We start from the raw sequence: 54143 nt of genomic DNA, 5'->3' as shown, positions 1-54143 counted from the left end.
CCGATTGACCCCGCTGGACGCGGCCGAAGATGTCGCCGCCTTCCTGCAGGGCCTTATCACCAATGACGTGCAGGGGCCGTTGCCCTGCTACGCCGCGCTGCTTTCGGCGCAGGGCAAGCACCTGTTCGATTTTCTGGTGTGGGGCGATCCGGCCGGTCTGCTGCTCGATTGCGAAGCGGCCTATGCCGATGAACTGGTCAAGCGCCTTTCAATGTATCGGCTGCGGCGCAAGATCGGCATCGATCTCGATGAGTCGCGCCGCGTTCACTGGAGCCTTGATCCGCACCCCGGCGCTGTCCCCGACCCGCGCCTGACGGAACTCGGCCACCGCTGGCTTGCCCCGCCCGAAGGCGAAAGCGCCGACTCGGCTTGGCTGGCGCACCGCCTGTCGCTGGGCGTGCCGGAAGGCCGCGCCGAATTGGGCGATATCCTGTGGCTGGAAACCAACGCGGTGGAACTGGGCGGCGTCAGCTTCACCAAGGGTTGCTATGTCGGGCAGGAGAATACGGCGCGGATGAACTGGCGGCAGAAGGTCAATCGCCGTCTCGTGGTGCTGCCGTTGGACGCGTCGGACGAAGCGCGCCGGGTGGCGGCCTATCCCGATCTCGGCCTTGCCATCGATCACCTGCGGGTGGAAAAACTCGATCCCGCCGCTCTGCCCGCATGGCAGGCTGAAGGGCTTGTTCCGCCCGAATCCTAAGCGGTCTGGTGCTCGGCAAGGCTGGCTTCGAGCATCGCTGCTGCCCGCCCCCGCGCCGCATCACGCGGCAGGCCTAGCGACTTTGCCAGCGCCCCGCCGATCAGCGCATCGCCCAGCGCCATCAGCACCAGCGTGAGCGTATCGTGATGGATTTTCTGGTCGCCCGTATGATCGGCCTCGTCCGGCGCGAGTTCGTCAACCAGATCGTGGATCGTGCCGATGATCGGATCGAGCGCATCTTCATTGCCCGTCAGCAGCATCCAGCTGGTCAGCGCGCCCGCCCCTTCGCGGTCAAAGGCATCGAAGGCGAGATCGACCACTTCGCGCGCCGATCCAAGGCCTGCGCGGCTGGCGTGGACGGCATCGATGATCGTTTCGCACACCGAACGCGCGAGATGTTCTGCCAGCGCCTTTTGCAGGCCCGAGGCCGAGCCGAAGTGATGCAGCAGATTGGCATGGGTGCGCCCGATGCGCGCCGATACCGCCTTCAGTGTCACGGCCTGCGGCCCTGTTTCGATCAGCAAAGCGCGCGCTGCTGCCAGCGCGGAGCTGCGCGATTCTTCGGGGGTCAGGCGTTTGCGAACTGTCATGCTGGCAGGCGGGTTAACGGCTTTTGCGCCTGCGAACAAGGCACGGCCCCCGGATAGCCTCAAACCGATCAGGCTGCGCGTCGAACCGGAGGCAGATCGCCTTGGGCATCAAGATCGCGGGCATATTCGACTGTATCGACCAAACCGCCGCGGGCGCGGCTGTGGCGCTGGGTCAACCGTCCGGTCGGCACAAAGCCGAGCTTTCGCAGCACCCGGCCCGATGCCGGGTTATCGGTAAAATGTCCCGCCGTCAGCCGCCGGTGCCCCAGCGTTTGCGCAATCCGCAGCACAGCTTCGGAGGCTTCGGTGGCAAAGCCGTGGCCGCGAAATTCGCGGGCTATCCAGTAACCGATTTCGGGCGCGCCATCATGTTCCCCCAGCCCTGCGCTGCCGATCACCCCGGTGCCGGGAAGCGTCACGAGGAAATGCGGCAGGCGCCAGTCCTGCGGCAATGCGGCGAAATCACGCGCATCGCTGGCCTCGTAAGGCCAGGGTGCGCGGGCAAGGTTACGCGCCAGTTCGGCATCACTGCCGATGGCCGCGTAGATCGCTTCCCAATCTTCCTGGAAAGCGGGCCTGAGAAACAGTCTTTCGCTGCGGTGGAACACGCGATCTCTCCCAACATCGCCCCGTGCAGCCCCTATGGCCTGCGCATGACAATTTCGTGCACGCGCAACATTGAAATCGCGCGATTGTTTCGAGGGAGAAAGAAAAAGGGAGACGGACCCCCTCGGTTGAGGACGGTCCTGTCTCCCTCTCATGGCAGGTCTTGCACCTACCGGGACCATCCTTGCCGGACGATCCCTTTCGCGAATCGTCCGCTTATTCGGCGGCTTCAGCCATTACGTCGACGCTGACGTATTTGCGGCCGAGTTTGCCGCCGTGGAATCGCACCACGCCTTCGGCGAGCGAGTACAGGGTGTGATCCTTGCCGATGCCGACATTCACGCCCGGGTACACGCGGGTGCCGCGCTGACGGATGATAATGTTGCCGCCGATCACTTCCTGACCGCCGAACTTCTTCACGCCAAGGCGACGACCGGCCGAATCACGACCGTTACGCGACGAACCGCCTGCTTTTTTATGTGCCATGGTTCAGTCGCTCCTTATTCTGCCGAGGCAGCGGCTTCAGCCGGTGCGTCAGTTTTGGTCTTCTTGGCAGCAGCCTTCTTGGCCGGTGCCTTCTTTTCCGCTTCGCCCACAGCCGTGATGCGCAGCAGGGTCAGCTGCTGGCGATGGCCGTTCTTGCGGCGATAGTTGTGGCGGCGACGCTTCTTGAAAACGATCACCTTTTCGCTCTTGGCCTGCGCGATGATTTCCGCCGAAACGGTCACCTTCGACACATCGGCGATATCATCGCCATCGCCAGCGAGCAGGATGTCGCCCAGCGTGATGGTGTCACCGGCTTCGCCAGCGAGCTTTTCAACGGCAATCTTGTCTCCAGCGGCAACCCGGTATTGTTTGCCGCCAGTGCGCACTACAGCGAACATGGCTTTATAACTCTCTTGTCTGTGCGGTGTCCGAATGGGCGGGCGGATGCCAGGCCAACCGAACGGCATTGCGGAACTTGCGCGAATGCAGCCCCGGAAAGATGGGTGCCGTTAGGGGAAAGGCCATGGCAAGTCAACGCCCCACCATCCCAAAACATCGCCAAATCGCAATCGAACGGATTCGAATGGCCGTCTTTGCCGCTTGCAGGCGACATGCTATCACGGCACGGGATCATGATGAATGCCAAACTGAAATACTTTGCGACTTTGCCGCTGATTGCGGTGCTGCCTGCCTGCGCATCCAGCAATGATCGCTATCCTTCGCTGGCGATCCGCCCGTTCGAAAGGGCTGTCACCACGGCAACGCCGGTTCCGCCGCCCGCGCCGGCAGTGCCGATTCGCCCTGCGACCGATCCGGCACGGATTTCTGCCCTGCGTGACCGGGCCAATGCCGCGCACGCGGCCTTTCTGGCATCGGAAAGCGCAGCCCAGCCTCTTGCCCGTGCCGCAGCCGGGCGGTCGGCCGAAACCAATGCCCGCGCGGCCGCACTGGTGGCTATGGCCGATCTTTCGTCGCAGCGCGGGGCAACATCGGCGGTGCTGGCCGATCTTGATCTGCTGGCCGCCGCCGCATCGACCGCGCTTGCACCAGACCCGTCGCTCAGCGCCGCGCAGGCCGAAGTGGCCGCGCTGGTCGCCCGCGAGGATGCGGCGATTGCGCGTCTGTGGGAGGTGATGGGATCATGAACCTCGCCTGCGCCACCTGCCCGGTGAAGGAATCGGCCGCTTGCGCGGTGCTGACGCCCGAAGAACGCGAAGCCATGGCCACCGCCGGGCGCACCCGCGTGTTGAAACGCGGCGAGATGCTGTTCGCTGCGGGAGACGAGGACGCCGCCTGCGCCACTTTGCTGAGCGGCGCGCTGAAGGTTTCGGCGGTCGATATCGACGGCAACGAACAGATCCTCGCGCTCGTCCACCCTGCGGGCTTTATCGGCGAATTGTTCGCGCCCTTTGCGCACCATGACGTGGTGGCGCTGACCGAAAGCCGGCTGTGCACTTTTGCCAAGGCCGATATCGAGCGCGCGATCGAGGATTATCCGGCGATGGCCCGCGCCTTGCTGCGCCGCAGCCAGGCCGATCTGCTGGCGACGCGCAACCTGCTCGAACTCACCGGCCACGCCAGTGCCGAGGCCCGGCTGGCAGCCCTGCTGCATGATTTCGCGGCGGCGGCGAGCGATAGCTCATGCCATCTCGCACAGCATTTCGAACTGCCGCTGACCCGCGGGGAAATCGGCAACATGCTGGGCCTGACCATCGAAACCGTCAGCCGCAAGCTGGGCGAGCTGGAAGATATGGGCGCGATCAAGCGCGAGGGGAAACGCGGCATTGCCTTGCGCAATCCGGAGCTGCTGCACGAGATTTCGGGGCGGTAGCCTTCCGGGGAGAAAGAAGCTGCCGCCCCGAAAAGGGCTCAACCGGGTAGGGTATCAGGCAACAACCGCAGCGATGACTGCCACGGCCAGCCCCCACACCACCAGCAGAACCGGCAGCACAAGCACCTGCGCCGAAGCCTCGCCCGCGCTCAGCCGACCGGTGTTGGTCATGATCCCGCGCCGTTCGAACTCGCCCAGCGTTGCCGGTTCGGACGCATTGCCTTTCAGCCGCGTCCATATCGCGGGAACGCCGAAGAACGCCGCAACCAGCAGCACGATGATCGCCAGCGGGATCGCCAGCACAGGATTGGCAAAGGCGCTGCCGACAATCACCAGAAAGCCGAGATAGCAAGCGATCGTCGCTCCGTAGAGCGCGGTGGGCAGGCCGAAATTGCGGTCAGTCTCGATCTGGTGGCGGACAGGTGCGGGCAGATCGACAATGCGGGCATCGCCGCTGGCGATCAGGTCGTGGACGATATGGCTCATGGGTAATCCTCCTTGGCGTTGCAGGAGAATTAGCGGGCGGCGCAGTTGCCTGCTTTGACGCGGATCAAATCAGCCCTGATCTGATCAGCCCGGATCTGATCAGCCCGGATCTGATCAGCTTTGCCAGCGCGCCAGATCGCGGGTGTCATCGGCGCGCGGTTCGATCCAGTGCCAGCCATCGGCGCGCTTCTCGCGCTTCCAGAACCAGGCGGCGCTTTTCAGGTGATCCATGCAAAAATCGACCGCGTCGATCGCGTCGCGGCGGTGCAGCGCGGCGGCTGAAACGCAGACAATCGGCTCACCCGGACGCAGCACGCCGATGCGGTGCACCATCAAAAGGCCCATCAGCGTGAAACGGTCGAAGGCCCGGTCTGCCAGTTCGTGCATCCCCGGCAAGGTCAGCGGTTCGTAATGACTGAGTTCCAGCGCTTCTACGCCCCCATGTTCCTTGGCGTCGTGACGCACCTCGCCTACGAAGGTGCACACGCCCCCCAACCCCGGATTGGCCTGCGTGAAGGGGCCGATCAGCGTGCCGGGAATGAACATTTGCGTCAGCAGGCGAATATCGCGCATCAGCCCCCCGATACCGGCGGCAGCAGCGCGATTTCGTCGCTTGCATTCGCCCGTAATTCCGCCTTGTCGGCCAGCAAAGCGCCGTTCAGCGCGACACGGTTGCGCGGATCGTCCAACGCCTCGGCCATTGCAGGCGGCAGCGCGGCTTTCAGCCCTTCCCAATCGAGCGGCGCGGCGAGCGTCAACGTGGATGCGCCGCCAAGATCAGCCAGCTTGCCGAGCAGCACAATCGTGATCATCTGCACATTCCTTCGTCATTGCGAGCGAAGCGAAGCAATCCATAAACCGACCGATTCCCATAGGTGCGACGGCGATCCATGGATTGCCGCGTCGCCTTCGGCTCCTCGCAATGACGAGGTTTCACCCTAACCCCCCGTCATCGACATGTGCCGCGTCAGCGCTGGATCGGCCCCGCGTGCGTCCATGCGGAAGTGGTGCTTTTCCGGCTTGATCCGCAGCGCCTCGTCCAGCGCGGCGGCCAGGTTTGCCTCGGGATTGTCCGAACGCAAGGCTGCCCGCAGATCCACCTGCTCGCCCCCGCCAAGGCAGGGATACAGCTGCCCCGTCGCTGTCACTCTCATCCGGTTGCAGCTGGCGCAGAAATTGTTGGTGTGCGGGGTGATCAGGCCCAGCCTTCCGCCGGTTTCCGCCACCTCGACATAGCGCGCCGGGCCACCGGTCGAAAAGGCCAGCGGTTTGAGCGTCCAGCGGCGCTCCAGCTCATGCTGTACGTTATCGAGCGGCAGGTATTGATCCAGCCGTTCTTCCTCGACATCGCCCAGCGGCATGACCTCGATCAGCGTAACATCGTGGCCCTGCGCGTGGCCCCATGCGATCAGATCGGGCAATTCGTGTTCGTTCACACCCTTCAGCGCCACGGCATTGAGTTTCACCTTGAGCTCCGCCGCCTTGGCCGCGGCGATCCCTTCCAGAACCTGCGGCAACATGTCGCGCCGGGTCAGCGCGGCGAACTTTGCCCGGTCGAGCGTGTCGAGCGACACATTCACCCGCCGCACGCCTGCCTTGGCCAGCGCCTCGGCATGTTCGGCCAGTTGCGTGCCATTGGTGGTCAGCGTCAGTTCGGCCAGATCATGCCCCAGCCTGCGGCCCAGCGCGGTGAACAGATCGATGATGTCGCGCCGTACCAGCGGTTCCCCGCCGGTGATGCGGATTTTCGTCACGCCGCGCGCGATGAAGCCGGTAGCGAGATCATAAAGCTCCTCCAGCGTCAGCACATCTTTCTTGGGCAGGAAGGTCATGCGTTCAGGCATGCAATAGGAACAGCGCAGATCACAGCGATCCGTCACTGACAGTCGCAGATAGGTGATCCGGCGCTGGAAGCTGTCCACCAGCGGCGGCGGGGCCTCTGCCGGATCGCGCAGGACGATCAGATCAGGCTTGCGAGGCTCGAACGGGGGCGTGGTCGGTGGCACGGGTATCGTCATGGCACGCAAGATACTGCCCTGTCACCCCCGGCGCATCTGACAAAAAGCGTAACGTGGCTGTCAGTGCCTCACCAGCGGTGCCGCCAACGATATTGACCCGCTTCGGCGTGGCTTCGCGCGCCAGATCGCGCGCCATTGCCAGCCGCCAGTCGCGGTGATCGTGGGGCGCGGGCGGCAGGATGATCGTGAGCGCGGTGCAATCGGCCTGATCGAGAATGGCGCGGGCGGCGGGAAGCTGAAACGCCATGAACGCAGCCGCCGCATCCAGTGCGGCATCGGGCAGAAAATTGACCTCCAACCGCCGCATCATGCTGTCACGCTCCGTGCGAAGCCGGACGTTCGCGGTGCATCGTGATGCCGATCTGCTCGTCTGCTTCGGCAATCGCGAGTTTGACGATCTTTACCGTCACCGCTTCCACCCGCGCATCCTGCACGAACAGCGTCTGGCAGATGTGATCGGCCACCGCCTCGATCAGCTTGAAATGCACGCCTTGCGGCAGGCCGCCGCTGGCTGCGAATTTCAGGTCCATGTAGTTCTTGGACGCATCAAGCGGCGTATCGGGTTCATAACGATCCGCGATTTTATACCGCGCCGCGATCGAGATGCGCAGCGGCTGCGGCTGGCCGGTTTCCTCGGAATAGATGCCGGTGAGGACATCGACGACGAAATCATTGACTTCGAGGGTGAGGGTATCGGTCATTTCGTTTGCATTCTGCCCCATTCGAAGCATTCGGCGACGCATCGCGAGTGAAATTCATCGGAATCACCGACAGCTATGCCGAGGCGCCTAGCACCATCTGCAAAACCTGAAAGGGCATCTTCGCCCAGTTTGCCTGATTGAAGATTTTCCTGATTGACGCAAATGGCCGTCAGAAGAGGCAAATCAGTCATCCGGCACTCGTCGAGCAGCGTGTCCAGATGCCCTCTCGGCCCGTTCATCTGGTGCCGAGCTTTGCTCCACTCCACATCACTTGCTTTTGCGAGTTCGCCATAAGACGTAAAGCGCCCTTCGATCGCGCACGATTTGAGGTGCTCAAGAGACTTCGTGAAATTCAGTCTTTGCTTTTCTTGCCGACGTTTGGTGCGCTCAACGACGAGGAGCGCGTAGTCGGGATGATCAGTCTTCCCGGCCTCTTCATATTTCCGGGCCCAACTTTCAATCTGTGCGTCTGTCTTAACTTCCAGCTTCATGAATTGCTCCAGCGCGCGAAGATTGCGGTCGGCAGCAACCTGCCACCCTCGCCCTCTTCCCTTACTGCAAGATCCCCGTGTTCGATCTGCCCCGGCAGCGCGCCAAGCGCTTCTTGCAGCAGGCCGGCAATTGCAAGGCTGCTCATCCGGACGGCATAGACGGTCAGGAAGATAAAGCGGCTGTCGCTATCGAGCAGCTTGGCGCAATCGGCGATCAGGCCCGGCAGATGTTCTTCCAGCCGCCACACCTCCCCATCCGGCCCGCGTCCGAACTTGGGCGGATCAAGGATGATCCCGTCATAGCGTCGGTGCCGCCGCACTTCGCGCGCGGTAAACTTGCCAGCATCGTCCACCAGCCAGCGGATCGGGCGGTCTTCCATCGCGGACAGCGCGGCGTTCTCACGCGCCTGCGCCACGGATTTCTTCGAGGCATCGACATGGGTAACCTTGCCATGGCGCGACAGGGCGAGGCTACCAAGGCCGGTGTAGCCGAACAGGTTAAGAGTCTCCGCCTCGGTCATCCCCTCCATCTGCCCGCGCATCCAGTCCCACACCGGGGCCATGTCGGGGAAGAATTGCAGGTGGCGGAATGGCGTGGGCTTGGCGGTGAAGCGGACATCGTCCCACGCCAGCGGCCAGCCTTCATCGGGCAGGTTTTCAGTGAAATGCCCCGAAAACTGCCAGCGCCCGCCGCCATCCTCGTCCGATCCGGGGATGAATTCACCCGCTGCGGGCCATTCCTCCATGCGTGGTTGCCACATGGCCTGCGGTTCGGGCCGGATGAAGGTGTGGGGGCCAAATGCCTCCCACTTTCGCCCTGCCCCGCTATCGAGCAGGCGGTAGGAGTCCCAACCGGTGCATTCCATCACCAGCGGTTGCTGGACGAGGGTAGCCACTACGCTTTCGATCCGGCCGCGTGCTCCAGCACATGATCGCGGGTGGTGGCATAATCGCCCGCCAGTTCGATGAAGCTCTCCTCTCGTCCGAACAGGTCGCCTACGCGTGCAGGCAGCGCGGGACGCATGCCGATGGCGCGCTCTACCGCGTCGGGGAACTTGGCAGGGTGTGCCGTGGCGAGCGTGACGATGGGCACACCCGCGGGCAGGCTGGCGGCAACGGCTTGCGCGCCGTGCAGGCCGACGCCGGTGTGCGGGTCGATCACCTGTCCCGCATTGCGGTAAGCCCATTGCAGGGCGCGGGCGGTTTCGGTCTGATCGGCGCGGGCGCTGGTGAACAGAGCGGATGCGCCTTGCGCCTGCGCGTTGGTGAGCGCCATGGTTTTGGTCGCTTCGAAAGCGCGCATCTGCTGCGCCATCGCAACGCCGTCGCGCCCGCCCGCATCGAACAGCAGGCGCTCGAAATTTGAGGACACCTGAATGTCCATCGACGGCGTGATCGTGGCCGTAACCCCGCCCGCTGAATAATCGCCCCTGGACAAGGCGCGGTGGAGAATATCGTTGATGTTGGTGGCAACGATCAGGCGTTCGATAGGCAGGCCCATCTTCGCCGCAACATAGCCTGCGAACACGTCACCGAAATTGCCGGTCGGCACGCTATAGGCCACCGTCCGGTCAGGCGCGCCGAGTTGCAGGGCGGATGCGAAGTAATAGACCACCTGCGCCATCAGCCGCGCCCAGTTGATCGAATTGACCGCGCCGAGGTTGAGCGTGCCGGTCACATCGCCATCGTTGAACATGCGCTTCACATGGGCCTGCGCATCATCGAAGCTGCCTTCGATGGCGAGGTTGTGGACATTGGGAGCACGCACCGTGGTCATCTGGCGGCGTTGCACATCGCTGACCCGCCCCTTGGGGTGGAGCATGAAGATTTCCACACGCTCAAGCCCGGCGACCGCCTGAATTGCCGCAGAGCCCGTATCGCCGCTGGTGGCGCCGACGATGGTCAGGCGTTCACCCCGGCGTTCGAGGAAAGTCTCGAACAGGCGGCCAAGCAGTTGCAGCGCCACGTCCTTGAACGCCAGCGTGGGGCCGTGGAACAGTTCGAGCAGCCAGTGCTGCTGATCGAGCTGCACCAGCGGGGCAACGGCGGCGTGGCCGAAATCGCCATAGACCGTATGGCACAGGCCGAGCAGTTCATCCTCGGTCAGGCTGCCTGCGACAAAGGGCGCCATGATCCGCACAGCAAGATCGGGATAGGCCAGCCCGCGCATGTCGCGGATCTGGCTTTCCGTGAAGCGCGGCCATTCGGAAGGCAGGTAGAGGCCACCATCACTGGCCAGCCCTGCGAGCGTGACCCCTTCGAAATCGAGCGCCGGTGCGCTGCCGCGTGTCGAGACGTATTGCATGGGAGCGGCGGTTAGCGGGCGCGGCGGCGGATTGCCAGCACGTAGATTATGAGCGCGGTCAGCGCGAAGAAGAACCACTGCCCGGCATAGGCGAGGTGATTGTTGGGCAGGTCGGCGGGATCGGGGGCGGCATTTGCCTCAAGACCGCCCACAGGCGGATCGGCGACCAGACGGACATCACCTTCCCTGTTAGGCACAATCCACCCGCTGACGCTGCCGCCATTCCATTGCGGAGGCACCGCATCGCGTGACCAACCGGCCTGCACAAAGGCCACCTCGTCAGTCTCGGTGCTTGCAGTGGTCGTCCCGCAGCCGATGATGTGGACAAAGCCGCTGCGCCCATTCTGGCTGCGACCTGAAATCGACCGCCAATCACCCACAGTGAACAGGCAGTTGACCGCGCTGCGACGATAGAGCGCTGAATCGATCTCGGTCTTCGAACCGGTCAGAGGAAATGCCACGGGGTCTGCATTGCTGATCGCCGCGCCATACTGCGCGATCAGCGCCTCTTTCTCGGCCATGCGCCCAAGCTGCCACACGCCCAGCGCGATCATGGTGGCCACTGCCGCCAGCACGATAATGGTCGCAAATATTGGCACACGGCGAGTCATGGCTGGCTCTCTTCGTATTGATGATAGACCCACATGGTCTTGTAGAACCGCAGGGCAAAGATCACCCCGACCACCGTCACCGGCGCCCAGAACGCAAACGACAGCCACAGCGGCGGCCGCAGCCATTCATCCACGCCCAGCGCCGCTATGATCAGCGCCAGCGCCAGCAGCATCGTCACCACGCCGACAAACCGCCCGCCGCGCTCCAGCGAGCGGATATCCAGCCCGCAGGCCACGCATTCATTCGCCAGCGCAGCAGGCGCGGCAAACAGCGTCTTGCCGCGGCAGCAGGGACACAAACCGGAAAGGGCAGCCGGGACCAATCCCGGCTGCCCCTTGTTTTCCGTCGGACTATCGTCCGGCAACATCAGTGGTATTCAGCGCCCCAGCCGCCCCACACGTAGATGGCGACAAACAGGAACAGCCACACCACGTCGACGAAGTGCCAGTACCACGCAGCCGCTTCGAAACCGAAGTGCTGGCGCGGGGTGAAGTGGCCAAGGTAAGCGCGATACAGGCAGACCGCCAGGAAGATGGTGCCTACAAGCACGTGGAACCCGTGGAAGCCGGTCGCCATGTAGAAGGCGCTCGAATAGGTGTTTCCGCCAAAGCCAAAGGGCGCAACCGCGTATTCATAGGCCTGAATGCAGCTGAACAGCGCACCCAGTGCGATCGTAGCCCACAGGCCCTGCTTGAGCCCTTCGCGATCACCGTGGATCAGCGAATGGTGTGCCCAGGTGACCGTGGTGCCCGAACACAGCAGGATCAGCGTGTTGAGCAAAGGCAACGCGAAAGGATCGAGCACGTCCATGCCTTCGGGAATGAAGGCTGCGGTAGATCCGACAACGCCGAGCAGGTTGCTGGTGGTTCCGGTATCCGCATCATATTGCAGCGCGGCCGGGAACAGCGCGAAGTCGAAGAAGCTCCAGAACCAGCCGACGAAGAACATCACTTCGGACGCGATGAACAGGATCATCCCGTACCGCATGTGCAACTGCACCACGGGGGTGTGATCGCCGCGCTCGGCCTCGACGACGATGTTCTTGAACCACATGAAGAAGGTCGCGATCAGGCCTGCAAGGCCCGCCCACATCACGAAACTGGCGGCAGTGCCGAACAGATCGGGGTGGAAGCTGAGCACCATCCCGCTGGTGAAGGTGAGTGCCGAGATAGAACCGACCAGCGGCCAGATATCGGGCTCAAGAATGTGGTAATCGTGGTTTACTTTGCCAGCCATTGGTCGTTCCCGTCCCTGGGTTGTGCGTCAAAGGTTCAATTGGTGCGCGGGGCCGCCGGGGTTACCGGGTCCGCCGTGCGGTGGAAAGTGTAACTGAGCGTGATTTGCTCGACGCCCTGCATATTGGGATCATCCAGCATCGCCGGATCGACGAAGTACAGCACCGGCATGGTCACTTCCTGCCCCGGCTGCAAGGTCTGCTCGGTAAAGCAGAAGCACTGGATCTTGTTGAAATATTTGCCTGCCTGTTCGGGCGTGACGTTGAATGTCGCCATGCCGGTGATCGGCTTCGAACCGACATTTTTCGCGACATAAGTGGCAATGTCGCGTTCACCGATGGTCACGGTGTCGGTCGATTGCGAAGGCTGGAACACCCACGGCACATCGCTGGCGGTCGAGGCATCGAAGCGGATCGAGATGCGCTGACCGGTGGCACTGGCGGCAGCCGTGGCGGCTTTCGCTTCGCTGGCAATCATGGTGGTGCCGCCAAAGCCGGTGACCTGACAGAACAGCCGATAAAGCGGGACAGAGGCATAGCCTAGTCCCAGCATTGCCAGCGCCCCTGCAAGCGCGATCAGCCCGGTGCGCAGATTGCGCCGGGCGGTATCGTCAGTCACGGGCGGCAGCGTTGCCATCAGCCGGGATCTCCGATGCGCACGATGGTGATGGCGTAGAACAGCACCACGAAGAAGATCAGCGTGCCGGCTACCACCCAGTTGCGGGCCTTGCGGCGGCGCTTGAATTCAAGCTCTTCCTCAGGGGTCATGCGATCAACCCCTGATAGGCTGCCACGCGGTCGGCCACCAGCGCGGCAAACAGCACGAACAGATAGACAATCGAATATTTGAACAAGCGCTTTTCCGGCGTCATGGCGTCAGTCTCGGCGCGCATCCGGGTGAATACCGGCATGGCCAGCACCACGAACAGGGCCGACAGCACCACCGCAACCGATCCGTAAATCCAGCTCGTGCCGCCAATCGCCCAAGGCGCGATCGCCACGGGTGCGAGCAGCAGGGTGTAGAACATGATCTGGCGGCGGGTCGGCTTTTCGCCCGCGACCACCGGCAGCATCGGGATGCCGACCTTGGCATAATCGGACTGCACGAACAGCGCCAGCGCCCAGAAATGCGGCGGGGTCCAGAAGAAGATGATCGCGAACAGCAGGATCGGCATCGCGGTAATCTCGCCCGTCACGGCAACCCAGCCGATCAGCGGCGGAAAGGCGCCAGCACCGCCGCCGATGACGATGTTCTGCGGGGTGCGCGGCTTCAGCCACATGGTGTAAATCACCGCGTAATAGATGATCGCGCCCAGCAGCAGCGATGCCGCCAGCCAGCCGATCGCCACGCCCATCAGAACAACCGATACACCCGAAAGGAAGATACCGAAATCGCGCGCATCTTCGCGCCGCATCCGCCCGCCGGGCAGCGGTCGGTTCATGGTGCGCTTCATGCCCGCATCAAGATCGGCTTCCCACCAGTGGTTGAGCGCGGCAGACCCGCCTGCGCCCATCGAGATCGCAAGGATCGCGGTAAAGCCCAGCACCGGGTGGATGCTGCCCGGCGCGGCCAACACGCCGCAGATCGCGGTGAAGATCACCAGCGTCATCACCCGCGGTTTGGTCAGCGTGAAAAAATCGCGCCATTCCGTCGGGAGCGTCGTGGTGCCTGTACCGGCATTCGTCTGAGGTGCGCTCGTGGCCATTGTCTTTGTTTTCCATGGGCAAGGAGCGCGACCATCAGCCGCGCTCCCCCCGTTATGTCATGCTCCGGAAGGGGAGCCGATCACGCTGTAACCGGACGGTGATCGTGGTAATCATGCGCGTCGGTAATCACCGGCAGCGTTTCGAACTGGTGGTAGGGCGGCGGGCTCGGCAGGGTCCATTCGAGCGTCGTCGCGCCTTCGCCCCACGGATTGGCAGCCGCCTTCTTACCGGCCAGCAGCGCATAAGCGATGTTGACGAAGAAGAAGATCATCGAACCGGCCATGATGTAATAGCCGTAGGTGCTGACCTGGTGCCACAGGGTGAAGGCCTCCGGATAGTCGGGGTAACGACGCGGCATCCCCTGCATCCCGAGGAAGTGCTGCGGGAAGAAGATCACGTTCACACCGACGAAGAACGTCCAGAAGTGGAGGTGGCTCAGCAGTTCGGAGTGCATCCGTCCGCTCATCTTCGGGAACCAGTAGTAGAAGCCCGCGAACAGCGAGAACACTGCGCCCATCGACAGAACGTAGTGGAAGTGAGCCACCACGTAGTAGGTGTCGTGCAGGTTGTCGTCGATGCCTCCATTGGCCAGCACCACGCCGGTCACGCCGCCAACGGTGAACAGGAAGATGAAGCCCATCGACCAGACCATCGGCGATTTGAAGCTGATGCTGCCGCCCCACATGGTGGCGATCCAGCTGAAAATCTTCACGCCGGTCGGCACTGCAATCACCATCGTTGCCGCGGTGAAATACATCTTCGTGTTCACGTCGAGGCCCACGGTGTACATGTGGTGCGCCCAGACGATGAAGCCGACCACACCGATCGCCACCATTGCATAGGCCATGCCGAGGTAACCGAACACCGGCTTCTTCGAGAAGGTGGCAACGATCTGCGAGATCATGCCGAAGCCCGGCAGGATCATGATGTAGACTTCGGGGTGGCCGAAGAACCAGAACAGGTGCTGGTACAGAACCGGATCACCGCCTCCGGCCGGATCGAAGAAGGTCGTGCCGAAGTTGCGATCGGTCAGCAGCATGGTGATGGCAGCAGCCAGCACTGGCAGTGCCAGCAGCAGCAGGAAGGCGGTAACCAGCACCGACCACACGAACAGCGGCATCTTGTGCAGGGTCATGCCCGGCGCACGCATGTTGAAGATGGTGGTGATGAAATTGGTCGCACCCAGGATGGAACCTGCACCTGCAAGGTGGAGCGAGAAGATCGCGAAATCGACCGCCGGGCCAACCGAACCGCTGGTCGACAGCGGCGCGTAAACCGTCCAGCCGGTGCCCGCACCGGGGCCGGAGCCGCCGGGAACGAACAGCGAGAACAGCAGGCTGAAGAAACCGGCCACCGTCAGCCAGAACGACACGTTGTTCATGCGCGGGAAGGCCATGTCTGGCGCACCGATCATCAGTGGCACGAACCAGTTGCCGAAGCCGCCGATCATCGCTGGCATCACCATGAAGAACACCATGATGAGGCCGTGGGCGGTGATGAACACGTTCCACATGTGCAGTGCGGTGTTCAGATCATTGCCGCCGCCCATGAACTGGGCCCACCATTGCAGGTACTGGATGCCAGGCTCGGCCAGCTCAAGCCGCATGATACCGGAAATCGCACCACCGATGATCCCCGCGATGATCGCGAAGATCAGGTACATCGTGCCGATGTCCTTGTGGTTCGTGGACATGAACCAACGGGCGAAGAAGCCCGGCTTGTGATCCGCGTGATCATGCGCATGATCATCGCTGTGGATGTCGAAGCCTTCTGCGGTGGTAGCCATTTTCAGATACTCTCTGATGTTATTCGTTCAAATGTCTTTAGCGGGCGGCCAGCGCGGCGACCTGTTCGGCCGGCGCTGCTTCTGCCGGAGCAGCTTCTTCAGCCCCCGGCATTTCGCCGCCTTGCGACCGCACCCATTCGGCAAACTGTGCCGGCGGCAAGGCCTCGACTGCGATCGGCATATAGGCGTGGCGCGATCCGCACAGTTCGGAACACTGGCCGTAATACACGCCCGGTTCCTTGATCGTCAGCAGCTTTTCATTGAGGCGGCCCGGCACTGCATCCATTTTGAACCACAGCGACGGCACGGCAAAAGCGTGGATCACGTCGGTTGCGGTGGTCTGGATGCGCAGCGGCACGCCTGCAGGCACGACCATGCGGTTATCCACCGCCAGCTGGCCCGGCTCACCCCGTGCCAATGCCTCCTCTTCAGGCAGCATGTTCGAGATCACTTCGATGTCGCCGTGATCGGGGTAGGTGTAGCCCCAGTACCACTGGTAACCGGTCGCCTTGATGGTGACGGCATCGGCGGGCGGGGTTTCATATTGGCGCGCCAGCAGCGTGATCGAAGGCACGGCGATGATCACCAGAATGATTACCGGCACAATCGTCCAGATCACTTCGATCGCGGTATTGTGCGTGGTCTTCGACGCAACCGGGCTCGCCTTGCGGTTAAAGCGCACCACCACGTAGAGAAGCAGGAAAAGCACGAACAGGCTGATGACAGTGATCACCGGCATCAGAATTACATCGTGCATCCACAAGGCATAGTCGCCATTGTCGGAATATTGATCCTGGAAGGTCAGCGACTTCATCATCGCGCCCGGTTCACCGGTGCGCGGATCGGTCGGCATGCCCTTGCCTTCGGTCGGAGCCATCGGGGTGTAGGAACCGCCAGTTGCGGTTGCAGCGTCCGTCACCGATTCAACCAGCCCCGCATCGGGCCCAGTTGCCTGCGTCGCAGTGGAGTTGACAGGCGCTGCTGCATCCTGCGCAGCGACAGTCATCGGCGCAAACGCCGCGAGCCCGGCGACAATTGCGCCAAGGATAGCCTTTTTCATACGGGTGTGCCTCTGACCCATTACAATGTGCCCAATGGTTCTAATCTGATCCCATACTGCCTGCCGCTTGCCCCTTTCGGGTTCGCTGTAGGCAGCGTCTAGCCAGCCCTGGGGCCTGCTTCAATGTGCCCTTAGCCGCGCTTGCCGAGTGCCTCAAGCGCTTCTAGGGAGAAAATTATGCAAGCCTGCATGTTTGCGGCGCAAGTGGGTGCTTCCCCTGATGTTTTTGCATGGAGTTTCTGGGTGACCGAAGATGAAGTTCTGGCCGAATTCCGTGGATCGGGAGCCTTGCTCGAAGGGCACTTCAAACTGTCTTCAGGCCGCCATAGCGGACATTACCTGCAATGCGCGCGGGTGCTGATGAACCCCGCCCGCGCGGCGCGATTGGCAGAGGCGGTGGTTGCGGGGATTCCCGCTGAAATTCGCGATTCCATCGATGTTGTCGTGTCACCGGCGATGGGCGGGATCATCATCGGGCACGAGGTTGGCCGTGCGCTTGGCACGGACGCGGTTTTCCTTGAACGACCCGACGGCGTCTTCCACCTGCGCCGCGGCTTTGCGCTGGCTCCCGGTGCCCGCGTCTTGATGGTCGAGGATGTCGTCACCACCGGCCTTTCCAGCCGCGAAGCCATCGCCGCCGTCGCCCGCGAGGGCGCAGAAGTGATCGCCGAATGCGCGATCATCGACCGTTCTTGCGGTTCGGTCGATCTGGGCGTGCCGTTCTACCCCCTGCTCGCCATTGATTTTCCGACTTATGACGAATCCGACATCCCCGAAGCTTTGGCCCGCGTAGAAGTGACAAAGCCCGGAAGCAGGAAAGAATGATCGCAACCCTCCACTCCCGCCCCTTGCGTCTCGGCGTGAACATCGATCACGTGGCGACGATCCGCAACGCGCGCGGCGGGGATCATCCCGATCCGGTGCGCGCGGCGGAGATCGTCGCAGCGGTCGGCGGGGACGGAATCACCGCCCACTTGCGCGAAGACCGCCGCCATATCCGCGACGAGGATCTCGCGCGGATCCAGCAAGCGACCAACCTGCCGCTGAATCTGGAAATGGCAGCAACCTCCGAGATGCTGGCCATCGCGCTGCGTCACAAGCCGCACGCTGCCTGCATCGTCCCTGAAAAGCGCGAGGAACGCACCACCGAGGGCGGGCTGGACGCCGCCGGAATGCACAACACCCTCGCCCCGATTGCCGAGGAATTGCGCAGCGCGGGCATCCGGGTATCGCTGTTTATCGAAGCTGACGAACGGCAATTGGATGCAGCCCTGCGCCTCGGCGCGCCTGTGGTGGAGTTTCACACCGGTGAATATGCCCACGCCTTTGCCGATGGCGACCGTGACAAGGTGGAGCGCGAACTGCGCCGCATAACCGATATGGCCGCACTCGCCGCCAAGAACGGGATCGAGCCGCACGCGGGCCATGGCCTGACGTTCGAAAACGTCCAGCCCATCGCCGCCATTCCCCAGATCGCCGAGCTTAACATCGGCCACTATCTGATTGGCGAGGCAGTGTTCGTCGGCCTTGAGAACGCGATCCGCCGGATGCGCGAATTGATGGACGAGGTGCGTTAATCTTGGCTGAGCCCGACCTTCCCACGCTGACCGGCGAACAGAAGCGCTGGGCCTTTGCCGCAGCGGCGCTGTTTCTGCTGGCAATCGGGTTTCTGGGATTCGCACTTAACGCGAAGGTGATGGTGGTGTTTGCGGTCGGCTGGGTGGCGTTGCAGATCTTCGGCTTTTCGGGGGCCTTGAGGATGGCAAAGGGGGACTTTGCCAGCCCGCTATTCAAGTCGCAGGTGATGCTTCATGTCGTCGCGGTCGGTTTGCTGGTTGCAGTCATCATCAGGGCGTTCAAATGATCATCGGCATGGGTAGCGACCTCTGCAATATCGAGCGGATCGCGAGTTCGCTCGAACGCTTTGGCGAGCGGTTCGAAAACCGCGTGTTTACCGAAACCGAAATCGCCAAGGCCCGCCGCCGCCCTTTCACCATCGCCGGTACCTATGCCAAACGCTTTGCCGCCAAGGAGGCCTTTTCCAAGGCGGTCGGCACCGGTTTCAGGCGCGGGGTGTTCATGAAAGACATCGGCGTGGTCAACGCGCCGTCTGGCGCGCCGACGCTGGCGCTCTCCGGCGGAGCGGCATTGCGGCTTGAAGAAATGATCCCGGCAGGCCATGAGGCGCGCATTCATCTTACCCTCACCGACGATCATCCATGGGCGCAGGCCTTCGTGATCATCGAAGCCATCCCTCTCTGAAGCGGCAACCTTTCATGGCAACCATCGAAACCTCGCAACCCGCTGACAAGGTTGACTGGATCGCGGAAATCCGCGGCCTGGCGATCATGCTGCTGGCCGTGCTGGCGTTCCACAGCCTTGTGGCCAAGCCGTTTTATATCCCCTCCACATCAATGATGCCGAGCCTTTGGGTGGGTGATCGGCTGGTGGTGAGCAAGTATCCCTATGGCTGGTCATGGGCATCTGCCAGTTTCCACCTGCTGCCGCGCGGCGATTGGCGCATCTGGGCCGATACGCCCGAATATGGCGATGTCGTGATCCCGGTGCACCCGCTGCGCAACGAGGATTACATCAAGCGCGTGGTGGCCTTGCCGGGCGATACAATCGAAGTGCGCGGCGGGCAGATCATCCTCAACGGCCAGCCCATCAAGCGCGAAGTCGTGCCGCCAGTGCGCCTGCCGTTCGAACCGGACCTGTTGTGCCGCGGCGCCCCGTGCCTTTCCGCGTTCGAGCAATACCGCGAGACCGGCTCTGACGGGCGCGATTTCTTTGCCCCGCCGACCTGGCGCGAAACCCTGCCCAATGGCGCGACCTATCTGACCATTGATTACACCGATCAGCGGCTGGACAACTACGGCCCCTACACCGTGCCGGCCGACAGCGTCTTCGTGATGGGCGATAACCGCGACGAAAGCGCCGACAGCCGGGCTGCGGCTGAAGAAAGCGGGCTGGGCGGCGCGGTGCCGTTGGCGAATATTGGCGGGCGGGCAGAATTCATCACCTTCAGCCTTGATGGTACGACAACCTGGAACCCGGCAAGCTGGTTCTCCAGCCTGCGCGGCGACCGGGCATGGACCACCCTGCGCCCACCACTGGCCGAAGGCGCAGTTTCCCAGCCAGCAGCCCCATAACGCGAGGCGCAGTCAATAATGGCCCGTAAGTTCCTATATTTCGTTGCCTTCTGCATCGTTCTGGTGATCGGAGCGCGGATCGCTTACGAATTGTTTCAGGAAGAGTTGGCGCAAATCGCGCTGGTGCCCTCGGCCGAATTTGCGCCGGTCGCCCCGCTCGAAGCCAATGCCTATCACGACCCGGCGTTATGGTTTTCGCGCCCCGGGATCGGGGTGAGCGATCCGGCGCGCTGGCAGCCGCCAATGGCAGAAGGTGCTGCGCCGCTGGCCGATGCTGAAAAGCCGCAGGCTTTCGCTGTGTTCTTCGTGCACCCCACCAGTTACCTCAGCCGTGCCAGCTGGAACGCACCGCTGGAAAATGGCGGCGATGCCGAGTCTGAACGGATCGCGCGCATTTACCTGCGCGGCATGGCCAGCCCGTTCAATTCCGCATCGGAAATCTGGGCCCCGCGGTATCGGCAGGCGACCATGGGTTCGTTCCTGACCGACGCTGCCGAAGCGCGTCAGGCGATTGATGCCGCCTATGCCGATGTGCTGGAGGCGTACCGCTATTTCCTCACCTCGGTCGGGCCGGACACGCCGATCGTGCTGGCCGGACACAGTCAGGGCTCGCTGCATCTGAAACGCTTGCTGGCCGAAGAAGTGAGCGGATCGCCAGCCGCAGACCGATTGGTGGCCGCCTACGTCATCGGTTGGCCGATCAGCATCCAGCATGATCTGCCGCAAATGGGCTTTCCCGCCTGCGCCTCTCCGCAGCAAGGCGGTTGCATCATCAGCTGGTCAAGCTTTGCCGAACCGGCCGATCCTTCGAGCATCCTTGGATATTATGCGAATTCCGTCGCACTCGACGGCGAGAAATCCGGCGACAGCCCGATCCTGTGCACCAACCCGCTGACCGGACAGTTTGGCGGCGCTGCGCCTGCCAGCGCCAATCTCGGCACGCTGGTGCCCGAAGACAGCATGCAGCAGGGCGAACTCGTCCCGAACCTTGTGCCGGCGCGGTGCGGCGATAACGGATTGCTGCTGATCGGGCCGCCGCCGGAAATGGGCAGCTATGTCCTGCCGGGCAATAATTATCACGTCTATGATCTGCCGCTGTTCTGGGCGAACACCAAGGCGGACGTGAATCGCCGGGTCAGCGCGTGGCAGAACCGGTAGGTTCCGGCACCGGCCAGATCTTCGAAGCCGCGCGCGATTTTGGCGAGGCGGTGGAAGAATGCGCTGATGAAGGCGGCGGGGCGCTGCTTGGCCTCGATCTCGGCACCAAAACGATCGGCACGGCCACCTGCGATGCGGGCTGGCGCTTTGCCACCAATGGCACCACCATCCAGCGCGGCAAATGGGGGCGCGACCGCGAGACTTTGGCCGCATTGATCAAGGCGCGGAAGCTACGCGGCATCGTGATCGGACTGCCGCGCAACATGGACGGCAGCGAAGGCCCGCGCGCGCAGGCCAGCCGTGCCTATGCCCGCAACTGCGCCGAGGCCTTCGGCCTGCCGATCCTGCTGTGGGACGAACGCTGGTCTACCCAGGCCGCCGAAGCCGCCATGATCGGACAAGATATGAGCCGCGCGCGGCGCGCCGCCGCGATTGACAGCCATGCCGCTGCAGTGATCCTGCAAGGCGCAATCGACCGGCTGGCGGGCGGAGTGCTTTAAGCCAGCGCGGCCCGCTTTACCCGCGCGGCCCCTGCCACCATCCGGCTGCCCGACAGCTCTCCCGCGCGCCACAACGCATCCGCCTCGGCGGTATCGCCAAGCATCTCCGCCCGCGCCTCGAAACTCGCCAGTCGCATCCTGTCGCTCGGGTGCGCTGCGCCTACCCATTCGGCATAATCCAGCGCGCCTTCCGCGCCGCTCGCCACAGCGACCCTCAGAAATGCCTCGCTCGCCAACGGGTTCAGCAACCGCGCCACAGTGCCGCGCTCCAGATCGAAACCGTATTGGTCGAACCACCCCTGCGCCGGATCGACCCGCATCACATTGATCGAGACGGAGAGACTTTCGGGCGGCAACTGGCTGTGAACATCCACGTGCCGCCGGTACAGCATCAGCTTGCCTGGCGAGAGCGTGGAGCGCCCGGCAAACCGCAGTCCCGCATCCTCGCCCGCAAAGCCGGCGACCGCTTCGTAGTCATATTCGTAGTAGTCGCTGACATAGCCCGGCCCGCAATAACCCACGGTCAGAAAATCGAAGTTGTGATCATGGGCTGCGCCATAGACAAAGCTTGCCGCGCCGCTGGTCTGGAACACGTGATCGCGCGGGGACGGCCAGATCGCGGCGCGCAGAAAGGCGGCGTTCGGCCGATTGTCACGCGGACGGCTGAGCACGATGGCTTGCGGGCCATAGGCGCTGGCAATGGCTTCACCGCCCCGCCCCGCCAGCCGGTCGACCAGCAGATCGCCCAGAAAGCTGCGGTTGTTCGCCAGTCGCCGCAACCAGCCCGCTGCCGCTGCGGTGCTAGCGGGATCATCCGCATCAAAGCCGAGATCGCCCAGCGCTTCGATACACTCGGGCAAAGAGCACGCTTCGCCGGAGGGATTATCGATCACCAAAGGCATCAGGCTGGCTCCTCCATCATGGCCGCAAGGTCGGGGTGGGCTGCAAGCAATTGGCGCTGTAAGGCGCAAGCAGCAGCTTGCAGCGCATCGCCCGGATCACGCGCGAGCGCCGCCAGCACTGCCAGCCCTTCCCCCGTATCGAGCGCCAGGCATTGGCGCATCGCCTCCCACCGCACATCGCGGTCTGCCGCAGCATCCTTCGCCAGCCGTGCAATCGGATGCAGCGCCGCGTGATGTTCAAGCGCGCCCAATACGCCCAGTGCCATCATGTGCTGGCTGCTGGCCTTGCTGGCACTGATCACCTTCAACAGCGCGCCGTCGGCCGTTGCGATTTCCTGCGAGGGCTGCGGATGATCGGGCTCCCGCGTCAGCTGCAACACCAACAGCGGACGCGCCACTGCGATGATCTGGCGGGCGGCATCAGGCCCCTTGCGGTTGAAGCGCGTGCCTGCTGAGCAAAGCTGCACCTCACTCACAAGCCCCCCGGCCTCGCGGCGGTGCACCGCGGCCTCGCATTCACCGGCGAGGATGATTTCATGCGCCTCGCAATCTTCGAACAGCACCGATACCGGCATTGCTCTGGCCCGGGGCGCAATGGCCAGCAGCGTCACCCCTGCGCGCCCGTGCGTTGCCATCCGCAGCCGCGCCATGCCCGGCGCTGAAGAATGTCCCAGTGGCAGTTGCGCCAGTGGCTCGGCCCGCAGCGCGGCGAGAAATGGCGTGATCAGCGCGTCGGCAAAGGCCCGGGCAGCCGCATGATCGCGCATCAGGCGCACCAGAAACGGCAGATCTTCAAACGCTGCACCCTGATGGAACTTCTCCAGTCCCTCCATCGCCGCAATCGCGCGGCGCGTGCTGCACCACTGCGCCAAGGCAGCATCGGTGCGCGGCTGCAAAGCGCCATCGCTCCGCAGCCGCGCGATATCGGGATGGACCTGCATCATGCGCGCCCCTCCCCCTAAGCTCAGAACACCGGCGGCGGGGGCGGCGGCGGGATGATTTCATAGATGAACACCATGATTTCGACGATCCGGTCATCGCTTTGCCCGCCCGCCTGCATGACCGAGCCAAACAGCGCCTGCGCGGTTTCAAGCCCCGGAATCTGATCAAGACTGATCTTGGGAAACTTCATCGCTTCACTCCCCTTGCATGCCTGCGCCCTGCCCCTTGCAAGGCGCTGGCGCGAAGGTGGCCGAGCCACGCGTTCCCGCGAAATTAAATGATTGTAACCGAGCCGCGCTCGCTCCTATGCAGCGCGCCATGAACACGCCCCCAGCCCGGTTCGACGCGCGTGAAGCGTCCAAATGGTTTTTTCGGCATGGCCATACCGGTTGGCTGGGCCTGCGCTTTACCGACCAGGGCGATAATTGGGTGGAACTGGAACTGCCCTGGCGCGAGGATCTGCTGGGCGATGCCAGCCGCCCGGTGCTCGCCTCCGGTCCGATCATCAGCCTGATGGACATGGCGAGCGGGATGGCGATCTGGCAGGCAAGCGGCAGCTTCAATCCCGTAGCGACACTCGATCTCAGGGTCGATTACCAGCGCCCGGCACGGGAACGGGCGAGCGTGCGCGGCCGGGTGGAATGTTATCGCCGCACCCGATCGGCTGCGTTTGTGCGCGGGATAGCCTATGATGATGATCCCGATGATCCGGTGGCGCATATTGCCGGGGTTTTCATGACCATCGGCGCGGATCCGCGAGAGGCGAACCCGGCGTTGCGGGGCGGCGGACATGACTGACGCAGCGGCCGCCTTCGGCGATCTGCCCGCCTATGCGCGCTCGCTCGGCATCGAAATTGTCGGCGAGGACGGGGGGATGCCGGTGCTGTCGGTCGGCTTCGGCCCGATGGTCGAAGGCCGCCCGCAGCATTTCCACGGCGGCGCTACGGCGGGTCTGCTGGAAAACGCAGGTTATGCCGCGCTGCGCACTGCGCTGCTGGCGGCGGGCCGGGATCCGCAGCTGAAGCCGATCAATATCACCGTGCAATATCTGGCCGCAGGCAAATCGAAGCCGAGTTTTGCCATCGGCCGGATCACCCGGCTGGGGCGGCGCAATGCCAATGTCACGGTGGAGGCATGGCAGGATGATCGCACCCGTCCGATTGCGACTGCGGTGATGAATATCCTGATGGTTTAGGGCGGCGGCGGCTCGGCAGTCGGCTCGGGCGCTGGTTGCACCACCACTCCGCCGTCTCCTACGCGCAATTCGACTGGCACGCCCGGCTGCGACAGCACTACGCCGGTATCGTCGATGCGCAACATCGTGCCATCCTGCCCCAACGGAATCTCGCCGCCTTCGGTATCGAGCTGCTGGACGGGGCCTTCAGGATCGGGCGATTCGATCGCTTTGGGCTGCGGCGCGGCTTCGATCTTCAAGGCGCCGCGCATGAAATCACGCCAGATACGCGCAGGCGTGCTGCCTCCGGTGACGTTCTTCATCGGCGCATTATCGTCATTGCCGGTCCACACGCCCACAACCAGATCGCCAGCATAGCCTACGAACAGCGCGTCGCGATAATCCTGCGTTGTGCCGGTCTTGCCGAAATTGGCGATCGGCAGCACCGCATTGCGCCCCGTCCCACGATTGATCGAGGCGCGCAGCATTGTTTCGATGTCAGCGTGGTCACCGCGCGACAGGCTGTCCTTGCGGGTCGTCAACCATTCCCACCACCCCTGCTCGGCGCGGGGAAACGCATGAGGCCGCACCGGATATTCATTGGCCGCAATCCCGGCATAGGCCGCAGTCAGTTCCATCAACGTCATCGCCGATGTGCCGAGCGCGAGGCTGGGGTCGCCATCCGCCATCGGCGCTGTGATACCAAGCGAACGTGCGGTGCGGATCACCTTGTCGCTGCCCACCGCCTGCAACAGCCGGACAGCGGCGACATTGCTGGACTGGGCAAAGGCGTTTTCCAGCGTGATCTGGTCGGAATAGGCCCCGCGCGCGTTCTTCGGACGATAGCTTCCCTGGGTTATTTCGGTGTTGGGAATGGTGTCGTCCGGCTCCCATCCGGCTTCCAGAGCAGCGATGTAGACGAAGGTCTTGAAGGTCGATCCCGGTTGACGCTTGGCCTGTGTCACGCGGTTGAACGGCGACTTGCCGTAATCGCGCCCGCCTACCATCGCCACCACCTCCCCATTGCGGCGCATCGCCACCAGCGCGACCTGCGCCCCGCCAAGCGGCGCGCGGCTGACCACGCGGTTGGCGAGCGATTGAAGGCGCGCATCAAGCGTGGTGGTGAGGACTTGGCGCGAATAGCTCGCCTCCATTCCCTCACGCGCAAGCGGCAGCGCCCAGTCGGCGAAATAGGTGCCGGTCGGCAAATTGTCGTCGCGGGTGCGCACGTCAATGCGCGGATCGGGCAGCGCATCCGCTTCAGCTTGCGTGAGATAGCCATCGCGCACCATCGATTGTACAACCAGATCCATCCGCGCCCTGGCCCTGTCGTAATGCTTCGTCGGGGCATAGCGTGAAGGCGCTTGCAACAGCCCCGCCAGCATCGCCGCCTGTTCGGGCCGCAACTTTTCAGGCTGACGGTAGAAATAATGGAGCGAGGCGGCGCGCAGCCCGTACTGGTTGTCGCCGAAATAAGCGTTCGACAAATAGCGTTCGAGGATCTCGTCCTTGGTCAGCCAGCTTTCCAGCCAGAACGCAATCAGCGCTTCCCGCGCCTTGCGACTGAGGCTTTGTTCAGGCGTCAGGAACGTGAATTTCGCCAGTTGCTGCGTTATGGTCGATCCCCCGCCATAACCCGTCCAGACCGCCCGCGCGATGCCGCGCGGATCGATGCCCCAATGCGAATAGAACCGCCGGTCTTCGATGGCGATGAACGCCTGCACCACATGCGGAGGCAGATCGGCTACCTTCACCGGCGCTTCGACCACAGCCCCGCTGCGGGCAATCGGCGTGCCATCGCTGGCGAGCAAGGTGACCTGCGGCGGGGCAATGGGTTCAAGGCTTTTGGAAAGCGGCGCAGTGAAGGTCAGCCAGCCGATCAGCACCACGAACAGCGCAAGGCCGCCGAGGATGCCGCGCCCCGTCCACCACAGCTTGCTGCGGCTACGCCAGTAATCGCGCTGCCACCAGCGCAGGCGGCGGCGTTCCTCGACCTCTAGGGCTTGGTCAATTCCCGCAAGCTTGGCGTCCCAGGCATCGAAATCGGGTGTGGCCGAAACACGCGGACGCCGAGGCAGATCATCCTCGTCGTCGAGTTCGGCGGGACGCATCGATTCGTAGAGCGGATAATATCCGGTCGGCACATCGCCGTCGGCGCTTGCAGCGCCGCCCTTCGGGCCTTTCCAGAATCGGTCGAACAGCGCCATATCGCCGCTGTGTTATCAGCCTATGACACTGGGGAGCAAGCGCCTTGGTTAACGCTTCTTCGCCGCGCCTTCGGGCAGATCTTCGCCGAACACGCGCTGGTAATATTCTGCCACCAGTGTCCGTTCCGCCTCATCACACTTGTTGAGGAAGCTGAGGCGGAAGGCGAAACCGGTCGAACCGAAAATTGCCGCGTTCTGCGCCCAGGTGATGACGGTGCGCGGGCTCATCACAGTCGAGATGTCGCCATTGATGAAGCCCTGACGGGTCAGCTCGGCAACCTTGACCATGTCCGCGATCAGCTTTTCATCGGTATCAGGGGTCTTGGACTTGACGATCTGCTGTTCAACCTCGGCCGCGAGGTAATTGAGCGCGACGACGATGTTCCAGCGGTCCATCTGCGCCTGATTGATCGCCTGCGTGCCGTGATACAGCCCGCTGGTGTCGCCAAGGCCCACCGTGTTGGTGGTGGCAAACAGCCGGAAATACGGATTGGGTGTGATCACGCGGTTCTGATCGAGCAGCGTCAACCGGCCATCAAATTCCAGAATACGCTGGATCACAAACATCACATCCGGGCGGCCTGCGTCGTATTCGTCGAAGGTCAGCGCCACCGGATGCTGCAGCGCCCAAGGCAGGATGCCTTCCTTGAACTCGGTAACCTGCAACCCGTCCTTCAGCACGATCGCATCGCGCCCGATCAGATCGATACGGCTGATATGCGCATCGAGGTTGACGCGGATGCTGGGCCAGCCGAGCCGCGCTGCGACCTGTTCGATATGGGTCGATTTGCCGGTGCCGTGATAGCCCTGCACCATCACCCGCCGGTTATGCGCAAAGCCCGCCAAAATCGCCAGCGTCGTATCCGGATCGAACACATAGGCGCCGTCGATCTCGGGAACGTGTTCGCTCGGCTGCGAAAAGGCTGGCACCTGCCAATCGACATCAATGCCGAACATCTCGCGGACGTCGACCGTGGTATCGGGCTGGTTGGGCATGGCGCTATCGCCGGTGACATTGTTCTTGGAGGGCTGAATCATTGCCGGTTTCGGTTAAAGCGCAAGTCGCCCGGCTGCAAGCAGTGGTTTGGCGCAAATGCCTGCCAATTTGGCGAGTTCGTTTCCCTCTGACGCGAAGCGCGCCTATATCACCGTTCATGCCAGACCCCGTCGAATCGCTGCGCCTCAAGCTGGTTTCTCAGGTGCGCGGGGTGTTTCACGATGCGGACAAGGGACACACCCCCACCCCTCCGTCTGACAATGCGCTGTTCGAACGCGATACGCCGATCCGGCAGGTGCATGCCGATATCGTCGGAATGATGACCGGCGGTGTGCGCGCGCTGCTGCTGCAGATGCTCCACCCGCACGCATTGCAAGGCGTGCTCGACCATTCCAATTTCCGCGAGGACATGCACGGCCGGCTGCAACGCACGGCGCGGTTCATTGCCGTGACCACCTTTGGACACCGCGATGAAGCGATGAAGGCGATTGACCGGGTCAACCGCATCCACGCCAAGGTCGGCGGCACATTGCCCGATGGCTCCCGCTACGAAGCAACCAATCCGCGCACGCTGGCATGGGTGCACGTGACCGAGGCGCAAAGCTTTCTGGCCGGGTACCTGCGTCATGTCCGGCCTAATATGCCGGGGCAAGAGCAGGACGAGTACTACCGCCAGTTCGCTGTCATCGCCCGAGCCCTCGGGGCCGATCCGGTGCCCGAAACCCGCGCCGAGGCAGAGCGCATTTTCCGCGAGTTGCGCCATGATCTTGCCACCTCGCCGCAAGCGCGTGAGGTCGCACAGCTTGTGCTTGGCCAGCGCCCCAAAGGCACGCCGGTTGCCGTGCAGACCATGATCACCGCCGACGCGGTCGCCATGCTGCCTGATTGGGCAAGACAGAAGCTGCGGCTGCAACGCCCGTTATTGACTGCCTTGCCCGCACGCGCCGCTACCTGGGGCATGGGCAGGACATTGCGCTGGGCATTCCGGCAGGGTTGAACAGGCGTCGCATGGCGCCGCGGGAGGAGGAAAGACCATGAGCTATATCGACGGTTTCGTGATTGCGGTGCCCAAAGCCAACCGCCAGAAATTCATCGACCATGCAGGCCATGCCGATCCGCTGTTCATCGAAATGGGCGCTATCCGTGTGATCGAATGCTGGGCTGATGATGTGCCCTCCGGCGAACACACCGATTTCCGCAAGGCCGTGCAGGCGACCGAGGAGGAAGATGTGGTGTTCAGCTGGATCGAATGGCCGGACAAGGCGACGCGCGATGCCGGGATGGCGCGGATGATGTCGCCCGATTTCAATGATCCGCGGATGGATCAGAAAGCCAACCCGATGCCGTTCGATGGCAAGCGCATGATCTTTGGCGGGTTCGTGCCCGTGGTCACGCTGGAGAACTAAAATGGCCGAATTCACCTTCTACACCGTCGCCATGAGCCGCGGGCAGATTTCGCGCTGGGCACTGCACGAAGCGGGCGCGGATTACGAACATGTGGTGTTCGACTGGGCGAGCCGGCCCGATATCCTCAAAACGCTCAACCCGATGAACAAGGTGCCGACGCTGGTGCACCATCATCAGGGCCACGACCATGTCATCACCGAATGCGCAGGCATCAATCACTATCTTGCCGAAACCCACCCGCAGGCAGGGCTTTTGCCTGATGCCCACGAACGCGCCGCCTATTTCCGCTGGCTTTTCTTCGCTGCCGGGCCGCTGGAACAGGCGGTTGTGGCCAAGGCGATGGGCTGGGAAGTTCCCGAAGGCAAAACCGGAATGGCGGGCTTCGGCAGTCTCGAACTTGCTCTCGATACGCTCGACAAGTGGCTGTCCGCTCATGATTTCATCGCCGGAAGCCGGTTCACGATGGCCGATACTTACGTGGGCAGCCAATTCGTATGGGGCCTGCGGTTCGGGTCGATCCCGGAACGCCCGTCGTTCCGTGCCTATGTTGATCGCATCACCGACCGCCCCGCCTATGCCGAGGCGAATGCGATTGACGCCGCGTTGATAAAAGAGGCCGGGAGCAAAGGGGCTGGCGGTTAAGCCAGCGCCGCGCTGCCTTTGAGCAATTGATAGGCCTCGACCACTTCGGTCAGTCGCGCCTCGTGCTGGCGGTCACCGCCATTGCGATCAGGGTGATAACGGCGGACGAGTTCGGAATAGCGCCGACGCAACCGGGTACGATCAGTGTCGCTGCCTAGCCCCATCGTCTCCAGCGCCTGGGCTTCCTCTCGCGAGAAACGGCCCGTCGCGGCCATCCGCGCCTCGCGTTCTGCCCGACTGCGAATGCCGCGGGCACGCGCAGCAATTGCATCCAGCGGATCGGCATAATCGGCCCAGCGCGGCACGCCATCGACACCCGCATCAGGGCGGAAGGCACGGGTTTCCGCCCGCCAGCCCGCAATCGGTGACTGCGCGGCAATAATTTCCTCGGCGCTCATGCCTTCGAACCAGTCATACCCGGCGTTGAATTCGCGCACGTGCTGCAAACAGAACCAGCGCCAATCGCCCGGCCCGTCAAATCCATTGGGGCGGCGACCGGGCGCACGGAATTCGCCCGCCTCGCGGCAAGCGGGGGCTTCGCATTGCCGCCCTGCGCTCTCGACGCGGCCATGAAATCGTGGTGAAGGCATAGCGACGCAAAATGGAGATTGGGTGCCAAAGTTCCAAGTCGGAAAATGCCACCCGGCAGTTGCAAAGAAGGAAAGTTCCGATGTCCGTTGCCGATGAAATGCACGCCCTGCTGACCGAGGCTTTCGCCCCCACCCGCCTCGCGATCATAAACGACAGCGCCAAGCATAGCGGCCACATGGGCGACGACGGATCGGGCGAATCGCATTTCACCATCGAGATCGAAGCCGCCGCATTCGCGGAAATGAACCGCCTTTCCCGCCAGCGCGCAGTGATCGCGGCGCTGGGCGACATTGTCGGCGGGCGGGTGCACGCGGTGGCAATCAAGGCGGGCGTGCCGCAGGCGTGAGCCTGAACCCCGCCCTGCGCCTGCGTTGTGCAGCCCGCCTGATCGTGCTTGATCAAGAAGGGCGCGCCTTGATGTTCCGCTATGACGTGCCGGGGCGACCGCCTTTCTGGGTCACCGCAGGCGGCGAATGCGAGCCGGGTGAAAGTTTTGAAGACGCCGCCCGGCGCGAATTGCTGGAGGAAACCGGGATCGTTGCCGAACCGGGGCCCCAAATCGCGCGGATGACTCCCGAATTCATCACTGTCGAAGGCGAGCCGGTGCAGGCGGACGAACGTTTTTTTCTTGTGCGCGTCGCCGAAGCAGCGATCGACACCTCCCGGCACACCGTGCTTGAACAACGCCTCATGACGCAGCATCGCTGGTTCACCCGCGCAGAGCTTGCCGATTGGCCCGAGGCCGTGTTTCCTGCCAATCTTTCCGCCATGATCGAGCAGGAAACCGGCACATGATCACCCAGACTATCACCCCTGTCAGCCACGATCTGGGCGAATTCACCGTGCGCCGCGTTCTTCCGTCCAAGGCGCGCACCATGGTGGGGCCGTTCATCTTCGTCGATGAGTTCGGCCCGGCTGATCTGACCGGCGACGGCATGAATGTGCGCCCACACCCTCATATCAATCTGGCTACGGTGACATGGCTGTTCGACGGCGTGATCGATCACCGCGACAGCCTCGGCACTTTTGCCACGATCCGTCCGGGTCAAGTCAACTTGATGACCGCCGGGCGCGGAATCGTCCATTCCGAACGCAGCCCGAAAGCAGAATTGGCGACCAATCCCGGATTGTTCGGGATGCAGACGTGGCTCGCCCTGCCCGACGGGCGCGAGGAAATCGATCCGGCGTTCGAAGCGGTAACAGATCTTCCGATGGTATCCGACACAGGCGCAAAAGCGTGGGTGATCATGGGAGAGTTGTGGGGCGCAAAGGCCCCCACCACCACCCACGCCGCCACGATTTACGCCGAAATCCTGATGGAGGCTGGCGGATCAATCCCGCTTGATGCCCAGGCAGACGAACGCGCCGTCATGCTGGTCAACGGCGATGCCAGCGTGGATGGCGTGGCGCTGGAACAATACCAGCTGGCGGTGCTCGCGCCGGGCAAGGCGATGCGGTTGTCCAGCCAGACCGGCGGGCGGGTGATGCTGCTGGGCGGAGAGGCTTTTGCCACCAAGCGGCACGTTTTCTGGAACTTTGTCAGCTCCGACCGTGAACGGATCAATCAGGCTAAAGATGATTGGCGGGCTGGCCGCTTTGCAATCGTTCCGGGCGACGAAGAAGAATTTATCCCCTTGCCCGACAAGCCCAAGACGGTCAGCTATCCCTGAAGCTAAATTCGGGAGAGAGCATTGGAAATTTCAGGCAAGGTGGCATGGATCACCGGGGCATCATCGGGCATTGGCGCGGCGCTGGCGTGCGAACTGTCGGCGCGGGGCGCGCATGTTGTGCTGTCGGGACGGAATGAGGAACGGTTGGCCGAAATCGCGGCAGATTGCGGCGAAACGCTCATCCTTGCCTTTGATGTGCGAGATGAAGCCGCACTGGCCGACGCGACCGCCAAAGCCATAGCTTGGAAAGGCGGGGTCGATATCGCTTTTGCCAATGCGGGAATCTCCCAACGCAGCCGGGCGCTGAAGACTTCAATGCAGGTTTATCGCGATATTATCGAAATTGATCTCACTGCCCAGATCGCCTTCAGCCAAGGCCTGATCGGGCATATGGCGACGCGCGGTTCAGGCGCGCTCGGGTTCATTTCCTCGATTGCGGGCAAAGTCGGCGTACCGATGCGCACGGCCTATTCCGCCGCCAAGTTCGGGCTTGCCGGATATGCCGATGCGCTGCGGGCCGAACTTTCGCAGACGGGGGTTAGCGTCCACACAATTTACCCAGGATCGGTCGCCACCAATGTCTCGCGCAATGCGCTGGTGGGTGATGGCCGTCAGCGCGGGGTGAGCGACAAGGCGATTGACGAAGGTATCCCCGCCGATGTCGCAGCCCGCGCCATGATCGATGGCATCGCAGCCGGAACCCGCGAAATCATCATTGCCGAGGGTGCCGAACTGGCCATGGGCGAGGCCCGGCGCACACCAGAAGCACTGTTCGACCAGATCGCAGGCATGGTCGCCAAGGGTTACATGGAGCGCATGGAAGGCGAAGCGCAATGAGCCGGTTCGATCTCAAGCGCGTGACGCTGCCCAATGGCATCCATCTTAACATCGTCGATGAAGGCCCGGTGGATGCGCCGGTGCTGATTTTCCTGCACGGCTTTCCTGAAAGCCATCGCACGTGGCGGCACCAGATCGCGCATTTCAGTGATCGCTATCGCTGCATCGCACCCGACCAGCGCGGCTATCGCGGATCGTCAAAACCGCAGAACGTTGAAGCCTACACCCCCGACAAGCTAATAGGCGATGTATTCCTTTTGGCGGACGCGCTGGGGATCGCGCATTTCACCATCGTCGGCCACGACTGGGGCGGCGCGCTGGCATGGGGCGTGGCGATTGGCGGCCAGCACGCCCGCGTGACCCGCGCCATCATCGCCAACGCGCCGCATCCGGTGATCTTCCAGAAGCTGCTTTACACCCACCCCGTCCAGCGCGAGGCGAGCCAGTATATCCGCGGCTTCCGCGATCCCGCGAACGACGCGCTGGTCAAAGAACATGGCCTCACCGGCCTGCTGCTGAAGGAGGTCAAATGGGATCGCCCCAGCGCGATGGAGCCGGAAGAACGCGACGCGCTGCTGCTCGATTGGCAGAACCGCGATGCGGCCTTCGGGATGCTCAACTATTATCGTGCCAGCCCGATTGATGTGCCGACAATGGATGCCCCCTTCGCAATCCCTGAAGGCTGGACGCCGCCTGCCCTGCCAAAGCTGACGATCCCGACACTGGTGATCTGGGGGATGGACGATCTCGCTCTGCCGCCCGAAAACCTCGAAGGGCTGGAGGATATCATCGATCCGCTCACCATCGTCCACGTGCCGGACTGCGGACATTTCGTGCCGTGGGAAGCGCCGGACGCGGTGAACGCGGCGATGGAGGCGTTTCTGGCGGACTAGTCTGCGAGCCACTCCACCCATGCCCCGTGCGGGTGGGCGTGGGATAGCAGATGTTCCTCGCCCCGGTGTGTCCCGCCGTCCCACAGCCGCACCCGCAACTCGTGACGGAAGGTCGCCGGATCGGTTTCCAGCGCAATCCATCCAAGAGGGGCATCGAGTGTTGCCTTGATAGCGGCAGCCTCGAATGCGGCGGTGATCCGCGCTTGTGTGGCGGCGGGCAGATACTGCCACATGATCGAGTGGAACATCACTTTCGCAGTGCCGGGTTGCTGAGGGCGCGTGAGCATAGCGGCAGCGAAATCTCCCGCATCGGCGGCGATCAAGTCCGGCGGCTGATCGCTTGCCAACGCGATGGCGGCGTCGATCCGGGCCATGCGCTCTCCCGCATCAGGCCAGACATAGGCCTTGAGCCGCAGCGCCGCTTCAGGGTCTGCCAGATTGATCGGGGCAATGTCGCAGCCCTTCACCGCCGCAATTGCAAAGCCCTGCGGCGGAGCGGGAGGCGGCGCGCCGCGCCATTCCGGGACAATTTGCATGGGCGACGTGGGTGGGCCAACGTCGACCGTGCCCAGCCGGAAGAAATAGCGATCGATCATCGTATTGACCCCAGCGCTCGCCCCCAATTCGAACAGATCGAAGCAAGGCATCCGCACCCGCTGCGCCAGCCACAATAGGCCGGCCATGATGCTGGCGGAACGTCCAGCTTCGTTGGTCTGCGGAGGGCCATCGAGCCACGGAAGCAACCGGGCATCAAATCGGTGCGTCAGATCGAGCACCAGCGCATCGACCGCCGCCTGATCGGTGATTGCGCCGGCATAGACCTGCGCCAGCCTTTTATCCGCACCCGACAGCAGCAGGTGGTGAAACCCGCCCGCGATCCGCAGTGGCATTGCGTCTTTCAAGGTCAGCCCCGGCCAGTTCGCGATCCGGCGCCCTGTGCCGGTGTCGCTGTTGCGCACCCCTGCCAGCGCCCGGATGACCCGCGCCGTGGCTGGCGCGCCGTTCTCCTCGGCATGGCGGGCCTGCCAATCGAGCGCGGCGGTAAAGTCCGCCAGTCCCATGATTCCCGCTTCGCCGGTCGCCATCACCATTGCCCTTTTGCGTGTCCGTCCTTAAGTGCGCGCACGATCATGACCACCATTGGCACCCACGACAATCCCGGACAGCTGACCTTTGCTGTCCCCAAGGGCCGCATCCTTGATGAAGCGCTGCCGGTTATGGCGCGCGCCGGGGTGGAGCCTGACGCCGAATTTCACGATCCCAAAAGCCGCGCTTTGGCGTTTGCCACGACCCGCGCCGACATGCGTCTGATCCGCGTCCGCGCCTTTGATGTCGCTACCTTTGTGGCCCACGGCGCGGCGCAAGTCGGCATCGTCGGATCGGACGTGATCGAGGAATTTGACTACGCCGATCTCTACGCGCCGGTCGATCTGGGCATCGGCCTGTGCCGACTGTCGGTCGCCCGGCTTGCGAGTGACGGGGACGAGGCCGGAAGCGCCAGCCACCTTCGCGTCGCCACCAAATACCCCAGCCTCACCCGCCGCCATTTCGAAGCCGCCGGCGTGCAGGCCGAATGCGTCAAGCTGAACGGCGCGATGGAACTTGCGCCCTCGCTCGGCCTGGCGCGGCAGATCGTCGATCTGGTGTCGACCGGCAAAACGCTGAAGGAAAACGGGCTGGTCGAAACCAGCGTGATCCTTGAGATTTCCGCGCGCCTGATCGTCAACCGCACCGCCTTGAAAACCGATCCGCGTGTCGCCGCGCTTGTCGATGCGTTCCGCCGTGATGCCGAAACCCGCAGCAAGGCGCAGGCCGCATGATCCCCATTCTGTCCACTCTCCAGCCCGATTTTGCCGCGAAGTTCGATCGTATTGTCGATGCCCGGCGCGAATCCGACAGCGATGTTGCCGGGCAGGTGTCCGACATTCTGCAGACGGTGAAGCTGCGCGGTGATGCGGCGCTTGTCGACTATACGCAGCGTTTCGATGGCTATGCGCTGACAGACGAAGCCGACTGGTCAATTTCGCGTGAGGCTTGCGAACAGGCCTATCATGAACTTGCGACCGATCTGCGCGATGCGCTGGAGCTCGCCGCAGCCCGCATCCGCAGCTATCACGAAGCGCAGTTGCCGCAGGATCGCGACTATGTCGACGCGGCGGGCGTGCGGCTTGGCGCAATCTGGCGGTCGGTCGATGCAGCGGGCCTGTATGTGCCGGGCGGGCGCGCTGCCTACCCTTCATCGCTGCTGATGAACGCCATTCCGGCGCGGGTTGCCGGGGTTGAACGACTGGTGGTGGTTACTCCGACGCCCAAGGGGCAATCGAACCCGATGGTGCTCGCCGCTGCGCATATCGCGGGCGTGGACGAAATCTGGCGTGTCGGCGGGGCGCAGGCGGTAGGCGCGCTCGCCTATGGCACGCAGCGCATCCGCCCGGTCGACGTCGTCACCGGCCCCGGCAATGCCTGGGTCGCGGAAGCCAAGCGCCAGCTTTACGGCGTGGTCGGGATCGACATGGTGGCCGGGCCTTCGGAGATCCTTGTGATCGCCGATGGCAAGAACGATCCTGACTGGATCGCCGCCGATCTGCTGTCGCAGGCCGAGCATGACCCCACTTCGCAATCGATCCTGGTTACCGATGATGCCGGATTTGCCCGGCAGGTGGAAGATTGCGTCGACCTGCAGATCGGCCAGCTTTCCACCGCCAAGACCGCACGGACAAGCTGGGAAGCCCACGGCGTGATCATCGTCGTCAACGATCTGATGGCCGAAGCGCCCGCGCTCGCCAACCGGCTGGCAGCAGAGCATGTCGAGATCGCGGTTGATGATCCCGAACCTTACCTGAAGGCGATCCGCCATGCAGGCAGTATCTTCCTTGGGCGGATGACGCCCGAGGCTGTGGGCGATTACGTCGCCGGGCCGAACCACGTGCTGCCTACCGGGCGCCGGGCGCGCTTCTCCAGCGGGCTTTCCGTGCTCGATTTCATGAAGCGCACCAGCTTTTTGGGGCTGGACGAGGCGTCGTTCGCCGCAATCGGCCCCGCTGCCGCCACGCTTGCCCATGCCGAAGGGCTGCCCGCCCACGCCAAGTCCGTGGAACTGAGGATCAAATGAACCAACCCGCCCGCTCCAAAGCCCGTTCGGCTGCCCGCCTTGCCGCTGTGCAGGCGCTTTACCAGCAGCATATGGAAGGCACCGCCTTGGCGCGCTTGCTCGACGAATTTCACCAGCACCGGCTGGGCCGCGCGATCGACGATGATGCCTTTGGCGATACCGAATATGCCGACGCTGACGTGCCGTTCTTTGACGATGTGGTGCGCGGCGTTGATGCGCGGCGCGATGAAATCGACACGGTGATAGCGGGCAAGCTTGCCGATGGGTGGAGCCTGACCCGGCTGGACAAGGCTATGCTGCAAGTGCTGCGCGCCGGTACCTATGAATTGATCGCCCGCGTCGATGTGCCCGCTCCGGTGGCGATCAATGAATATGTCGAAGTGGCCAAGGCCTTCTTCGATGACGGGCAGGCCAAGTTCGTCAACGGCATTCTGGATGCCGTGGCCAAGGAACTGCGCGCAAGCTAAGACCGGCGTTCATGCCCATGAACGAAGCCCGCTTTATCGATGCCCTGCGCCGCCTGCCGCTGCACCCCGGTGCGCGCGGGCTGGAAGATGATTGCGCGGTTATTACCTTCGGCAGCGAAACGCTGGTGATCAATCATGACATGATGGCCGAAGGCACCCACTTCCGGGCCGATGCCGACATGGCCGATGTCGCGTGGAAGCTGGTGGCGGCCAACCTCTCTGATCTCGCGGCCAAGGGCGCAGAACCGCTTGGCGTTCTGCTTGGCCATACGTTGGGGCGCGAAGATGCGCGCTTCCTTGATGGACTGAATGCCGCGCTGGAAGCATTCGGCACGCCGTTGCTGGGCGGCGATACGGTGGCGGTATCGGGCGGGCGCACCTTCGCCATGACTGCAATTGGCCGCGCGACCCACACCCCCGTCCCCGCGCGAAGCGGAGCGAAAGCGGGCGATGCCATATTCGTCACGGGGCAGGTAGGCCGCGCCATGCTCGGCTTCGAAGGCGACCCTGCCCACCTTACCGCCTTCAACCGTCCCGTTCCCCGCCTTGCCGAAGGCCGCGCGCTTGCCCCGCTGGTCAGCGCGATGATGGATGTATCGGACGGGTTGCTGATCGATTGCAGGCGGATGGCACAGGCGAGCGGCGTGACCTTCACACTCGCAACGGATGCCATTCCGGTCGCAGACCCCGCACGGTACGATGACTGCATCCGCTGGGGCGATGATTACGAATTGCTGTTCACCGCTGCGACCGATGTCATTCTGCCGATCGATGCAGCGCGGATCGGGCAGGTATCGTCCGCGGGCCCTGCTCCGCTGGTATTGGGGGACGTCCCGCTGCCAGGCTCGGATAATCTCGGCTACGAGCACGGTTGATCGGCGCGCACGTCCTTAGCAAAACTGCTGAAAGCCCCCATTCTCCGGCTGAAAACCGCCAATTGCGGTAGGGTGGAGGCTTGCCAGTCTTCACCGAGCGCTTAAGACTGCATCCCCTGCGCCCGAGGGATCAAAGGAGGCGCAGGTTTCCCGCGCGGAAACCATAAAAACGAGAGGGGATTACTCGTGAATTTATTGCTCATTTCGATTGGGCTGGGTGTGCTTGCCATTGTTTATGGCTTCGTCACCAGCAGGCAGGTGCTCGGCGCGGATGCCGGCAATGCCAAGATGCAGGAAATAGCCGCCGCCATTCAGGAAGGCGCGCAAGCCTACCTCAAGCGGCAATATACCGCGATCGCCATCGTTGGCGTGATCGTGGCTGTGATTGTGGCGGTAACGCTGGGCGCGATCCCGGCAGTCGGCTTCATAATCGGCGCTGTGCTTTCGGGCGTTGCAGGGTTCATCGGCATGAATGTGTCCGTGCGTTCCAACGTCCGCACGGCAGCGGCTGCAATGAAGGGCCTGCAGGAAGGCTTGACGCTGGCCTTCCGCGCCGGCGCGATCACCGGCATGCTGGTGGCAGGCCTTGCGCTGCTCGCGATTGCCTGTTTCTTCTGGTACCTCACTGGCCCGGCCGGGCTGGCAGCAGATAGCCGTCCCGTGGTGATCGGCCTGACCGCTCTCGCACTCGGCGCATCGCTGGTATCGATCTTCGCGCGGCTTGGCGGCGGGATCTTCACCAAGGCGGCAGACGTCGGCGCGGATCTGGTCGGCAAGGTCGAAGCCGGAATCCCCGAAGATGACCCACGCAACCCCGCTGTGATCGCCGATAACGTCGGAGACAATGTGGGTGACTGCGCTGGTATGGCTGCCGACCTGTTCGAAACCTATGTCGTCACCGTGGGTGCCACCATGGTGCTGACCGCGCTGCTGCTGAGCGGGGCGGAAAACCTGTTTGCGCTGATGGTGTTGCCTTTGCTGATCGGCGGGGTGTGTATCGTCACCTCGATCATCGGCACCTACTTCGTCCGCCTGGGCGGGGGGACCAATATCATGGGCGCAATGTACAAGGGTTTCCTTGTCACCGCCGTGCTGTCAGTGCCTGCGATCTGGTGGGCGATCAGCGCCACGCTGGGCGACATGGAAGGCGCGATTGCAGGGCAGGCCTATAATGGCCGCACTCTGTTCTATTGCGGGTTCCTCGGCCTCGTCATCACCGGTCTGATCATCTGGATCACCGAGTATTACACCGGCACCAATTACCGCCCGGTCCGCTCGATCGCCAAGGCTTCGGAAACGGGCCACGGCACCAACGTGATCCAGGGCCTTGCAATCAGCATGGAATCGACCGCGCTGCCGACCTTCGTGATCTGCGCCGGGATCATCATCGCCTACCAGCTCGCCGGGCTCATGGGCATCGCCTATGCGGCCACATCGATGCTGGCGCTGGCAGGCATGGTCGTGGCGCTCGATGCCTATGGTCCGGTTACCGACAATGCCGGCGGCATCGCCGAAATGGCGGGGCTGGATGAAAGCGTGCGCGAAAAGACCGATGCTCTGGACGCAGTGGGCAACACCACCAAGGCCGTGACCAAGGGCTATGCCATCGGTTCGGCCGGTCTTGCCGCACTTGTGCTGTTCGCCACATACACCGCCGATCTGCGAGAGCTGTTCGAAGGTGTGACGGTCGATTTCAGCCTTGAAAACCCCTACGTCATCGTCGGGCTGCTGCTCGGCGCGTTGCTGCCGTACCTGTTCGGCGCGATGGGCATGACGGCAGTGGGCCGGGCTGCGGGCGAAGTGGTGAAGGACGTGCGTGACCAGTTCGCCAAGAATCCGGGCATCATGACCTATGAATTAAAGCCTGATTACGCCCGCACCGTCGATCTCGTCACCAAGGCCGCGATCAAGGAGATGATCATCCCCTCGCTGCTGCCGGTGGCGGCACCGATTGTGGTGTACTTCCTGATCACCGCCGTGGCGGGGCAAGCCAATGGCTTTGCCGCGCTGGGCGCATTGCTGCTCGGCGTGATCGTCGGCGGGTTGTTCGTCGCGATCTCGATGACATCGGGCGGCGGCGCGTGGGACAATGCCAAGAAGTACATCGAAGATGGCAACCACGGCGGCAAGGGCAGTGAAGCCCACAAGGCGGCGGTGACGGGCGACACGGTTGGCGATCCTTACAAGGATACGGCTGGCCCTGCCGTCAATCCGATGATCAAGATCACCAATATCGTCGCGCTGCTGCTGCTGGCGGCGCTGGCGGCGGCTTGAATCTGACCGGCCATTGCGGCTGAATACTCACCCCGCCGGGCTGCCCGCCCGGCGGGGTTTATCTTTGCCCGAACCCATGTCCCTGCGTCGGACACGCCCTTGCTGCGCTGAGGCTTTCTTAATTGCTCTATGGCATGGGCCATGCGGGGACCACTGACTGGCCCGGCAAGACGGGGTTAAGGGCGATGGACATGGCAGCTGCGAAAAGTTTTCGCACCCGTGCGCCCGTCACCCCGGCCGGCGTGTCAACCGACAGCCATCTGCGGTTGCTCACTCTGAACCAAATTACCGAGCCTGCATTTGTTGCCGCATGGGAACGGCTGGCAGCCCAGGCGGGCGAGCCCAATCCCTTTTACGAACCGTGGTTCCTGATCCCGTCGCTCAGGCAATGGGGTGCTTCAGAGCGCGTGGTGATCAAGGCGTGGTTTACCGGCGGCAGACTGGCAGGGCTGATGCCTGTCGTCCGCAGTGCGCGTTATTACAGCCATGCTGTGACCCATGCGACCGGGTGGCTTCATGCCAATTCCTTCTGCGGCACGCCGTTGATAGAGGCAGGGCAAGAAGACGATTTCTGGCGGATGTTGCTGGCGCATTTTGACCGCAGCCCTCGGCGCGCGCTGTTCCTGCACCTGCCCAAACTGCCTGCCGATGGCCCGGCCTATGCCGCGCTTGCCCGCGTCCTCGCAACCGGAGCGCGCGGGCATTACGTGGCTGAAATGGAAAACCGCGCCTGCCTGCAAGGCGATTTCAGCGCGCAGGAGTATCTCGAAGCGTCGATGAGCGCCAAGAAACGCAAGGAACTGCGCCGCCAGTACAACCGCTTGGCCGAAGAAGGCCTGCTGACCTTTGAACGCGTCGAAGGCAGCGAAGGGGTAGCTGCATGGACTGAAGAGTTTCTTGCGCTCGAAAGTGCCGGGTGGAAGGGCGAAGAAGGCTCCGCGTTGGCAAGCTCGCCTGATACAATCGCCCTGTTCCATCAGGCGCTGGCGGGCGCAGCAGTGGCCGGGCGGCTCGAACGGCTTGCGCTGCGGCTGGATGGCCGGGCCATTGCGATGCTCGCCAATTTTATCACCGCGCCGGGCGCATATAGTTTCAAGACCGCCTTTGACGAAGCCTACGCCCGCTATTCGCCGGGAATGCTGTTGCAGCTTGAAAACCTTGCCCTGCTGGAACGGCCCGATGTGCAATGGGCTGATAGCTGCGCGGTGGAAGGCCACCCGATGATCGAACGCCTGTGGCGCGGGCAACGCCGCATGGTGAGTTGTAACATTGCCATCGGCGGGCCCTTGCGCCGTGCCGTTTTCCGCCTGCTCAAGGCCTATGAAACCCGCCCCCGCCCATCCAGCCAGACGAGCCAGCCATGAACGCCCCAGCCCATTTTGCCGATGCCCTGCCCGCGACCGTGTTCGACGCCTCAGCCCATCGCCTGTTTGCCGCGAAATATCCCGAAACGCCGCATGTGCTGACCCATAGCCTGACCAGCCACCCGCTGCTGGAGATCGAAGCGCTGGCAACACTTGCCGAAAAGCTGCCAATCACCTCGGTCGAATATAATCGCGGCGATCTGCCGATCGGGGTCGATGGCAAGCCGGGTTCCAACGGCCTGACCATCGCGGAAACCATCCGCCGCGTGGCCGATGCGGAAAGCTGGGCGGTGCTCAAGAATATCGAACAGGTGCCTGCTTACCGCGACCTGCTGCTGGGCCTGCTCGAAGAAATCCGCCCTGAGATCGAAGCGGCAACCGGCGCGATGTTAACCCCTCAGGGCTTCATCTTCGTTTCCAGCCCCAATTCGGTCACGCCCTATCACTTCGATCCGGAACACAACATCCTGCTCCAGATCCGCGGCACCAAGGTGATGACACAGTTTCCGGCAGGCGACACGCGCTTTGTCCCGGACGTAGCGCATGAAACCTATCATTCCGGCGGCCCGCGTGAATTGAAGTGGGATGACGCCTTTCTTGCCCGCGGCGCAGAGTTTCCGCTTGCTGCGGGCGAAGCGCTTTTCGTGCCGGTCATGGCGCCGCATTTCGTCAGGAACGGCCCTGCCCCGTCGGTATCGCTTTCGATCACCTGGCGCAGCGAGTGGAGCTACCGTGAAAGCGATGCGCGGATTTTGAACGCGATCATGCGCCAACGCGGGCTTCAGCCCAAGCCACCGGGCCGCTGGCCGCAGCAGAACTATGCCAAGGCCTATGCATTTCGCATCATGCGCAAGCTGGGATTGACGGGCGCGTAAGCCCGCCGCATGGCCTTGCGCCATGACCGATACACCCACCAATGAACAGCTTGTCGCCGACCTGATCGGCTTGCTTACCGTCGAAAAGCGTGCCGCCGATATATACCTCGGCCCGCCGCAGGCTGACGGGATCGGGCGGGTGTTCGGCGGGCAGGTTCTGGCGCAGGCATTGCAGGCTGCACAGGCGAGCGTGACGGATGGCAAAGCGGCTCATTCGCTCCATGCCTATTTCCTGCGCGGCGGACGCGAGGGCGCAGGGATTGAATACCGCATCGAACGCGATTTCGACGGGCGCAGCTTCGCCAACCGCAGGGTGGTTGCCAGTCAGGAAAACGAGGACGGCATCCCTGTTCCGATCCTCAACCTCACGGCCAGTTTCCAGTTGCCGGAAGATGGCCTTGAACACGTCGATTCCCCGATGCCCGAAGTGCCGGGCCCCGATGATCTGCGCCCCGATATCGATCAGCGCCGCGAGATTGCCGATGCCTGGGGCGACAGGCTGAACGAGCTACAACGCCGCGTGATGCTGCGCCCGCGCCCGATCGAAATGCGCACAACTGACCGGTTGCACTGGATGAGCAGCGAACCGCGCGATCCGCGTGCCCATTCGTGGTTCAGGGTTGCAGCCCCGATCACAGGGGCGGACGACACGCCCGAACTTCACCGCGCGATCATCACCTATGCCAGCGACTACACCTTGCTTGGCACCAGCGCCCTGCCGCATGGACTCTCGTGGATGCGCAACGAGTTGGTCGGCGCCAGCCTTGATCATGCGCTGTGGTTCCACCGCGATGCGCGGGCGGACGAATGGCTGCTCTACGCCACCGATGCCCCTTGGTCTGGCGGAGGGCGCGGCTTCAATCGCGGGCGCATATTCAACCTCGCGGGCGAACTGGTGGCGAGCGTCGCGCAGGAAGGCATGATGCGGAAAAGAGTGAAGTAAATTGCCTCGTCATTGCGAGCCGAAGCCGCGGCAATCCATGGCCTGACGGTTCCGCTGGCGGTAACATCCGTCCATGGATTGCTTCGCTACGCTCGCAATGCCGATTTCAGTGAGCAAGGAGTATCGGCATTTCCGGCTCGCTCAGCATTTGCCGCGTCACGCCGCCCAGCAGCATTTCCGCCAACCGCGAATGGCCATAGGCGCCCATCACCATCAGTCCGCATTCGCGCAGTTGCGCTGCCGAAAACAAGATGTCGGCGATGCGTGCCTCCCCGCGCGGAATTTCGACGATTTCGCAATCGATGCCGTGGCGGCTCAAATACTTCGCGCCTTCTGTTGCAGGAAAATCGAAGCGCGCCTTTTCCGACGGTTCGGCGACGCTCGCCAGCGTGACCTTGCACGAACAGGCCAGCAACGGGACTGCGGCGCGTAATGCGTGCGCGGCTTCGGCCGATCCGTTCCACGCCACCAGCATCGGTGCACTGACATCGAAGGCCTTTGTGCCTTCAGGCACAACCAGCACCGGCGCACCCGCTTTCAACACCAGATCGCCGACCAGCGACGAAGGGCCGCGTGCGCCCAGATCAGCGGGGCCAAGGATCACGATGTCCGCCAGCGGCGAAGTTTCCAGCAGGCGGTGCGGCGCGGTGCCGTAGACAAAGCGCCAGTCCCACATCACGCCTTCGTGCTCCAGCTGCGCTTCGGTTTCGGCGCGCAGCTTTTCGGCGTTTTCCTTGATTACCGGCATCGCGGCCGCAATCGCCGAGCCATACACATCGCCCGGCGCGAAAACTTCGTAACTCAGCGCTTGCAGGCAGGTGATGTGGCCATTGGTCGCCCGTGCGATATCGAGCGCCACCTGCAAGCGCGCCTGCATCGCGTGATCGTGATCAATGTGCAGCAAGATCGATTTCATCGCATGTCTCCCGGTGATGTTTCACTTATCGATCTGGACAAGCTGGCTTGCCTTGATCGGGATCAAATTTCTCGCCCCGCGCCATGCTATCATACCAGCTTGCCAGCAGGCGGGCCATCGCTAGTCTGGCACGAGGGAGAACAACGATGCAGATCACGCGCCATCCGCCGGTGAAAACTACGCTGGAGCCGTCAAACCACCCCTATCTGACAGGGCCGTGGACGCCGCTGCACGAAGAGGTGGATGTCGCTGAACTGCAGGTGATCGAGGGTGCAATCCCAGCCGACATTGACGGCATTTACCTGCGCAACACCGAAAACCAGGTGCACCAGCCGCTGGGCCGCCACCATCCGTTTGATGGCGATGCGATGATCCACCAGGTCAGCATTTCGGGCGGGAAAGCGAGCTATCGCAACCGCTTTGTGCGCACCCACTGCTTCGAAGCGGAGCAGATTGCGGGCCAATCCCTGTGGGGCGGCTTGATGGACCCGTGGGGCACATCGAAACGCCCCGGCTTCGGCGCGCATGGCGGGCTGAAGGACACCGGCAGCACCGACATCATCGTCCACGCCGGCACCGCCTATGCCACGCTGTACCAGTGCGGCGAGGCGTGGATGCTTGATCCTGTGACGCTGGGCAGCCGCGGCAAGGCGCCTTGGGTGCCGCTCGACGGCATATCTGCCCACCCGAAGGTCGATGAAGCGACCGGCGAGCTGATGTTTTTCAATTATTCGAAGCACGCGCCATTCATGCATTACGGCGTGGTCGATCGCACCGGACAATTGGTGCATTACATGCCCGTCCCCCTGCCCGGCCCGCGCCTGCCGCACGACATGGCGATCACGCAGAACTGGTCGATCCTCAATGATATGCCGCTGTTCTGGGACAAGGAACTGCTAGGCAGCAACATCCACGCCGCGCGCATTCACGAAGGGATGCCGACCCGCTTTGCACTGATCCCGCGCCGGGGGCAGCCGGAGGACATCCGCTGGTTCGAGGCCGAACCGACTTACGTGCTGCACTGGACGAACGCTTGGGAAGAAGGCGACGAAGTCATCCTCGAAGGCTATCATCAGGCCAAGCCCATGCCCGATCCTCTCGAGGAAATGGGCCGTTACAGCCACATGATGGCCTATGTTGACGAACACTCTTTCCAGAGCCGCCTGCACCGCTGGCGCTTCAACCTGAAAACCGGCGAAACCCGCGAAGAACGGCTGACTGACCGGATTGTCGAATTCGGGATGATCAACCCGGCCTTTGCGATGCGCAAGAGCCGCTACGTCTGGTCGACCACCACGCGGCCCGGGTGGTTCCTTTTCAACGGCTATGTCCGGCACGACACCGAGACCGGGCAAGAACAGGTCTACACTCTGCCCGAAGGGGTCTACGCCAGCGAAAGCCCGATGGTGCCCAGGAAGGGCGCCGCCTCGGAAGATGACGGTTATCTTGTGACTTTCCTGATCGATGAAAACACCGCTACATCACAATGCGCGATCATGGACGCGAGAGACGTGACCAAAGGCCCGATCTGCCGCCTCGCTTTGCCGCACAAGATCTGTTCGGGCACCCATTCGGTATGGGTCGAACATGATCAACTGCGCGCCGACGCCGCCTTCCACGCAGCGCGCTACAGTTTGGCGTCATGACACCGGTCGAAGTGCCAGCGTCGCTCGTCGCGGGTGCGCTTGTGACGGTTGCGCGACAGGGATAGCGCGTCCCGAAATGCATTCCTCTTCCTTGGGACTTTTACAATGACCTTCCGTCTCGTTCTTGCTGCTTCAACGGCGCTGCTGCTTGCTGCTCCGGCCTACGCGCAAACCAATCCCGAACCCGCCGCCACAGAAGCGTCGCAAAGCGAGCATGACAAGCTGTTCGCCCTGTTCGACGATGCCGACGCACGCGAACTGGCGCTCAATCCGCTCAGCCGTCTGTTTCGCGGCGAGGATGAAAACGCCGATCGGCTGGGCGATTTCCTCACCGATTCCGCCTTCATCGCGGCGCGTACCGACACGCAGCTCAACCTCGCATTGCTGGCGCAGATTGACCGGTCGAAACTGTCCGAGACCGACCAGCTTGCCTACGATGTGTTCAAATATACCGAAGAACAATCGCTGAAAGGTGCAAGCGATGCGATCCGCGCGCTGACTGAAGTTCGCCCGATCAACCACTTTTTCGGACTGCACACCTTCTATCCGACCTTTGCCGGCGGCACCGGGGTCGCACCGTTCGAAACGCTCGCGCATTACGAAGACAATCTGGCGCGGCATGATGATTATATCGACTTCATCGAGCGTGCGATCGGCAAGTTCCGCGAAGGCATGAAAACCGGCGTGCTGGAAACTCGCCTGACCACCGAAATCATGATCACCCAGCTGGATACGCAATTGGCCAAGCCGGTTGCCGAATCCCCGTTCATGGCGCCGGTTCAATCCTTCCCGGACGAAATCTCCGCCGCAGATCAGGCGCGGCTTGCCGCTGCCTACGAGGCCAAGACCAAGCAGCTCTACGCCGCCAACACCGCTTTGCGCGATTTCCTGCGCGATGAATATCTTCCCGTAGCGCGCACCAGCGTGGGCCTGTCGCAGATGAAGGGCGGCGCAGAACTTTACGCCATGCTGGTCGAGGAATCGACCACGCTGCCGCTGGATGCCGAAACGATCCACCAGCTTGGCCTGTCCGAAGTCGCGCGCATCAAGGCTGATCTCGAAAAGCTGAAGAAAGAGGTGCGCTTCAAGGGCACGCTGAACGAGTTCTTCGATTACGTGCGCACCGATCCCAAGTTCCAGCCCAAAAGCCGCGAGGCCCTGACCCAGTCCTATTACGATATCGGCAAGCGGGTTGACGCCAAGATCGGCGACTACTTTTCGCTGACCCCGAAATCGCGGCTGGAAATCCGTCCCTATGATCCGTCGACCGAACAGTTCGAGGCAGGCGGTTCCTACCAATCGGGTTCAGCCGACGGCAAACGGCCGGGTGTGTTCTATTTCAACGCCTATGATTTGCCGAGCCGGCTGACCACCGGCAATGTCACGCTGTACCTGCATGAGGGTGCGCCGGGGCACCATTTCCAGATCAGCCTCGCGCAGGAAAACGAGGCGCTGCCGAATTTCATGCGCTATGGCGGCACCACCGCCTTTGTCGAAGGCTGGGCGCTTTATGCCGAAACGCTGGGTAACGAGATGGGCTTCTACAAGGACCCGTGGAACCGTTACGGAACCTTGCAGGACGAACAGCTGCGCGCGATGCGGCTGGTGGTCGATACCGGCATCCACGCCAAGGGCTGGAGCCGCGAGCAGGCGATCGATTTCATGATGCAGAACTCCGGCATGACCCGCACCGAAGTGGTGGCCGAAGTGGAACGCTACATCGCTATTCCCAGCCAGGCTCTGGCCTACAAGATCGGCGCGCTCAAGATCCAGGAGTTGCGCAAGCGGGCCGAAACGAAGCTGGGCGGCAATTTCGACATCAAGGCATTTCACGAGCAGGTGCTGAACACTGGCGGACTGCCGCTCGCCGTGCTCGAAGCCAAGATCGATCGCTGGATCGCGGCACAATCCGGGCAATAAACGGCCCGCTGGCCGCAGCAGCGCCCCTCAACTCACCGCATCCTCTGCCCCGGTTGCCCGCTCCATGGGCTGCCGGGGCAAACCCGTTCATCTGCCAGCAAGGTGGCGGCCAACAACCCCGCGTTCGCATTCAACGCCAACGACGGGTCTACCCACCGGGATCGCCGGCCCGCACCACAGGAGCATCCAGCTGTGACCACCATTTTCCGAACTCCTCGAAAAGTTGCGCTAACCGCACTGCTTGGCGCGGCGGCTGCCACCACCAGCCTCTCCGCCCAGACCGCGCCCGCCACCAATGATCGCGGTGAAGTGCTGACCACGGTGTACGGCAATCTGCCGCCGATGAGCGAACTGAGTGAAGGGCCGAAAGTCACCGGCATCATCTCGGCCCGGCAGGGTCAGCGCCTGCAAGTGACGGCCGATGATGGCACTGCCACAAACGTCACCCTGCACCCCGATACCGAAATCCGCACCCGCGGCGGCTTCCTTGGCATCGGCAACAAGACGCTCGACCAGAACGCGCTGATGAACGGCCTTCCGGTCACCATCAAGACTGCGCAATATGGCGAAGGCCTGGTTGCCAGCGAAGTGCGCTTCACCAGCGATGATCGCCAGATTGCCGCCATGATCCGCGGCGGCACCCAGCAGCAGTTCGGCGAACAGGGCGCAGCGATCCAGCAGAACGCCGCAGCGACCGAAGCCCTGCGCGGGCGACTTGGCGATATCGACAAGTATAACCTCAAGAGCACCACCAACGTCTATTTCGATACCGGCAGATCGGCGCTGACGCCTGGTGCCCGGGCAGAGCTGTGCTCGGCAGCGCAGGCGGCCGACGCCAGTGAAAATTCACTGCTTTTGGTGTTGGGTTACACCGACTCCACGGGATCGCAGGAGGTCAACCAGACCTTGTCGGAAAAGCGCGCAGCGGCAGTGGTCAACCACCTGCAACAAGTGTGCAAGTGGAAGCCCTACCGGATGCTGACGCCGACCGGGATGGCCATGGCCGATCCGGCGGCGGATAACACCACAGCGGCTGGCCGTGCGCAGAACCGCCGTGTGTCGGTCAATGTGCTGGTGAGCAAAGCGCTCGACGAATAGCAAGCGGATATGGGGGCGGGCCAGCGCGGCCTGCCCCTGCATCGCTTACATACCGGGCAGCACCGTGGGCGTGCCAGGTGGATGCGGGAGACCCAACTCATTGTTGAGCGTCCGGCGCAGCGGGTTCGTGCAATAAGGCGGGCCACCGATGTAATTGACATGCCCTGCCAGCGTCCCCGGGACACCGCCGCGCCGCAGGATAACGCGGCCCTTGCTGCCCACATCTTCGGGCAGCAGGATCGGATCGCAGGGACGCAAGGTCAATCCATCGTCACCCCCCGGCCCGTCAATCGCGACACAGACGAAGGGTTCGATGTAGCCATAGCGGCGGTGCACCCAATCGGGGATGGGGTCGTCGGGACCAAGCTCCCACCGCGGGTCCATGCGGCGCTGATCGAGCGCGCCTTGAACAATCGAAACCTCGCTGCGCGGTGTGCCGAAATAGTCCGCAATTTGCGCAGGCAGCGGATCGCGCCACGGCTCACGGGAGAACCACGCGTCCACCCGTTCGTCAGATCCGAACCTTACATCAGGCGACCAATTAACCTGGTTCGACCAGCAGTCGCCCAGCCGCCCGCCGCGCTGACCCGCAATCTCGACATCGCCGGGCAGACCCAGCCCATCGCCCAGCAAGGCGCGGCGATCATCGAAATAGTCGCCCTGCCCGTCAATCAGGAACGCCGCGATCGGCATGCCAAGCGCGCCAAGCACCAGCACGGTTGCCACCACTTGCGAAGGCCAGCTGCGAAGCACACGCGTGGGCAGGAACTTGCCCAGCAGCGCCGCAATCACGATCAACGTGAGCGGCATGACCAGCACGGTCAATATGGTGAACTGCTTCACATCCATCGCGGTACCATAGCGCGAATGTGGTTAAGGCGCGGTTGCCCCCGGCCGCCTACCCCCCGGCATGATAGAAATCATAAACCTTTCGCGCCACGGTCTCGCTCACACCGGGGGCGCGTTGCAGGTCTTCCAGCGCGGCGGCGCGGACCTTGCTGGCCGTGCCGAAATGCAGCAGCAAAGCGCGTTTGCGGGCCGGGCCAATGCCGGGAATCTCATCGAGGGGAGATGCCGTAATCGCTTTTGACCGCTTGGCCCGGTGGGCGCCGATGACATAGCGGTGCACTTCGTCGCGCAGGTTCTGCAAGTGGAACAATAGCGGCGAATTGACGGGGAGCATCTTTTCGCGCCCGTCGGGGAAATGAAACACCTCGCGCCCGTCGCGCCCGTGATGCGGCCCCTTGGCGACGCCGATCACCGCAACATCATCGGCAATACCGGTTTCCTGAAGCACACGCATCACGCTAGAAAGCTGGCCCTTGCCGCCATCAATCAGGATGAGATCCGGCAGCACAGTTTCATGGCCGCCGGCCTTGCCTTCCGGGCTTTCCTCCCCATCGGCAAACGCCCGGAACCGTCGCCCCATCACTTCGCGCATCATCGCAAAGTCATCATTGCTCTGCGCCTCGCGGATGTTGAACTTGCGGTACTGGCTTTTCTCGAACCCGTCCGGCCCGGCGACCACCATCGCACCCACGGCCTTGCTGCCCTGAATGTGGCTATTGTCATAGACTTCGATCCGCTGTGGGGGCGCATCAAGTTCCAGAAACTCGGCCAGCTCGCGGTTGAGCCGCGCTTTGGTGCCGGTCTCCGCCAGCCGCCGCTCCAGCGCCTCAACGGCATTGCGCTGCGCCTGCGCCATCAGCTTGCGACGGTCACCGCGTTCGGGGATTGAAATGCGCACCTTGCGCGCTGCGACCTCCGATAGTGCCGCCTCGATCAGCTCGCATTCGGGCAGGTCGCGATCAACAAGGATGTTCGGCGGGGGCGGCACTTCCTCGTAGAATTGCAGCATCACGCTTGCCAGCACCTGCGCTTCGTCAACATCACTGGTATGGCGCGGGAAGAAGGCGCGGTGGCCCCAGTTCTGCCCGCCGCGGATGAAGAAGGCCTGCACGCACATCTGCCCGTTCTTTGCCGCAAGCGCGAAGACATCGGCATCGCCCAGCCCGGCGGCATTGATCGCCTGACTACCTTGAATGAAGGTCGCCGCACGCAACCGGTCGCGCAGCATGGCGGCGGTTTCGAATTGCAGGTTTTCCGCTGCCTCGGCCATTTGCCGTTCCAGATCAGCCTGCACCGCGCCCGATTTGCCCGAGAGGAAATCTTTGGCCTGCCGCACCAGCGCTTCATAATCCGGTTCGTTGATCCGCCCGACACAGGGGGCCGAACACCGCTTGATCTGGTACAGCAGGCAAGGCCGGTCGCGGTTATTGAAGAAACTGTCGGTGCACGATCGCAGCAGGAACAGCTTTTGCAGGGCGTTGAGCGTCGAATTCACACTCCCGGCGCTGGCGAAGGGACCGTAGTAATTGCCCTTCGCCCGCCGCGCGCCGCGATGTTTCTGGATGCGCGGGAACGTGTGATCGGCGCGCAGCAGGATAAAAGGAAAGCTCTTGTCGTCGCGCAGCAGCACATTGAACGGCGGGCGGAACCGCTTGATCAGCTGCGCTTCCAGCAGCAGCGCCTCGGCCTCGGAGTTGGTGGTGATGATCTCCATGCTGCGGGTCTGGCTGACCATCCGCTGCAAGCGGCTCGATAGGCCGGCGATCTGGGTGTAATTCGCGACCCGCGCTTTCAGGCTACGCGCCTTGCCCACATACAGCACTTCGCCGCGCGCGTCGCACATCCGGTAAACGCCGGGAACCGGCTTCAGCACCTTCACCACATCGCGGATCGCCTTCACGCCGCCTTCCAGATCGGGCTGCGCGCTGGACACGGTATAAGCGGCGCGCTCCTCGTTGAAACGCTCCGCGCCGCGTGGGTCGTTGGGGGTGCCTGCGGGGGTTCGGGCCATAGGGGTCAGATAGGCATTGCGCAGCCTTCTGTCCAAGCCACAGCCAGCATCAATCGACAGCTGCGATGACGGCGCAAGAAGGGGCGCCGATCAACCGAAAGGCGCCCCTGCGTGATATGATCCGGCTGATCAGGCCGCAATGATCGACTGTTCGATTTCGTCTATCGAGTGATTGGTGAGAGCCTTGCCGACTTCGCCGACCAGCCGCTTTTCCAGCTCCATGTGATAGTGACGCCGCAACTCGCCCAGCGAACGCTTGTCCGCCACGATGATCAGGTTTTCGATCTTGTTGGTAAGGGCCTGATGGTTGAGCCAGTCTGCCGCAGCCGCCACATGCGCGGCTTCGTCAAGATCATTGCCACTGTGCTGGCCGGAGGTGATCGAATGACGCATCTTGCCCTGACTGCGATTGGTCGGGTCAAGATCGGGCGAGCCCAGATTATCAAGCTGCGGATGCGCCGCATCGCCCTTGTTATGCAGCCAGACGAAGCGTTCGCCATCGATCACGGCGATATGAGCGCCATCGGGTATCTTCATCGGAGGTACTCCATGCAATTTGAGGTGATGCTGATTACTGGCGGTGGCGGTCAGCCTTGCCGAACACCGAATCGAGCCGGGCCACCAGAGTGCCGAGTGCCGAATTGACAGCATCAAGCGGCTTTTCGGCGCGCTCGGCAACGAAGATCGGAGCGCCGTTTTTGGGGCGCGCTTCAAGCCGCGCTTCGACACCGTCGGCGCGGTTGCTGTCGCCATCAACGTCGCGCACATGAACTTCGACTGTGGTCAGCCGTGATCCGAAGCGGGTTTCCAACCGCTCGGTCAGGCGTTCGCGCACGGCATCCGCCATTTCTGCCGAGCCATCGATGGCATTGTCGGAATTGAACCGGATATCCATGATCAGCGCACCTTCCTGCTACGTTCGAGAACCGGACGCTGGCCTTCGGCATCAAGCGCGCCGGAGACCGGCTCGTGCTTGTTGCGTTCGCTGATTGGCCCGTCACCGGCGGTTTTTTCCTGATGGTCGAGGTGATCCTGCGAAGGCGCGTTGGCGTTCTTCATCCCAAGCGCCTTTTCGGCGATGTCTTTCTGGGTTTTGTCGGTCACTGTTCGGTGCCCCTTTCTGGTTCTGATGCCCCTGCTTGCAGGGGTAAAGAAAGCTAACCGGAACGATCGGCCGATGTTCCATTGCGTGGGCCAAACCCTGACAGGCAGAGGCCCGTGGCAAGACAGGCCGAAGTATGGCGCAGGCGATTGGCAATTAGCCCGCACGCGCCTATCCGCGCTGCGATGGAACAGCATGATGTGATCATTCTTGGCGCAGGCGCTGCGGGGCTTTTCTGCGCAGGGCAGGCAGGGCAGCGCGGGCTCTCTGTCGCGCTGCTGGAAAAAGCCGAAGCGCCGGGCAAGAAGATCCTGATTTCGGGCGGCGGGCGCTGCAATTTCACCAATCTGGGCGCGGGGCCGGGGAATTACCTTTCAGCCAACCCGCATTTCGCCAAAAGCGCGCTTGCCCGATACACGCCTGCCGATTTCATCGCCTTGGTCGAAGCGCACGGAATCGCGTGGCACGAAAAGACGCTGGGGCAATTGTTTTGCGACGGTTCGGCCAAACAGATCGTGGCGATGCTGCTGGATGAATGCCCTTCGGACAAAGTCATACTGACCTGCGATGTCGAGGTGGCAGGCGTGACGCGCGGCGATGATGGCAGTTTCACCGTCACCGCAGCCGATGGCCGCGCATGGGCCGCACCCGCACTGGTGATCGCGACAGGCGGGCCTTCGATCCCCAAGATGGGCGCGAGCGATTTTGCCTATAAGCTGGCGCGGCAATTCGGGCTGAAAGTGGTCGAACCGCGCCCTGCCCTCGTTCCGCTGACTTTGGGCGGCGAGGACGCGCTGTTCCGCGAATTGTCCGGCGTCGCCGCGCCGGTGCTGGCGAGGGCAGGCAGCGGCAAAGGCAGGGCCGAGTTCGCCGAAGCCGCGCTGTTTACGCACAAAGGGCTGTCCGGCCCGGCCATCTTGCAAGTTTCGAGCTATTGGCGCCACGGCGAGGAAGTTGGCATAACCTTCCTGCCCGCAGCAGCGAGCGACTGGCTGATCGCCGCCAA

Annotated in this window: 66 protein-coding genes (2 of these 66 cut by a window edge); 32 read left to right on the top strand and 34 right to left on the bottom strand. The window is 62.9% G+C overall.

Annotated features, from left to right (window positions below):
- Nucleotides 1-700, top strand: the 3' portion of a protein-coding gene (locus IP79_RS01045; protein WP_054117404.1) for a YgfZ/GcvT domain-containing protein. It extends 35 nt beyond the left edge of the window; only the last 700 of its 735 coding nucleotides appear in the window; its start codon lies beyond the left edge, outside the window; its stop codon occupies nucleotides 698-700.
- Here the strand turns inward: IP79_RS01045 and IP79_RS01040 are convergent.
- The 4 genes from IP79_RS01040 to rplU all read right to left on the bottom strand — a co-directional run bounded on the left by IP79_RS01040 (nucleotide 697) and on the right by rplU (nucleotide 2780).
- Nucleotides 697-1290 carry a TetR/AcrR family transcriptional regulator gene (locus tag IP79_RS01040; RefSeq protein ID WP_054117963.1) on the bottom strand — a complete coding sequence of 198 codons (594 nt, stop codon included), beginning with the start codon at nucleotides 1288-1290 and terminating at the stop codon, nucleotides 697-699. The genes IP79_RS01045 and IP79_RS01040 overlap by 4 nt on opposite strands.
- A 68-nt stretch (nucleotides 1291-1358) precedes the next feature.
- Nucleotides 1359-1898 carry a GNAT family N-acetyltransferase gene (locus IP79_RS01035; RefSeq protein WP_054117403.1) on the bottom strand — a complete coding sequence of 180 codons (540 nt, stop codon included), beginning with the start codon at nucleotides 1896-1898 and terminating at the stop codon, nucleotides 1359-1361.
- 214 nt (nucleotides 1899-2112) lie between these two features.
- Nucleotides 2113-2382, bottom strand: coding sequence for a 50S ribosomal protein L27 (gene rpmA / locus IP79_RS01030; RefSeq protein WP_054117402.1), 270 nt, complete (start codon nucleotides 2380-2382; stop codon nucleotides 2113-2115).
- 14 nt (nucleotides 2383-2396) lie between these two features.
- Nucleotides 2397-2780, bottom strand: a complete 384-nt coding sequence (rplU, locus tag IP79_RS01025) for a 50S ribosomal protein L21 (protein WP_054117401.1) — start codon at nucleotides 2778-2780, stop codon at nucleotides 2397-2399.
- A gap of 234 nt (nucleotides 2781-3014) precedes the next feature.
- Between rplU and IP79_RS01020 the strand changes: the two genes are divergently transcribed.
- Both IP79_RS01020 and IP79_RS01015 read left to right on the top strand, forming a co-directional pair.
- A complete protein-coding gene (locus IP79_RS01020; RefSeq protein WP_156318001.1) occupies nucleotides 3015-3527 on the top strand; it encodes a hypothetical protein in 513 nt (170 codons plus the stop codon).
- The gene (locus IP79_RS01015; RefSeq protein ID WP_054117399.1) at nucleotides 3524-4213 is read left to right on the top strand and encodes a Crp/Fnr family transcriptional regulator; all 690 of its coding nucleotides are present in this window, start codon (nucleotides 3524-3526) and stop codon (nucleotides 4211-4213) included. Before IP79_RS01020 ends, IP79_RS01015 begins: the two co-directional genes overlap by 4 nt.
- 54 nt (nucleotides 4214-4267) lie before the next feature.
- On the opposite strand, the gene IP79_RS01010 is transcribed toward IP79_RS01015, so the two are convergent.
- The 17 genes from IP79_RS01010 to coxB form a co-directional block, all read right to left on the bottom strand.
- Nucleotides 4268-4699: a hypothetical protein gene (locus tag IP79_RS01010; RefSeq protein WP_054117398.1), complete on the bottom strand. Its 432-nt coding sequence runs from the start codon at nucleotides 4697-4699 to the stop codon at nucleotides 4268-4270.
- A gap of 114 nt (nucleotides 4700-4813) precedes the next feature.
- The gene (locus IP79_RS01005; protein WP_054117397.1) at nucleotides 4814-5272 is read right to left on the bottom strand and encodes a molybdenum cofactor biosynthesis protein MoaE; all 459 of its coding nucleotides are present in this window, start codon (nucleotides 5270-5272) and stop codon (nucleotides 4814-4816) included.
- Nucleotides 5272-5511 carry a MoaD/ThiS family protein gene (locus IP79_RS01000; protein ID WP_054117396.1) on the bottom strand — a complete coding sequence of 80 codons (240 nt, stop codon included), beginning with the start codon at nucleotides 5509-5511 and terminating at the stop codon, nucleotides 5272-5274. Before IP79_RS01000 ends, IP79_RS01005 begins: the two co-directional genes overlap by 1 nt.
- Before the next feature lie 126 nt (nucleotides 5512-5637).
- Nucleotides 5638-6717, bottom strand: coding sequence for a GTP 3',8-cyclase MoaA (moaA, locus tag IP79_RS00995; RefSeq protein ID WP_082336933.1), 1080 nt, complete (start codon nucleotides 6715-6717; stop codon nucleotides 5638-5640).
- Entirely contained in the window at nucleotides 6665-7027 is a 363-nt protein-coding gene (locus tag IP79_RS00990; RefSeq protein ID WP_054117395.1) for a Rossmann fold domain-containing protein, read from the bottom strand. Before IP79_RS00990 ends, moaA begins: the two co-directional genes overlap by 53 nt.
- Before the next feature lie 4 nt (nucleotides 7028-7031).
- Nucleotides 7032-7418 (bottom strand): dihydroneopterin aldolase, encoded by a 387-nt coding sequence (locus IP79_RS00985; RefSeq protein ID WP_054117961.1) that lies wholly within the window; start codon nucleotides 7416-7418, stop codon nucleotides 7032-7034.
- Nucleotides 7415-7909: a hypothetical protein gene (locus IP79_RS00980; protein ID WP_054117394.1), complete on the bottom strand. Its 495-nt coding sequence runs from the start codon at nucleotides 7907-7909 to the stop codon at nucleotides 7415-7417. The genes IP79_RS00985 and IP79_RS00980 overlap by 4 nt, the downstream gene beginning before the upstream one ends.
- Nucleotides 7906-8805: a class I SAM-dependent methyltransferase gene (locus tag IP79_RS00975; protein ID WP_054117393.1), complete on the bottom strand. Its 900-nt coding sequence runs from the start codon at nucleotides 8803-8805 to the stop codon at nucleotides 7906-7908. Before IP79_RS00975 ends, IP79_RS00980 begins: the two co-directional genes overlap by 4 nt.
- Entirely contained in the window at nucleotides 8805-10214 is a 1410-nt protein-coding gene (gene thrC / locus IP79_RS00970; protein WP_054117392.1) for a threonine synthase, read from the bottom strand. The genes IP79_RS00975 and thrC overlap by 1 nt, the downstream gene beginning before the upstream one ends.
- Nucleotides 10215-10225: 11 nt before the next feature.
- Nucleotides 10226-10825 carry an SURF1 family protein gene (locus tag IP79_RS00965; protein WP_054117391.1) on the bottom strand — a complete coding sequence of 200 codons (600 nt, stop codon included), beginning with the start codon at nucleotides 10823-10825 and terminating at the stop codon, nucleotides 10226-10228.
- A complete protein-coding gene (locus tag IP79_RS00960) occupies nucleotides 10822-11148 on the bottom strand; it encodes a DUF983 domain-containing protein (protein WP_233994036.1) in 327 nt (108 codons plus the stop codon). The genes IP79_RS00965 and IP79_RS00960 overlap by 4 nt, the downstream gene beginning before the upstream one ends.
- Nucleotides 11149-11192: 44 nt before the next feature.
- On the bottom strand, nucleotides 11193-12062 hold the full coding sequence (locus IP79_RS00955) for a cytochrome c oxidase subunit 3 (RefSeq protein ID WP_054117390.1): 870 nt from the start codon (nucleotides 12060-12062) through the stop codon (nucleotides 11193-11195).
- 35 nt (nucleotides 12063-12097) lie between these two features.
- A complete protein-coding gene (locus IP79_RS00950; RefSeq protein ID WP_054117389.1) occupies nucleotides 12098-12697 on the bottom strand; it encodes a cytochrome c oxidase assembly protein in 600 nt (199 codons plus the stop codon).
- The gene (locus IP79_RS15850; protein ID WP_054117388.1) at nucleotides 12697-12828 is read right to left on the bottom strand and encodes a hypothetical protein; all 132 of its coding nucleotides are present in this window, start codon (nucleotides 12826-12828) and stop codon (nucleotides 12697-12699) included. Before IP79_RS15850 ends, IP79_RS00950 begins: the two co-directional genes overlap by 1 nt.
- Entirely contained in the window at nucleotides 12825-13766 is a 942-nt protein-coding gene (locus IP79_RS00940) for a heme o synthase (protein WP_054117387.1), read from the bottom strand. The genes IP79_RS15850 and IP79_RS00940 overlap by 4 nt, the downstream gene beginning before the upstream one ends.
- 80 nt (nucleotides 13767-13846) lie before the next feature.
- The gene (ctaD, locus tag IP79_RS00935; RefSeq protein WP_054117386.1) at nucleotides 13847-15553 is read right to left on the bottom strand and encodes a cytochrome c oxidase subunit I; all 1707 of its coding nucleotides are present in this window, start codon (nucleotides 15551-15553) and stop codon (nucleotides 13847-13849) included.
- 37 nt (nucleotides 15554-15590) lie between these two features.
- Nucleotides 15591-16613 (bottom strand): cytochrome c oxidase subunit II, encoded by a 1023-nt coding sequence (gene coxB / locus IP79_RS00930; protein WP_054117385.1) that lies wholly within the window; start codon nucleotides 16611-16613, stop codon nucleotides 15591-15593.
- A gap of 243 nt (nucleotides 16614-16856) precedes the next feature.
- On the opposite strand from coxB, the gene pyrE reads away from it, so the two are divergent.
- The 7 genes from pyrE to ruvX are packed head-to-tail and all read left to right on the top strand — an operon-like array spanning nucleotide 16857 to nucleotide 21423.
- Nucleotides 16857-17438, top strand: a complete 582-nt coding sequence (pyrE, locus tag IP79_RS00925) for an orotate phosphoribosyltransferase (protein ID WP_054117959.1) — start codon at nucleotides 16857-16859, stop codon at nucleotides 17436-17438.
- Nucleotides 17435-18190 carry a pyridoxine 5'-phosphate synthase gene (locus tag IP79_RS00920; protein WP_054117384.1) on the top strand — a complete coding sequence of 252 codons (756 nt, stop codon included), beginning with the start codon at nucleotides 17435-17437 and terminating at the stop codon, nucleotides 18188-18190. The genes pyrE and IP79_RS00920 overlap by 4 nt, the downstream gene beginning before the upstream one ends.
- A 2-nt stretch (nucleotides 18191-18192) precedes the next feature.
- Nucleotides 18193-18477 (top strand): hypothetical protein, encoded by a 285-nt coding sequence (locus IP79_RS00915; protein WP_054117383.1) that lies wholly within the window; start codon nucleotides 18193-18195, stop codon nucleotides 18475-18477.
- Nucleotides 18474-18875: a holo-ACP synthase gene (acpS, locus tag IP79_RS00910; protein ID WP_054117382.1), complete on the top strand. Its 402-nt coding sequence runs from the start codon at nucleotides 18474-18476 to the stop codon at nucleotides 18873-18875. Before IP79_RS00915 ends, acpS begins: the two co-directional genes overlap by 4 nt.
- A gap of 14 nt (nucleotides 18876-18889) precedes the next feature.
- Nucleotides 18890-19765 carry a signal peptidase I gene (lepB, locus tag IP79_RS00905; RefSeq protein WP_054117381.1) on the top strand — a complete coding sequence of 292 codons (876 nt, stop codon included), beginning with the start codon at nucleotides 18890-18892 and terminating at the stop codon, nucleotides 19763-19765.
- 18 nt (nucleotides 19766-19783) lie between these two features.
- Nucleotides 19784-20923: a DUF3089 domain-containing protein gene (locus IP79_RS00900; RefSeq protein WP_054117380.1), complete on the top strand. Its 1140-nt coding sequence runs from the start codon at nucleotides 19784-19786 to the stop codon at nucleotides 20921-20923.
- A gap of 17 nt (nucleotides 20924-20940) precedes the next feature.
- Complete coding sequence (ruvX, locus tag IP79_RS00895) at nucleotides 20941-21423, top strand: Holliday junction resolvase RuvX (RefSeq protein ID WP_054117958.1); 483 nt, start codon at nucleotides 20941-20943, stop codon at nucleotides 21421-21423.
- Here ruvX and IP79_RS00890 read toward each other — a convergent pair.
- The 3 genes from IP79_RS00890 to IP79_RS15350 are packed head-to-tail and all read right to left on the bottom strand — an operon-like array spanning nucleotide 21420 to nucleotide 23457.
- Nucleotides 21420-22325 carry a transposase gene (locus IP79_RS00890; protein WP_156317997.1) on the bottom strand — a complete coding sequence of 302 codons (906 nt, stop codon included), beginning with the start codon at nucleotides 22323-22325 and terminating at the stop codon, nucleotides 21420-21422. The genes ruvX and IP79_RS00890 overlap by 4 nt on opposite strands.
- Nucleotides 22325-23269 carry a hypothetical protein gene (locus IP79_RS00885; protein WP_054117379.1) on the bottom strand — a complete coding sequence of 315 codons (945 nt, stop codon included), beginning with the start codon at nucleotides 23267-23269 and terminating at the stop codon, nucleotides 22325-22327. The genes IP79_RS00890 and IP79_RS00885 overlap by 1 nt, the downstream gene beginning before the upstream one ends.
- A gap of 20 nt (nucleotides 23270-23289) precedes the next feature.
- Complete coding sequence (locus IP79_RS15350; RefSeq protein WP_156317995.1) at nucleotides 23290-23457, bottom strand: hypothetical protein; 168 nt, start codon at nucleotides 23455-23457, stop codon at nucleotides 23290-23292.
- Between the two features lie 128 nt (nucleotides 23458-23585).
- On the opposite strand from IP79_RS15350, the gene IP79_RS00880 reads away from it, so the two are divergent.
- Nucleotides 23586-24065, top strand: a complete 480-nt coding sequence (locus IP79_RS00880; protein WP_054117957.1) for a PaaI family thioesterase — start codon at nucleotides 23586-23588, stop codon at nucleotides 24063-24065.
- The gene (locus tag IP79_RS00875) at nucleotides 24058-24462 is read left to right on the top strand and encodes a PaaI family thioesterase (protein WP_054117378.1); all 405 of its coding nucleotides are present in this window, start codon (nucleotides 24058-24060) and stop codon (nucleotides 24460-24462) included. The genes IP79_RS00880 and IP79_RS00875 overlap by 8 nt, the downstream gene beginning before the upstream one ends.
- On the opposite strand, the gene IP79_RS00870 is transcribed toward IP79_RS00875, so the two are convergent.
- Nucleotides 24459-26648 carry a transglycosylase domain-containing protein gene (locus IP79_RS00870; RefSeq protein WP_197273701.1) on the bottom strand — a complete coding sequence of 730 codons (2190 nt, stop codon included), beginning with the start codon at nucleotides 26646-26648 and terminating at the stop codon, nucleotides 24459-24461. The genes IP79_RS00875 and IP79_RS00870 overlap by 4 nt on opposite strands.
- A 48-nt stretch (nucleotides 26649-26696) precedes the next feature.
- Nucleotides 26697-27686, bottom strand: a complete 990-nt coding sequence (cobS, locus tag IP79_RS00865; RefSeq protein ID WP_054117377.1) for a cobaltochelatase subunit CobS — start codon at nucleotides 27684-27686, stop codon at nucleotides 26697-26699.
- A 116-nt stretch (nucleotides 27687-27802) separates the two neighbouring features.
- On the opposite strand from cobS, the gene IP79_RS00860 reads away from it, so the two are divergent.
- The 3 genes from IP79_RS00860 to IP79_RS00850 are packed head-to-tail and all read left to right on the top strand — an operon-like array spanning nucleotide 27803 to nucleotide 29694.
- Complete coding sequence (locus IP79_RS00860) at nucleotides 27803-28642, top strand: oxygenase MpaB family protein (protein WP_054117376.1); 840 nt, start codon at nucleotides 27803-27805, stop codon at nucleotides 28640-28642.
- Nucleotides 28643-28679: 37 nt separating this feature from the next.
- Complete coding sequence (locus tag IP79_RS00855) at nucleotides 28680-29051, top strand: DUF1428 domain-containing protein (RefSeq protein ID WP_054117375.1); 372 nt, start codon at nucleotides 28680-28682, stop codon at nucleotides 29049-29051.
- 1 nt (nucleotide 29052) lies between these two features.
- Nucleotides 29053-29694: a glutathione S-transferase family protein gene (locus IP79_RS00850; RefSeq protein ID WP_054117374.1), complete on the top strand. Its 642-nt coding sequence runs from the start codon at nucleotides 29053-29055 to the stop codon at nucleotides 29692-29694.
- Here IP79_RS00850 and IP79_RS00845 read toward each other — a convergent pair.
- The gene (locus IP79_RS00845) at nucleotides 29691-30284 is read right to left on the bottom strand and encodes a DnaJ domain-containing protein (RefSeq protein ID WP_054117373.1); all 594 of its coding nucleotides are present in this window, start codon (nucleotides 30282-30284) and stop codon (nucleotides 29691-29693) included. The two genes, IP79_RS00850 and IP79_RS00845, sit on opposite strands and share 4 nt — an antisense overlap.
- A gap of 80 nt (nucleotides 30285-30364) precedes the next feature.
- On the opposite strand from IP79_RS00845, the gene IP79_RS00840 reads away from it, so the two are divergent.
- From IP79_RS00840 to IP79_RS00820, 5 genes are read left to right on the top strand one after another with little or no spacing between them, the layout of a single operon-like run.
- The gene (locus tag IP79_RS00840) at nucleotides 30365-30631 is read left to right on the top strand and encodes a BolA family protein (RefSeq protein ID WP_054117372.1); all 267 of its coding nucleotides are present in this window, start codon (nucleotides 30365-30367) and stop codon (nucleotides 30629-30631) included.
- A complete protein-coding gene (locus tag IP79_RS00835) occupies nucleotides 30628-31080 on the top strand; it encodes an NUDIX hydrolase (protein ID WP_156317994.1) in 453 nt (150 codons plus the stop codon). Before IP79_RS00840 ends, IP79_RS00835 begins: the two co-directional genes overlap by 4 nt.
- Nucleotides 31077-31955: a pirin family protein gene (locus IP79_RS00830; protein ID WP_054117371.1), complete on the top strand. Its 879-nt coding sequence runs from the start codon at nucleotides 31077-31079 to the stop codon at nucleotides 31953-31955. The genes IP79_RS00835 and IP79_RS00830 overlap by 4 nt, the downstream gene beginning before the upstream one ends.
- 21 nt (nucleotides 31956-31976) lie before the next feature.
- On the top strand, nucleotides 31977-32792 hold the full coding sequence (locus tag IP79_RS00825; RefSeq protein ID WP_054117370.1) for an SDR family NAD(P)-dependent oxidoreductase: 816 nt from the start codon (nucleotides 31977-31979) through the stop codon (nucleotides 32790-32792).
- Complete coding sequence (locus IP79_RS00820) at nucleotides 32789-33685, top strand: alpha/beta fold hydrolase (RefSeq protein ID WP_054117369.1); 897 nt, start codon at nucleotides 32789-32791, stop codon at nucleotides 33683-33685. The genes IP79_RS00825 and IP79_RS00820 overlap by 4 nt, the downstream gene beginning before the upstream one ends.
- Here the strand turns inward: IP79_RS00820 and IP79_RS00815 are convergent.
- Nucleotides 33682-34770, bottom strand: coding sequence for a DUF2332 domain-containing protein (locus IP79_RS00815; protein ID WP_054117368.1), 1089 nt, complete (start codon nucleotides 34768-34770; stop codon nucleotides 33682-33684). The genes IP79_RS00820 and IP79_RS00815 overlap by 4 nt on opposite strands.
- 45 nt (nucleotides 34771-34815) lie before the next feature.
- Here IP79_RS00815 and hisG point away from each other — a divergent pair, with 45 nt between their 5' ends.
- The 8 genes from hisG (at nucleotide 34816) to IP79_RS00775 (ending at nucleotide 43595) form a co-directional block, all read left to right on the top strand.
- On the top strand, nucleotides 34816-35505 hold the full coding sequence (gene hisG, locus IP79_RS00810; RefSeq protein ID WP_054117367.1) for an ATP phosphoribosyltransferase: 690 nt from the start codon (nucleotides 34816-34818) through the stop codon (nucleotides 35503-35505).
- Entirely contained in the window at nucleotides 35502-36797 is a 1296-nt protein-coding gene (gene hisD / locus IP79_RS00805) for a histidinol dehydrogenase (RefSeq protein WP_054117366.1), read from the top strand. The genes hisG and hisD overlap by 4 nt, the downstream gene beginning before the upstream one ends.
- The gene (gene nusB, locus IP79_RS00800) at nucleotides 36794-37264 is read left to right on the top strand and encodes a transcription antitermination factor NusB (protein ID WP_054117365.1); all 471 of its coding nucleotides are present in this window, start codon (nucleotides 36794-36796) and stop codon (nucleotides 37262-37264) included. Before hisD ends, nusB begins: the two co-directional genes overlap by 4 nt.
- Before the next feature lie 17 nt (nucleotides 37265-37281).
- Nucleotides 37282-38139 (top strand): thiamine-phosphate kinase, encoded by an 858-nt coding sequence (thiL, locus tag IP79_RS00795; RefSeq protein WP_054117954.1) that lies wholly within the window; start codon nucleotides 37282-37284, stop codon nucleotides 38137-38139.
- Nucleotides 38140-38325: 186 nt separating this feature from the next.
- Nucleotides 38326-40413 carry a sodium-translocating pyrophosphatase gene (locus IP79_RS00790; RefSeq protein WP_054117364.1) on the top strand — a complete coding sequence of 696 codons (2088 nt, stop codon included), beginning with the start codon at nucleotides 38326-38328 and terminating at the stop codon, nucleotides 40411-40413.
- Nucleotides 40414-40604: 191 nt separating this feature from the next.
- Entirely contained in the window at nucleotides 40605-41777 is a 1173-nt protein-coding gene (locus IP79_RS00785) for a GNAT family N-acetyltransferase (RefSeq protein WP_054117953.1), read from the top strand.
- Nucleotides 41774-42652 (top strand): cupin-like domain-containing protein, encoded by an 879-nt coding sequence (locus IP79_RS00780; protein WP_054117363.1) that lies wholly within the window; start codon nucleotides 41774-41776, stop codon nucleotides 42650-42652. Before IP79_RS00785 ends, IP79_RS00780 begins: the two co-directional genes overlap by 4 nt.
- A 22-nt stretch (nucleotides 42653-42674) precedes the next feature.
- Nucleotides 42675-43595, top strand: a complete 921-nt coding sequence (locus IP79_RS00775) for an acyl-CoA thioesterase (RefSeq protein ID WP_054117362.1) — start codon at nucleotides 42675-42677, stop codon at nucleotides 43593-43595.
- 106 nt (nucleotides 43596-43701) lie between these two features.
- Here the strand turns inward: IP79_RS00775 and IP79_RS00770 are convergent, their stop codons facing one another.
- Complete coding sequence (locus IP79_RS00770) at nucleotides 43702-44511, bottom strand: universal stress protein (protein WP_054117361.1); 810 nt, start codon at nucleotides 44509-44511, stop codon at nucleotides 43702-43704.
- 146 nt (nucleotides 44512-44657) lie between these two features.
- Between IP79_RS00770 and IP79_RS00765 the strand changes: the two genes are divergently transcribed.
- The 3 genes from IP79_RS00765 to IP79_RS00755 all read left to right on the top strand — a co-directional run bounded on the left by IP79_RS00765 (nucleotide 44658) and on the right by IP79_RS00755 (nucleotide 49175).
- Nucleotides 44658-46157 carry a carotenoid oxygenase family protein gene (locus IP79_RS00765; RefSeq protein ID WP_054117360.1) on the top strand — a complete coding sequence of 500 codons (1500 nt, stop codon included), beginning with the start codon at nucleotides 44658-44660 and terminating at the stop codon, nucleotides 46155-46157.
- A gap of 105 nt (nucleotides 46158-46262) precedes the next feature.
- Nucleotides 46263-48077 (top strand): DUF885 domain-containing protein, encoded by a 1815-nt coding sequence (locus IP79_RS00760; RefSeq protein ID WP_054117359.1) that lies wholly within the window; start codon nucleotides 46263-46265, stop codon nucleotides 48075-48077.
- Nucleotides 48078-48269: 192 nt separating this feature from the next.
- Complete coding sequence (locus IP79_RS00755) at nucleotides 48270-49175, top strand: OmpA family protein (RefSeq protein ID WP_054117952.1); 906 nt, start codon at nucleotides 48270-48272, stop codon at nucleotides 49173-49175.
- A gap of 45 nt (nucleotides 49176-49220) precedes the next feature.
- Here the strand turns inward: IP79_RS00755 and IP79_RS00750 are convergent, their stop codons facing one another.
- From IP79_RS00750 to IP79_RS00730, 5 genes are all read right to left on the bottom strand, one after another.
- On the bottom strand, nucleotides 49221-50024 hold the full coding sequence (locus IP79_RS00750; protein WP_054117358.1) for a hypothetical protein: 804 nt from the start codon (nucleotides 50022-50024) through the stop codon (nucleotides 49221-49223).
- Between the two features lie 49 nt (nucleotides 50025-50073).
- Complete coding sequence (uvrC, locus tag IP79_RS00745) at nucleotides 50074-52035, bottom strand: excinuclease ABC subunit UvrC (protein ID WP_054117357.1); 1962 nt, start codon at nucleotides 52033-52035, stop codon at nucleotides 50074-50076.
- 129 nt (nucleotides 52036-52164) lie between these two features.
- Nucleotides 52165-52572, bottom strand: a complete 408-nt coding sequence (locus tag IP79_RS00740) for a host attachment protein (protein WP_054117356.1) — start codon at nucleotides 52570-52572, stop codon at nucleotides 52165-52167.
- 34 nt (nucleotides 52573-52606) lie between these two features.
- On the bottom strand, nucleotides 52607-52930 hold the full coding sequence (locus tag IP79_RS00735) for an HPF/RaiA family ribosome-associated protein (RefSeq protein ID WP_054117355.1): 324 nt from the start codon (nucleotides 52928-52930) through the stop codon (nucleotides 52607-52609).
- Nucleotides 52931-52932: 2 nt separating this feature from the next.
- Nucleotides 52933-53139 (bottom strand): hypothetical protein, encoded by a 207-nt coding sequence (locus IP79_RS00730; protein WP_054117354.1) that lies wholly within the window; start codon nucleotides 53137-53139, stop codon nucleotides 52933-52935.
- 183 nt (nucleotides 53140-53322) lie between these two features.
- Between IP79_RS00730 and IP79_RS00725 the strand changes: the two genes are divergently transcribed.
- On the top strand, nucleotides 53323-54143 hold the 5' portion of the coding sequence (locus IP79_RS00725) for an NAD(P)/FAD-dependent oxidoreductase (protein ID WP_054117353.1). It continues 385 nt past the right edge of the window; only the first 821 of its 1206 coding nucleotides appear in the window; its start codon is at nucleotides 53323-53325; its stop codon lies off the right edge, out of view.

The sequence above is a fragment of the Porphyrobacter sp. AAP60 genome, assembly GCF_001296025.1.
GTDB lineage: Bacteria > Pseudomonadota > Alphaproteobacteria > Sphingomonadales > Sphingomonadaceae > Erythrobacter.
The sequence above is the reverse complement of the archived record's forward strand: the minus strand, read 5'-3'. Positions and strand labels throughout refer to the sequence as shown.

Bases quoted from the DNA above. Each gene is read 5' to 3' on its own strand.
- IP79_RS00780 (WP_054117363.1), top strand. From the start codon at position 41,774: ATGAACGCCCCAGCCCATTTTGCCGATGCCCTGCCCGCGACCGTGTTC.
- IP79_RS00940 (WP_054117387.1), bottom strand. From the start codon at position 13,766: ATGGCCACGAGCGCACCTCAGACGAATGCCGGTACAGGCACCACGACG.
- IP79_RS00950 (WP_054117389.1), bottom strand. From the start codon at position 12,697: ATGGCAACGCTGCCGCCCGTGACTGACGATACCGCCCGGCGCAATCTG.
- IP79_RS01005 (WP_054117397.1), bottom strand. From the start codon at position 5,272: ATGCGCGATATTCGCCTGCTGACGCAAATGTTCATTCCCGGCACGCTG.
- IP79_RS01010 (WP_054117398.1), bottom strand. From the start codon at position 4,699: ATGAGCCATATCGTCCACGACCTGATCGCCAGCGGCGATGCCCGCATT.
- IP79_RS00830 (WP_054117371.1), top strand. From the start codon at position 31,077: ATGATCACCCAGACTATCACCCCTGTCAGCCACGATCTGGGCGAATTC.
- lepB (WP_054117381.1), top strand. From the start codon at position 18,890: ATGGCAACCATCGAAACCTCGCAACCCGCTGACAAGGTTGACTGGATC.
- hisD (WP_054117366.1), top strand. From the start codon at position 35,502: ATGATCCCCATTCTGTCCACTCTCCAGCCCGATTTTGCCGCGAAGTTC.
- IP79_RS00920 (WP_054117384.1), top strand. From the start codon at position 17,435: ATGATCGCAACCCTCCACTCCCGCCCCTTGCGTCTCGGCGTGAACATC.
- IP79_RS00750 (WP_054117358.1), bottom strand. From the start codon at position 50,024: ATGGATGTGAAGCAGTTCACCATATTGACCGTGCTGGTCATGCCGCTC.
- IP79_RS00845 (WP_054117373.1), bottom strand. From the start codon at position 30,284: ATGCCTTCACCACGATTTCATGGCCGCGTCGAGAGCGCAGGGCGGCAA.
- IP79_RS00815 (WP_054117368.1), bottom strand. From the start codon at position 34,770: ATGGCGACCGGCGAAGCGGGAATCATGGGACTGGCGGACTTTACCGCC.
- IP79_RS00985 (WP_054117961.1), bottom strand. From the start codon at position 7,418: ATGACCGATACCCTCACCCTCGAAGTCAATGATTTCGTCGTCGATGTC.
- nusB (WP_054117365.1), top strand. From the start codon at position 36,794: ATGAACCAACCCGCCCGCTCCAAAGCCCGTTCGGCTGCCCGCCTTGCC.
- thrC (WP_054117392.1), bottom strand. From the start codon at position 10,214: ATGCAATACGTCTCGACACGCGGCAGCGCACCGGCGCTCGATTTCGAA.
- IP79_RS15850 (WP_054117388.1), bottom strand. From the start codon at position 12,828: ATGACCCCTGAGGAAGAGCTTGAATTCAAGCGCCGCCGCAAGGCCCGC.
- IP79_RS00735 (WP_054117355.1), bottom strand. From the start codon at position 52,930: ATGGATATCCGGTTCAATTCCGACAATGCCATCGATGGCTCGGCAGAA.
- IP79_RS00855 (WP_054117375.1), top strand. From the start codon at position 28,680: ATGAGCTATATCGACGGTTTCGTGATTGCGGTGCCCAAAGCCAACCGC.
- IP79_RS00740 (WP_054117356.1), bottom strand. From the start codon at position 52,572: ATGAAGATACCCGATGGCGCTCATATCGCCGTGATCGATGGCGAACGC.
- rplU (WP_054117401.1), bottom strand. From the start codon at position 2,780: ATGTTCGCTGTAGTGCGCACTGGCGGCAAACAATACCGGGTTGCCGCT.
- IP79_RS00850 (WP_054117374.1), top strand. From the start codon at position 29,053: ATGGCCGAATTCACCTTCTACACCGTCGCCATGAGCCGCGGGCAGATT.
- IP79_RS00900 (WP_054117380.1), top strand. From the start codon at position 19,784: ATGGCCCGTAAGTTCCTATATTTCGTTGCCTTCTGCATCGTTCTGGTG.
- ctaD (WP_054117386.1), bottom strand. From the start codon at position 15,553: ATGGCTACCACCGCAGAAGGCTTCGACATCCACAGCGATGATCATGCG.
- IP79_RS01040 (WP_054117963.1), bottom strand. From the start codon at position 1,290: ATGACAGTTCGCAAACGCCTGACCCCCGAAGAATCGCGCAGCTCCGCG.
- rpmA (WP_054117402.1), bottom strand. From the start codon at position 2,382: ATGGCACATAAAAAAGCAGGCGGTTCGTCGCGTAACGGTCGTGATTCG.
- cobS (WP_054117377.1), bottom strand. From the start codon at position 27,686: ATGATTCAGCCCTCCAAGAACAATGTCACCGGCGATAGCGCCATGCCC.
- IP79_RS15350 (WP_156317995.1), bottom strand. From the start codon at position 23,457: ATGAAGTTTCCCAAGATCAGTCTTGATCAGATTCCGGGGCTTGAAACC.
- IP79_RS00770 (WP_054117361.1), bottom strand. From the start codon at position 44,511: ATGAAATCGATCTTGCTGCACATTGATCACGATCACGCGATGCAGGCG.
- IP79_RS00990 (WP_054117395.1), bottom strand. From the start codon at position 7,027: ATGATGCGGCGGTTGGAGGTCAATTTTCTGCCCGATGCCGCACTGGAT.
- IP79_RS00820 (WP_054117369.1), top strand. From the start codon at position 32,789: ATGAGCCGGTTCGATCTCAAGCGCGTGACGCTGCCCAATGGCATCCAT.
- IP79_RS00765 (WP_054117360.1), top strand. From the start codon at position 44,658: ATGCAGATCACGCGCCATCCGCCGGTGAAAACTACGCTGGAGCCGTCA.
- IP79_RS00980 (WP_054117394.1), bottom strand. From the start codon at position 7,909: ATGAAGCTGGAAGTTAAGACAGACGCACAGATTGAAAGTTGGGCCCGG.
- IP79_RS00870 (WP_197273701.1), bottom strand. From the start codon at position 26,648: ATGGCGCTGTTCGACCGATTCTGGAAAGGCCCGAAGGGCGGCGCTGCA.
- IP79_RS00760 (WP_054117359.1), top strand. From the start codon at position 46,263: ATGACCTTCCGTCTCGTTCTTGCTGCTTCAACGGCGCTGCTGCTTGCT.
- uvrC (WP_054117357.1), bottom strand. From the start codon at position 52,035: ATGGCCCGAACCCCCGCAGGCACCCCCAACGACCCACGCGGCGCGGAG.
- IP79_RS00880 (WP_054117957.1), top strand. From the start codon at position 23,586: ATGAACACGCCCCCAGCCCGGTTCGACGCGCGTGAAGCGTCCAAATGG.
- IP79_RS00840 (WP_054117372.1), top strand. From the start codon at position 30,365: ATGTCCGTTGCCGATGAAATGCACGCCCTGCTGACCGAGGCTTTCGCC.
- hisG (WP_054117367.1), top strand. From the start codon at position 34,816: ATGACCACCATTGGCACCCACGACAATCCCGGACAGCTGACCTTTGCT.
- IP79_RS01000 (WP_054117396.1), bottom strand. From the start codon at position 5,511: ATGATCACGATTGTGCTGCTCGGCAAGCTGGCTGATCTTGGCGGCGCA.
- IP79_RS00860 (WP_054117376.1), top strand. From the start codon at position 27,803: ATGCCAGACCCCGTCGAATCGCTGCGCCTCAAGCTGGTTTCTCAGGTG.
- IP79_RS00965 (WP_054117391.1), bottom strand. From the start codon at position 10,825: ATGACTCGCCGTGTGCCAATATTTGCGACCATTATCGTGCTGGCGGCA.
- IP79_RS00875 (WP_054117378.1), top strand. From the start codon at position 24,058: ATGACTGACGCAGCGGCCGCCTTCGGCGATCTGCCCGCCTATGCGCGC.
- IP79_RS00955 (WP_054117390.1), bottom strand. From the start codon at position 12,062: ATGGCTGGCAAAGTAAACCACGATTACCACATTCTTGAGCCCGATATC.
- IP79_RS00785 (WP_054117953.1), top strand. From the start codon at position 40,605: ATGGCAGCTGCGAAAAGTTTTCGCACCCGTGCGCCCGTCACCCCGGCC.
- IP79_RS00890 (WP_156317997.1), bottom strand. From the start codon at position 22,325: ATGCCTTTGGTGATCGATAATCCCTCCGGCGAAGCGTGCTCTTTGCCC.
- IP79_RS01020 (WP_156318001.1), top strand. From the start codon at position 3,015: ATGATGAATGCCAAACTGAAATACTTTGCGACTTTGCCGCTGATTGCG.
- thiL (WP_054117954.1), top strand. From the start codon at position 37,282: ATGAACGAAGCCCGCTTTATCGATGCCCTGCGCCGCCTGCCGCTGCAC.
- acpS (WP_054117382.1), top strand. From the start codon at position 18,474: ATGATCATCGGCATGGGTAGCGACCTCTGCAATATCGAGCGGATCGCG.
- coxB (WP_054117385.1), bottom strand. From the start codon at position 16,613: ATGAAAAAGGCTATCCTTGGCGCAATTGTCGCCGGGCTCGCGGCGTTT.
- moaA (WP_082336933.1), bottom strand. From the start codon at position 6,717: ATGACGATACCCGTGCCACCGACCACGCCCCCGTTCGAGCCTCGCAAG.
- IP79_RS00885 (WP_054117379.1), bottom strand. From the start codon at position 23,269: ATGATGCAGGTCCATCCCGATATCGCGCGGCTGCGGAGCGATGGCGCT.
- IP79_RS01015 (WP_054117399.1), top strand. From the start codon at position 3,524: ATGAACCTCGCCTGCGCCACCTGCCCGGTGAAGGAATCGGCCGCTTGC.
- IP79_RS00775 (WP_054117362.1), top strand. From the start codon at position 42,675: ATGACCGATACACCCACCAATGAACAGCTTGTCGCCGACCTGATCGGC.